Origin of the sequence: Paenibacillus sp. FSL L8-0494 (genome assembly GCF_038003695.1) — a bacterium.
In the GTDB taxonomy this organism is placed as follows: Bacteria; Bacillota; Bacilli; order Paenibacillales; family Paenibacillaceae; genus Paenibacillus_AQ; species Paenibacillus_AQ odorifer.
In genome coordinates this window covers 3,688,150-3,745,820 of sequence record NZ_JBBOPQ010000001.1, presented here as the reverse complement: position 1 = coordinate 3,745,820, position 57,671 = coordinate 3,688,150, and the positions used below count along the sequence as shown (strand labels likewise).

Genomic DNA, 57,671 nt, shown 5'->3' with positions numbered 1-57,671 from the left:
TAGTGAGTGAGCTTCATGAAGCTTTACAAGAATTAAAGATAGATCGTTATATTCTGATGGGACACTCTATAGCAGGAATTTACGGACTGGACTATGTGAACAAATACGAAAACGAAGTTAGTGCATTCGTAGGCATCGACAGCAGCGTACCCACACAAGGGGGTAACGATGAAGAATTTCCATCAGGAACCTATAAGCTGCTTAAAAAATCAGGATTTATGCGATTGCTGGTAAAACTCAACCCGGCCCAAATCGTTACACCAAGTGATGATGAGGAAACTAAAGAACAAAATAGAATGATTTCACTTAAAAACATGATGAATCCTAATATCATCAGCGAAGCAGAGCATTTTAAAAGCAATTTCAAAGCCACGGAAACATTAAATTTCCCTAAAGATCTTCCTGTTATTTTCTTCCTAGTGAAAGACAATACGGATGTTCCAGGCTGGGAATCCCTGCATAAAGAACAGATTAAAGACTCCTTACACGGGAAATTGATGTTGCTTGATGGGGAGCATTATTTGCACCATACCCGATCTAAAGACATTGTCGAGAACTTTAGAAGCTTTCTGGGAGAGATAAAGTAAAAATGAATGAGAAAAGCCTGCTAATACAGGCTTTTCTTTTTTTATATTTTCAAATAAGTGAATCCTTTAGAAAAAAATGATAAATTTATCAAAGCAATTATGGGCACTCTATATCCTAATCTTTATAATAGGAAGGACTGCCAGAGTATGTGCGGAATAGCAGGAATATTAAAATATAATGGACAGCCACCACATGAAGAAACCTTAAAACAAATGACAGGGGTTATGAATCACCGAGGTCCCAATCATGAGGGAGTATGGCTCGATTCTCGCATTGGACTTGGTTTTCGCAGATTGTCTGTAATTGATTTACGTGATGGCAATCAACCGATGACGAATGAAGATCGTACTCTTTGGATTATTTTTAATGGTGAAATCTATAATTATAAAACACTACGAGATCAACTTAAGCTAAAGGGACATCACTTTCAGACGCAATCCGATACAGAGGTCATTGTGCATTTATTTGAGGAATACGGCAAGGATTGTGTCCATCATTTACGTGGAATGTTTAGTTTTGCGATTTGGGATCTTAAGGAACAATCTCTTTTTGCTGCTAGAGATCATTTCGGGATCAAGCCTTTTTATTATTACAAAGACAAAAATAATCTTTTATTTGCTTCGGAAATTAAAAGCATACTTGCAGTGCAAGGGGTACCCAGAAAGCTTCAGTATCAAAGTTTATTCAGCTACTTAACTTTTCAGTATGTCCCGCATCCTGATACGATGTTTGAACACATTCATAAATTAGGACCTGCAGAGCGAGTATTTGTTAACTCGGAAGGTGAAATGAAGATCGAGAAATATTGGGAACCCCATTTTCAACCGGTAGTACGATCTTTAGCAGACTACGCAGAAGAAATTCAGTGGAAATTGAAAGAGTCTGTAAACCTTCATTTACAAAGTGATGTGAATAGAGGATGTTTTTTGTCCAGTGGAATTGACTCTACAGCTATAGCTGCAATGATGAGAACAGAAGAATCCACCAAAACCTTTTCAATTGGATTTGAAGGGTTGAACAATGAAACAATCATTGCAAATCAAACAGCAGCCAAACTGGGGACAGATCATTATTTTCACATCTTATCGCAAAAAGACTTTTTTGAAAGTATCCCGAAAACGGTCTGGCATCTAGATGAACCTGTAGCGGATCCTTCTGCCATTGCACTCTATCATCTAAACCAGCTTGCCAAAGAACATGTTACGGTTGTCTTATCAGGGGAAGGTGCTGACGAATTATTCGGAGGATACAGAATCTATAGAGAGCCAAATGCTTTAAGACCGATAACCTGGATGCCTAACTTTATAAAGGATTCGTTACGAAAATCATTATCCGTATATCCCTATCATTTTTATGGAAAAAATTATTTGCTTCGGGGTCTGACACCTTTAGAAGAACGTTTTTTCGGTAATGCGAACATCTTCAACAAAACCGGTAAGATGAATTTGCTCCACGAATCGGTACACGCTCAGCATAGCTTTTTACATCCCGCGGATATCGTTAAGCCTTTTTATGATAAGACAGCTCACCTAGACCCTACGACAAGAATGCAGTTTATTGATATGAATTTTTGGTTACCTGGAGATATTTTATCAAAAGCAGATAAGCTATCCATGGCACATTCATTAGAATTAAGAGTCCCATTTTTAGATAAAGAGGTTTTCGAAACGGCTAGTAAAATACCTGTATCCAATCGGATTGGGCAAAAAACAACAAAACTTGCTTTGCGTAAAGCTATGGAAGGAATCGTTCCGGAAGCTATTGTGAATCGCCCGAAACTAGGATTTCCCGTACCCATTCGTGATTGGCTCAAAACTCCAATTTCAGATATAATGTTCGAACAAATACGATATAGTGGCATTGAAGAAATATTCAATATGAATATCATCGAAGAGATGTTTACCCAGCATCGGAGTAATAAAGGCGACTATTCGCGTAGAATATGGCTAATTTACATTTTTTCAGTATGGTACACTCTTTTTATAAAAGAAGATCTGAAGCAATTAAATAGTGCCGTATTGTAATGGGGGAGTGATTCGTTGAATATTGAGGAATATGCATGGAATAAACATGAACAGCAATTAAGAGAAACTAACATGTTTACTTATACTAGTCCAAAGATAAAGATTATAGATAACCATGAATTAAGAAATCGGCTTGAAGAAACGCTTGAAGAGCTGCCGCAGAAGTTTCTGGCCAAATGGGCTTTGAAAGTAGCAGCTGAGCACCTGGATCATCTGGACCAGCAGCTTGTAAATGACCCGCGGATTGATTTAGGTATAGAAACGCTAGAAAAGCGTATAACTGGTGAGATTAGAGCCTTTGACTTAAGAAAAGTTGGATTTATAGTCAATGAATTGGCCAAAGAGTCCACAACCGATAAGTATGCTGCCCGTTCTTTTGCACAAGCCATTGCAACTGGACATATGAGAGGACATGCTATGGTTTGCAGTGACTATGCAGTTAAACTAGTGAATTACATATCAGAACATTCTTCAGTTGCAGAGGCAGCTACTAAAGAACGGGAAAGACAATTAAGGATAGCTGAAGAGTTGCTTTGAAATTAAAGCTTTAAAGATGAACATGTATGAGGATGATTCTAAAAAATTAAATACTGGTAATAATTAACTTTTTATAATCGAGAGTTATGTAATCTAATGCAACAATAAAAACATTATCAGCACTTAAAGTTTTATGCGAGACTTGATGAGCTTTAAAGCTTAATACTCGTTTAAGATAAATCGATTACTAAATAAGAATCAATTGCTTATGAAAGGGCAGTTATTTTGAACAGGTTTGAACATTGATTAGATAATCATTAATAGACAGTAAATTGGCAATAATTTGGATCAAATTGGTTGGTTCCTTTAATTTATACACTACTTCCTCACAAAACCCGTATTTTGTACATATGTCACTAAGATGCATTCTACTTAGACTATACATAGATCTATATGGATTGTGTCACAATCTAGGGGTTTATATTATTTGATCTATTTATCACTTCCTCTTTCGAGTTCCGAGCAATAACCACATCATTAATTAGAGCCTTGCGATTTCGACTGGCCATATCAATTGCTCAGAGTTTCATCAACCACTTATAGGACGACTCAAATGCATTCAAAAAAACTGTTGAGCTGATTCAACGGTTTTTTTGAAATTCCTACAAGGCATCACATCCAAGTTAAACATTGAGCGATAATCACCCTTTGTTTATATGCGCTAATAACCGGTAGCGAAGCCATATAATCTTCTTCGCTTATTGCACAGTATGTACTAATTTCTTCTTTTTTGAAAAGATTAGATAATAAAGAACTTTGCTGCGTTCTATAGATATCCCCAAAAGTCCCGACAACAATTGTAAGTCTCTTTTGAAGAGTACTATTATTATTTAACTAATTACCGGAAACCGAATCATAACTGTCGTACCACACCCTACCCCGCTGCTAATGTGGACAGTACCTTGATGTTGATCGACGATCCAACGTGCGATCGATAGCCCTAGACCCGCTCCATGATCCCCTCTACTTCTAGAGGAATCTCCCTTATAAAAGCGATTAAATACGAGTGGTAATTCATGTTCCGAAATACCCACTCCGTTATCCTTGACGGTTACAAGAACTGATTTCCCCTGCCTAAGACACTCAAGATCGATTTGCCCATCCGCCTGCGTAAATTTAATGGCATTGTCCAACAAAATCATGAACAACTGTATGAGACGATTCTCATCTCCATTCATGAGCAATTCCGAGCCTTCGACATGAAGCTGTACCCGCAACTGCTTGTAATCCATTATTGGCTCCATTTTTTTGGCGATCTCTTTAATGATCCCGTCAATACGAACAGGTGTGCATGAGATAACTTCCTCATGTGAATCGCCTCTTGCCAGAAGAAGTAGGCCGTCTACCATGTTGCTCATTCTTTTGGTTTCTTTCAGAATGGCTGAAATTGGAGCACTTTCTTCCTCGATCGTATGATCGGGATGGCGTAACAATATTTGTGTTTGCCCTCGGACGACCGAGAGCGGACTTCTCAACTCGTGAGAGGCATCTGCAACGAATTGCTGCTGCTTATCCCAAGCCTTCTGAATTGGTATGAGCGCCCGTCTAGCCAAAGCGTAACCTGCGATGATAGATAATAACGCGCCGACACCGATTCCAATACTAATACACCATAATAACCGGTTCAAATAATACACCTCGGCGGAAATTTCCGTAAATATCTGAATTGTTTTCAAAGGAATGTTCGACAGTTTCTCGACTATTGGCAATTTACCCTGATAGGGTCTGCTCACGAATCGATAGGTTTTCTTACCCACGAGTATCGACTCGGGCCGCATGTGGTTTTGTTTTTCCCGAAGCATCGAACTCAATTCGATATATGGTACTTTATAATATACGCTTTGAATCAATGCATCGTTGGAATCCCAATAAAATGACATCATAAAACGTTCCGGTTCCTTCGAATCAATGTTAAGTACTTGCTCCCCGTTACTTAGAGAAATTTGTTGCATGTGGTCAATATTAAACACCAGATGACGGTCAATATCGGAATAGATCCGATAATGTGCCAACCCATATAACGCTCCCCCCAGTGTGACGAGCAAGCAAAATACGACCGTGCTGTTCCATATCGTCATTCGTACTAACGTGCGTTTAATCATACCGGGGTTTGCTCTCCTTTTATTTGGCGGATTTGATGTATTGATTCACTTGCTGCTCCAATATTGGAAATGGCATATTCCCGTTTCGAAGAAGAACGGAATGAAATGCCTTGATATCGAAGCGATCCCCGAGTTCGCTTTCCGCCTTCTCCCGAAGGGATTGGAATTGCTCCGATCCGATCGCATAGTTTTCGTTAAGTCCAGGATAGGCAATGACACTGTCGATCAAAGCATCGTTCCCCGTTCCGGTAACACTAACCAGATACTCATTAGCTTGTTCTCTTGTCCACTTCAGCCCATGGATACCCGTATCTATCACGGTACCCATGGAATTGCCCAGCAAACGGTTTAGTACTATATTCCGATCAAGCAACCCCTTCTCCGCGCATAAGCTTTCCATATAGACCGCCCATCCCTCTACGTATCCAGCCGTCATCGTTATTTTGCGGATTAATGGAATGGATGGTTGATCATATTGAATCGAGAATTGAAAGTGATGTCCTGGAATACCCTCATGCAAGGCAAGCAATTTAACTATTTCTTCAGAGGTCGGATTTTCGAGTGGAATGACAAATCTCCCGCTCCTATCACCATCTATAGATAAGGGGATATACATTCCACCTGCCGATGCGAAAAGAGCCGAATACGCCCGCACATCCACGGGATGGTCCGGGATAAGCTCCTCTTCAAACCAATCGGACAAGTAGGGCGTGGCATCCGACAGACTGCTGTTTAACGCTTGCAGCAATTTATCTCCAGTTAGGAATCTGGCTGCAGATGTAGTTTGTGCGTGACCCGAAGCCCCGCTTCTTAGCTCCTTCTTGATCTCTTCTACCTTGCGTTTAGCGATCTCGTGAATTTTCTGAGGACTAAGGTCCGTACCCGTAGTAAGTTTGAGCCTTGCAGAATAATACTCGCTGCCGCCCGGCTGATTCCAGATTCCTTGGTTCACGGATGCTTGCTTCATAAGATCGTTCTTGATCACATCGGCAAGTTTGCCGTAAGAAGCCAGTACATGATCGGTTAGGGTTTGCGCTAACGTTTTTTTCAGCTTTTCCTCTTCGGAGGGATCGAGTTTTAACTCGGTTAATTTCTCTGCATACAAACTGTACAGAATCGTTTCTTCCGGTTTCGTATTCTGCAATTTGCTGTAACTCGTAAGCATTTCCTTAAGAAATTCAGAAGAAGGGACAATACCTTTCTCCCGTCTGTCTTGAATTCTATCAATGACATGTGCGACTTTATCTGAAAACCCGTTCAGCGCAACGATATAATTCTTTGCATCTGCTTGGCTGCGAATCGGATAGTTGTTCGCGAAATACGGCGGAAAATTGGTTAGGGAAAGGTAGTCGTTCGTGTTCAAATCCCAATATTTAAATACCTGCTGCGCCGCGCTTAGGTCCCATTTTAGGATATCGTAGGTGAGTTTGTCTTCCGTGGAAAGCTTAGCAGCATCATAGTTATTCAATTTTTTTAACAAGTCATTTCTCTTATCGTTTAATAGTTCGTAATCGGCATCCGACAGGTCCGTAAGCTTAGTGGGACCCCATCGGATTCCCTCCACATTTTTCACGTCAAAATAAAGCTGTGTCTCAGGGTCATCCTTAAGCGCATCTACCGCTATCTTCTGAATCAATCCGTCGAAACTCTCTGGCTGATGTTGGGTCTGCCCAAACAAACCGCCTGCAATCAGCAATACGAGAAGTAACACAGCTAATAAAATAGTCACTCTGGTGTTCTTAAACATCTGTCTTACAAGGTTCATGCATTATTCTCCCCTTTATAGTGTATAAGAAGAATATATAAGATGAACCTTTGATTTCCCTTTGAAAAACTACTTGTTTATTCTGAGTATGTAGCCCAAACCTCTTACGGTTTGGATATATTGATCGGCATGCCATGAAGACAGCTTCTTCCGAAGATAATGGACATAGAGCTCAACGATGCCAATTCCCGCTTCTGAATCCAGTCCCCAAATTCGGTTATAGATTTGCTCTTTCGTCACGATCTGCTCTTTATTCATGAGCAGGTACTCAAGCAGCTCATATTCCTTTTCTGTTAAAGTCAGCTCTTCTCCTGTGACCGTTATTGTTCGATTTCGAACTTGAATAGCAATCGGGCCGTAGCTAATCTGCTCTTCTTGATTAACCTTGCCATAACGGCGCAACAGCACTTTAGCTCTGACAATCAGCTCTGGAATTTCGAATGGCTTCACCACATAATCGTCCGCTCCGATCGTTAACCCCTTTACCCGGTCGTTCAATCCGTCTTTTGCCGTCAGACAAAGAATGGGGATATCCACTCTTTGCTTCCTCAGCTCTTGGATGAACGTAAATCCATCAACCTTAGGCAGCATAATATCCAAAATTATTAAATCGAACTCGCCGTACAGTGCGTGATGCAAGCCATCTTCTCCGTTTTGACACTCCGTAACCTTATGCCCTTCATCCTGCATAACTCTTGCAATTGTGTGCGATATTCCAATATCGTCCTCTACGATCAACAGCTTCATAAGTCCCTCCATGAATGAACAAATATGGGGTTAGACATCTCAGTTCCTCCTAAATAGTACCATATTGCCTGCCCGTCAGCTTATGAACAATGCCATCTTTTAACTTTCTGCAGTAGATGAAATCATATCGGGAATGTAACAAAGTTCGTGTCAACCGTTAAAAAAGAACCCTTAAAGTACTTTGGGTTCTTTTTATTAAACTATTTATTTGAAGTATTTACTTTCATACTTGTCAAGAAGCACCGACATCTTATCCAATTGCCTAGCACCTTCTTGTTACCCGTTTCGAATTTGGAATAATTAATTTTGGTTGTCTTCAGGCTGTCCCGCATTATAATGAACCCTTCCAGCTGGAGTTTTGCCCCTGCCAGATAGTAGTAAAGACAGGAAATTACTCTTCTACTTTTGTAAGTACACCATTTCTATTTTCGTATATTCTTTTTTCGTTTTTTTCCATTTTACGCATGATCTCTTCTTCCAGGTTAATTCCCAGAAGTTCCGAGAGTCCTATCAAGTAGAGAGCAACATCAGCCAATTCTTCACCCAAATCATTTTTCTTTTTCCGGTAAGCATCGCAGGCTTCTGATAATTCACCATAGATAAAACAAAACTCTTGGAAAACATCCGTTACATTAAATCCTTTCGCAATTTTATTCTGATAAACTCTCTTTTGTAATTGTAATAAATCAATCATTTTATTCTCACCTGTCCTATAAATAATTTTTTTATACATCTCTTCAGTGTATATTTGTAAAGCGTTGTAGTAGGCATAAATTAACTTAAAGTATTTAACCATCAGACTGCAATAGCAATCCTCTGAGGTGCCGGTCAATTTTACTCGATTATAATCCCTTCCTCTCCTCTCGTATATTTCAATCCCAGCTTCAACACAATCGCTTTAACTGGGGCATATACGACTCCGCCTTGAACAAGGACATCCTTACTATCTAAATCGACGGTAGCCTGTTTGTTTTTTAAAGAGACAATCACTTGCCTTCCTTCGATACGTATACCTGCACCTATTGTGATTGCCAGGTCTTTGATAGAGCAATACAACAATTCGTTCATGCCCAAAAAAGCAGGCTGGTAGGTATAAACCACCGGTTTATCTTTATATAATATTTTCGAAGGTCGTGCGTAGGTGAAATAATTCTGAAGCGAATTTGAAACAATGACATAATCTCCTGGTGAATCAAAGGCCTTAATATCCTCTTTAGTGATAATCCCTTTTAAAATATCAATATGTACATCCTTGATATATAAAGGTCTGCTGCTTGTGAAAGGAGTATATTCAAGTATAGTATTTGAATGCCATGTGACATCCGATGGATATTGAGTATAAGGAAGTCGATGTCACGGATTTTTTTCTGTGCAACTGTGTCATATACCGAATATATTGGTTTTTCTTGTGAAGGCCATAATTCACTTACCAAATAGCGGCGATCAGGAGATAAATGTATTGCCCGTACATAGGCATTCTGAGGTGTTATTGCTATTTTTTGTTTCGTTTTTTGATTGGTCATGTATAATCTTTGTTGGCGCTCTAAGATATAATCCCCGAATTGAATTTTCCAACGTTCACCTGAGGTGTTGATTTTTTTAATTTCAGATAAATGCCTTTGCTGATTCATTTCATATATTTTGCCATTCATCCGTATGACCAGATTATCGTTCACTGATACAGTATCATTGCCAAAATACAGGCATAAGATCTGGTACAGGAGGAAAGGTCTCGTGTTCCCAGATAGTCACCGGATTTTACAGTAAGATAGGTTGTATTGTCAGTAAAAGAATAGAATTGCAGCTGTTTAGTAGCGGTATTATCTAAAATGTATGTATTGTTACTAGGATGCACAGAGAGCGTGGTACCCGTAATAGTAGTGTCCCAGGTCTCAGAACAAATCGAATTTCCTTCGCTGTCCCAAGTGGGAATAGGATAAAATCTATTCTTATTGATGTGGGCTGCCGTCCTTAGCAGCTTCAACTCTTTATTGGCATAGTCAAAAAAATATACTCTTTCTGAGATGTGCTCTGAATCAGCGAAAGGGTGTTTGCCACTGTAGATTCGTTTATTGTTTTGATATAAGCCATAGCCATATACCCGGCCATCAATGACAACTTTTCGGTTGTCTATAAACAGATTGTAATCCTCTCCCTCCATTGCTTCCCCAGTATACTCACGTATAACGTTCCAATCTGTAGAGTACCCGTCCGGATAGGGAAATGCCATATTCACGAACTCATATTCTTTAAAGGTTTCATCGCCGTTAGAGTAGTCCATTTCATAAACCTTAACCGTAGGAACCAGTTGTTGCATCTCTTTGTTGTCATTGTAATAGAATTAAAGTCCGATAACCTTCTTCTGCTCAACTGCCGAATATACTTTATCATTTGTCCTTATTCCCAGTGTACTTATAAGTATGATCATCGCCATTATACTTTTTAACACTAATGCAAATTTACTATTCATAACGCTAGTCCCCCTACTATTGGTGAAGTTAAATCTTATATATTTGCAACTTTAACATCAATATTTAAGGGTGTTTGTGCAAAAAGTCGCATAAATAATTGTGGAACCGTTACACTCCTATAGTATTAGAGTAATGATCAAGCGATATAGGGTGTTATAGGTATAAATCAATTAACTTCGGAAGTAATTAACGGAGTGGTTCACATTGTTGCAGCTGAGATCTGCGCCATGCATCTTATAGCGGATGCTACACTGTCACTCAAAGAATAACATTCACAGTTCTAAATAATATTTTCAATGAAAGTACGATCGAAGTAACGGAGCAGTTAAATAAAGAATTAAAAATACCTCATGCTTCCAAATAATAATATTTATGGAACACAAAATATTTTTAGGCAATCAGCTCATTTATATATGGATAAGGTCTGATGGTGTATAATTACTTATTGATTATTATACGTTCATTAAAGAGTGAGTACTGATACTCCGATAAGATCAGTACATGATTATGTATTTTAATGGTTTTCAAATCGGCAATAGTACCATATTCGGCTAAGGGACCAAGTTCTTGTCCAGAGAAAAGGACAAGAACTTGGTTCCTTAAAACAGAAAACCCGCGCTGGGCGCGGGATCTAATGGGACTATGTTCTTGTCCTTCGACAACAAAGTTGCCTACATAAATATAAATGATCATCCGCCCTATAACAAAAAATCAGAAATAATCTCTATGGGTTTCTATATTCGGACTTAAAATGGCTATCTCCATTTGGATGTAATTTGGCATACTGAGTAGCGATTGTTACCCATTTATTAAAATACGTATGTGCTAATTCCCATAATAAGTGATTTAATAAACATGTCATCATCCGATATTCACTGCGATTAAAGACCATCAATATCTCTTTAAAGTCTTCTTCAAAACAATAAAAAGGAAGGATCAAACGATTTTAAATTTTTATGACTAAATATCTTCCCCTCATCTACAAAAGGGTTGAACCGGTACATACTTTCCTTCCAGAATACGTAAGCAACGCATAAGGACAAATTGGTGGGAACCCTTCTTCTCTTCTCTTCTCTTGTACATGCCAACTAATCACTTTATAGAGTGCCGATGTTCTTTTAAGTTAGAACAAAAAATGTGGTTTTTAAATGCCTCTAGTGTTCTAACAAGTGACCAATAGATTTCTTTATAGTTTATTTCCACAGTATCTTTATTGAGTACATCAATATTCAAATCAAAAATTGATGAGTAGTAAACTCCTTTTGTATTTACTTGTACAAGGTTTATCATTTCTTCCATAAGGTTCAAATTCGACTCCAAAAAAGGCCTGAAGATTACTGTTTTTTGAAGACAGTTTTCTTTATGAGAAAACAAAACGGCTTCCCATGATTCTTCCGATTATTATTGAAGTCTAAAATTCACGTTTCCACATATGATATCCTCAAGCTACGCTCAACCTGAGTTCCATTGCAAAACCCCATCAAGCATAAACTTAATGGGGTTTTGTTGTGAGGAGTTATTCCCTTCTGGTTCCAAAAAGCTTAACTTCTTTCGTGGCTTCTTTCAGGACTTCTTTTCCGTAAACCTGTAAGTCCAAGCAAACCTAAAAGACCCAACCAGCTCCAATTAGTTCCCCGATTCTCATTCGCGTCTGCTTGTGCTCTGTAATTTCCATTTTGATTAGCTGTTGAATTCTGATTCACCGTTGTATTATCATTCTTTGCATTCAAGTTGTTCGTTTGATTGACCGAGTACTGTGTTTGTATACCTAGGTTTGCTTCATCTTGGTTCGCAAATGCAGGAATACTTAAAAGTAAACTAAGACATACAACTGATACAAAAGTACCAACCTTCTTCATTTTTTCCCCTCCAAATATTATTGGGCTGGCAGTACCCAAAAATATTTTCCCCTTCTCTAGACTTCCTATCCTAGAATTTTCAGGTCTTGCCTTGCTTCAGAAAAAATTATGTTTTATATTCAGTAATTCTCGACCGAATGTTGTAAAACCTAAGCATTTCAAGTCAATTCCCATGATATTCGCAACTGTCGGGAGTATATCAATCTGATTTCCTGTAAACTCTACTTTTTGTCCGGATCGTTTCCTTGACTGATGAATAAGGAAGGGAACGTTAAATGTGCTAATATGCTTCTGATAACAGATTCCCAATGCTTGACTGAGATTTATCAGGATCAGATTTGTTTTTTATTTAGTCCGAAGTGAGATAAGGTTCACCTTTTACCTTCACCAAAGTATTCCATTTGACTTTTAAAACCAATTATATACTGGAAATAAACACCATCTGCAGCATCACTCTTCGCAAAGATAAAGAATGTACACATCGAATTGTTAATTTCAAAATATACCGCTCCTTGCTCAGACAGTGAACTATCGCACACGCTGGCGCATTGGATTGCCTTTCTTATGCCTCAAGCTGCTTGGCTTCTAATTGTTCTCTTCTCCTGTCTTCCCCTTATTTGGAGTAACAGCGAATAAGGATAACAGTCCGCCGATCGCCCCTAATGCAGCCATAGTGCCGAATAAGACCCAATGACCTCGGTTCATCAGAAGTGATACGACCGGTGGTCCCAGTGCAACCCCAATAAACCTCATACTGCTGTATAAAGAGGTGATCGTGCCGCGGTTTTCTTTTTCAATTCCTTCCGTAATCAGAGCATCCATACAAGGCAATACAACCCCAATTCCAATACCGCTTAAACTTAAAAGCCCTACCATGAAATAAATATTTTGACTAAAGCCTGTGATGAACATTGCTGCCGTGATCAGAGCCATTCCACCGAAGCCGAGCCATTTCATTAATAACTTGTTTTTTGCCGATGTTTTTACCGCTTCCATAAGAGGCCAGACACAGTAGCGCAAGAGGAATTGCCAGTACAAATCCCTTTGAAGCTCCCAGCAGCTTATACTTTGCTTCCAAAGTCTCCGATAAATAGAACAGCACTCCAAAGGTTACGAACATACAGATTCCGCCAATCGCAAATATCGCATACAACCAACGGCTCTTCTCATGCAAGATTTCTTTGATGCCAGTTATAAATTGCCCGATGTTTTTCTTATCGGCCTTTTCCTCTGCTTTTGGTTTCTTAACGAGAAATACAACAAGAATAAAGGAGATCAGACCACAGGACCGGAATTGCAATAAAGGGTGCATACCAAAGTAATGTGCCTAGATAAGCGCCAAGGATCGGACTTAACACTTTACCGAAGGTATTCGAAGTCCTCAATGACTCCCAATCCTTTACTAACCTCTCTTTCATCCTTAAACAGATCAGCTACAAATGGAAGTACGATCGGAAATGCACCTGCTGCTCCAATTCCCTGAAGAAAACGTCCCCTAAGGATTACCCAATAAGCAGTTACTACATTTAAGAACCAGGTAGACACAACACAAACTGTTCCGCCTAAGGCCGCAAGAATCAGACTAGGTAATATGACGATTTTTCGCCCAAAGCGGTCCGAAAAATACCCGGCTATTGGAATCATAATATGGCTATGAGCCCATAAACAGTGATGATCATACTGACTTGAAAAGCATTGATACCCAACTCTTTTGATATCTGTGGCAAAATAGGCAATAGCATAGAATTGCCAAGAGATTAACGGGATGGAAGCTAGTGCTATTAATGCCCCCTTTTTACCTTTCATGGGAGAACCACCTAATTTAATATTCGCATCCTGATTATTGTGGTTATTACAGCTGTAATTATACAACTTGTACTAGAAAAGCAATGCTATGCATTAAGCGTATAAACAAGCATACTGCAGAGGAAACTACATGGGAAAAAACCATACCAGATTTACAAGGAGGATGTTCATTTGTATTTTTATAAAGAAGGTTTGATTAATAACATTGTGATAGATAAACCAGATCCTGCAGCAGCTAAAGTTTTACAGGAAATTTTAGGTGGTCATTATGGAGAAATGCGTACCATGATGCAGTATTTCTTCCAAAGCAGCAATTTTCGTGGAAAAGAAACTCAGTTTCGTGATTTGCTTCGAGGAGTATTCCTAGAGGAAATTGCCCACGTGGATCTGGTACAGCATACAATCAACCAACTGCTAAACGGATCCGGTGAAGAACAAGCCGGAAATGCAGGCAGAGATGGCGCACCACTAGATGAAGCTGTGAAGCATGCCAATCCCCATCATTTCATCATGGGTGCGCAAGCCTCACTGCCTGTTGATGCGATGGGTAATCCGTGGCTCGGAAATTACGTCTATAGTCATGGCAATCTGATCAGTGACCTCTTGGACAATGTTGTACTTGAATCGACAGGTGTGCTCCAGAAAACTCGGATTTACGAAATGAGCTCCAACAAAGCATTCCGTGAAACACTCGCCTTCCTGATTGTACGAGATAACGCACACCAAAATGCTTTTGCCAAGGCTCTTGAGACCCTCGGTGTGAATTGGGGAAATGTATTCCCTATTCCAAATTATGACATTAATAAGTATCCGGAATGTCGTAAATTCGTAGATATGGGCTACCATAATGCACAGTTCAACTTTAGTTTGGATCCAACCAGAATTGCTGAAATATTCCAAGGTGCTTCTCCTAGCCGAAATAAAGGAAATCTAGAAGTAGTCCCTCCTCCAAGCGGTTTCCCTGTACCTGTTATGCCAGAGATGCCGAATGAGCATAGCCCAGGTCTGCGGGATACGCATGTCTGAGACTATGTAACCATAGTTAGAAATCTCCCCTCAAAATCCCTCCAGAGTTTAGGAGGGATTTTAATTTTACGATCAGATCCCCCATAGGATAACGAACCCTTGGCTGGAGTTACACTCCACCATCTCCAGTGATATCCAACCTCATTGAATACAAAGGCAATTACACTTGCAAGCGGTCCGTTAAGAATGATTACTGATAAGTCCTTTCTAAAATAGTAACTGCCAATCGTCCATGAAAGTATCCATCCAATGATCACGTTAAATAGCATTTGATTCCTCCATAACTCGTATTCAATTTAGTCGTTCCTTATTTTACATTTATACTATTATGAGATAATTATTATCTATTTATCGTTAAACTTACATTAATGGCGAAGCCTCCAATTGACTTACCTGTTTTAAGTGAAAAGCTGCAATTTTCTTGTTGTTGTGGGTATGCTAATGTTTGTTCAAATCCAACAATAAAGGAGACTATTTATGACAGGGATTCTAGGCGGTAACCCCAAAGAAGAACCGATGCATTATGGAGAGATTTTTACAGTTTGGCAAGCCTCAATGGTCGCAAAGGGAGCACTCTCTTGTTACAGAGCTTATATGTATCACACTGGCGACAATGACCTAAAAAAAATATTAGGTACTTTAATTGATCAAGCGGAACTTGAAATCAGTGAGTGTGATACACTGCTCTCACAGCAAGGTATTGCATCTGCACCATTAATGCCGAATCGGCCTGATGCCAAACTTGAAGATATTCCTGCAGGGGCACGTTTCACAGATCCTGAAATTGCTGCCAAACTTGCAGCTGATAATGCTACGGGACTTGTGGCATGTAGTCAGGCGATGGGGCAATCGATCAGAGAAGATATAGGGGCTTTGTTTGCTAAATATCACCTTACCAAAGCAGCCATCGGCCTTAAAATTCTACATTTGACTAAGAAAAAGGGCTGGTTGATTCCTCCACCTCTTCTTGTTAAAAGACCTGAATCCGTAAAAGCGTAAATCCTGCTCACTCTTCATCTTATAAAAAAAGAAGGCCCGCGATCATTCGCAGGCCTTCTTTTTGGTTGTCCTACCACTGCCTTTATCAGAATAAGCTATCTATATAAAGGAGGAGGACAACATTAACGTATTTATTGGTTATATGATTCTAGGGTTATCCCTATCGGCACCTATCGGCCCCATTAATGCAGCACAGCTTGACAAGGGACTTCGCGGAGGATTCATGCCTGCCTGGGCTGTTGGTTTAGGGGCGATCAGCGCCGATATCATCTACATGCTGCTTGTCTATTTTGGCCTCATTCATCTGCTGAACGCCCCGTTTGTTAAAGTGTTTTTGTGGTTGTTCGGATTCTTTGTCCTCGTCTATTCAGGTGTAGACAGCATTAAAAATACAGGTGACATTTCAGCTGACGGGCTGAGGGGCAACGATACCTCACTATCCAAATCTTATCTGTCGGGATTTCTCATGTCCTTGTTCAATCCCCTCTCGATCCTTTTTTGGTTGGGTATTTACGGCTCAATATTAGCCAAGGCGGTCAGCGAGTATCCGATGCAGCAGTTATTGATCTATAGCGGAGCAATCGTATTAGGGATTCTTTTCTGGGATGTAACCATGGCTGCCGCCTCCAGCCTCTTTCGTAAATTTCTAACCGTTCGGGTATTGAAGGCGATTTCCGTTCTGTCAGGTCTGTCGCTGATTGGATTTGGTTTTTATTTTGGTGTACAGGCTGCCCGACTTCTCTTTTTTCATTAAACCTTGTTTTTTCGCATCCTGATACCCTTAATCCGAAATTCAGGACCGCCCGGTAAAGAATGATATTCATGGGTCTGTTCGTCCGCCCCATGCCCCATAACATAACTGTCCTTCTTATTACGGATGTGTTGAACGATCCAATCACTCAAGGCAATCAGCGAAACAATTAGCAGGCTGATGTAGAAGCCTGGACGACTGAGCGCATGAAATAGCGTACCTGCTACAGCAGTAGCGATCAGCACTAAGCCTAGCCAGCGTTTCACCCCGTTTAGGAGACTGGGCTTAAGCAGCTTGCGGGAGGAGAGCAATATAAAGGACCAGTTATAGAGGATCATCAGTCCGGCAGCCGTTGTAATGTATTCGTATACTTTTCCTGGCAACCACAATGACATCATAATGGTACCTCCTAAACCTCCAGCTATTAAACAAAGGGCAAAAAACGGATATTTATCCTTCCATTTCTTCGAAAAAACCTTGGGTGCATCCCCTTCCTGGGAAAGAGTGATCATCATCGAGGTAATGGCATAAAGCGAAGCTGTCATCGTGGAGAACCCAGCTATGATCAACACCCCGTTAAACAAATGCGGTATAAAGGTCAGATGGTCGCTGCTGAGCGCGAGCACAAAAGGACTTTCTTTTGGATTAAAAGCACTAAGCGGCACCATGATTACTGCAAGCCCGATTGAGAGAACGTATACTGTAGCCAGTCCCAGCAACATCACCCTTCCTGCTTTTGGAGCTTCCTCAGGTTTCTTTAGCCTGTAGGACATAATTCCCAGCACCTCAATGCCACCATAGGCATAAAAAGCAAAAATAAAGGCAGACCACAACCCGATACCTCCAGATGGAAACAACGCTTTAAACCCAAGTGGAACTTTCGGTGAGAACTTAGAACCGCCGATCCAACCCGTCAGAAGTACGGCAGCAATAACAAGGAACATTAGTATAGCCGCCACTTTAATGATGGCCAGTATATTTTCAACCCTGTCAAAGCCCTTATTACCAAAAAACACAATCAATAGGCTCACGGCCGCAAAGCTGGCAGCAAATACCCACATCGGTACGGCCGGGAACCAAAAACGCGAGAATATGGACAATGCTGTGAGCTGACTTCCCATAATCAACAGTTCCGAGAACCAGTATAACCAGCCGCTCCCGAATCCGGCCCAGCTTCCAAATGCTTTTTTGGCGTACGATCGGAATGATCCCTGCTCCGGATGTTCTGCAGTCATACGTGCCAATGCATCAAATACGACATAAGTACCAACAGCCGCTAATATGTAGGCAAGCAGGACTCCCGGGCCACCCATAGAGATCGCCAGACCTGAACCTAAAAAGTATCCAGTTCCTATAGTCCCTGCTATACCTAATAAGCTCAATTGCCACCATTTCAATTTTTTGTCCTCTTCAGTTTTATTGGAAGTTTGCTTCATGAATTCCGTCCTTATCCTGATTAGAATTTGAGATATTTCTCCTCTCTAGAATTCCCCTCAGGCGATTCCGTTATTTACGGTAACCTTAATAAAGGAAGCCCGTAGACCAGAAAGGATGACAAACTTCTTATTATTCATAATCATTTTCTCAGAAGTGCTGTTTTGTTTACGCCCCCGTAAGTTTAGAACGGGTTGTTGCCCGACTCTTGGAGGAGCTGCTTCCCTTATCCATTTCCTCAAGAGGCTTAAGCTGCTTCAGGCTACCCTACTTTGCCTTCTATTTTATATTAATGGCTCTCCGCAAGTGCATTCATCCCGATATTTCTCGGGTTCAAAATTCCCCTCCTTCATACCTTTCAACTTTCTTCCTTAAAACCGACATTATCACATAATTATCGGGACTTTTCTAGGTGCATTAAATTGCTGTTAATTATCTTCTTAGTACCTTGAATTAAACCATCGTAAAACTATTTGCGACTTTTTTTATCTCCTTACACCGGATACTAACTTTGTTGTAAGGATAAAATTTTGTGTAAAGACACTAACTATAATGTTTAGGCGCCAACTTTAATGTCATACATTTGTTTTAAATTATCTAAAATTTATTATATTTGATCAAACTTTTTTTATAAAACTACACCAAAATTGAGAGGGATTCATTTTGATTCTATTCTCGGTGTCATTAAGATAACCTGGCGTTAGCAATAAAGTGTGACTAAAAATTTACAAAACATAATTGTTTTTCTATTTAAACAACCCTCCGCGACAATGTAGTTAACTTGTGTCAAATAACGATTATGTAGGAACATTTGTGCATTTTTGTATGACACAAATGCTCCTACATAAAAAAAGAAAAGCCTGATTTATCAAGCTTTTCATCCTTATGTTATGTTGGCACTTTTGTGTCAATGGACATCGGAAGAAGAAGACAAGAACATAGTCCCTTATAGAACAATAACTTGGTCCCTTTGCCGATTCCCCCACTTTTTCCGGCATATAAAATCCACCCATATAAATGAGTTGATTAATAATCATGTTTTCTTACAAAATTAACGAGATTGGTCACAGACTTCGGTCGTTCCGCCCACCTATGTGTCCGAAGCAACCAGGTGCGCGGCGCACAGCAGCTGGCCACGCTGCCGGCACCGATTCACGCAGCTCCCGGTAGTTGTTGATTTCTCCGTTAAAAATAAGTGATACTTTGCCCGGCACATTGTGCATCGGCTGCGAACCTTGAATTCATACGGTTTACTTAGGAAGGGTATCACTTCAACTCATCCATGAATAGGCTGTTGTAATAAATTGAATAATGGAGGTATCCCAGATGACCTTTGGGAACGAATATCCAAACAGCCAGGCTAATCCATCTGTATACACTTACTTTACCCGTTACCCCCCTTTCCCTTACTCTCATTACTACCATCTCTTCCGTTCAGAAAGCAGCCTGGCAGATCTACCCTCAGACAGCGGAAACACCAAAAAAGAACTTTTAAATGGTTATATGAACGAAAATGTATGCAACGGGCAGGGGATTAAGCTAAATACGGGAGGAGAAGTAGGCGGTAAACACGGCATTGGTTTAAATGCTGGCGGGAATTTAGCCTTAGGTAGCTTGGGTATGTATGCAGGCGGCCACATGGGTACTCCTTCATATGGAATCCATGCGCAAGGCAATACTCATCTGGACAGCAGCCAGGGTCTAGGGCTCAATGCCGAAGCCCAGGCCTTCGGCAAGTATGGGATTGCGGCTAAGGCGAAAACCCAAATAGGTGGCGGTCAAGAGGCAGGTTTTCATACGGGGGTGCAGGTCGGAGGAGAGTACGGTATGAGTGCTGATGCCGAAGGACACTTGGGGTTCAGTCAAGGCGCGGGACTGCAAACCCATTTGCAGCTTGGTGGCGAAAATGGTCTCGGCGCCCAGGCCAAGGCACAACTCGGCGGCGGTCAAGGAGCAGGCTTAGGAGTTGCAGGACAGGTAGGCAAATATAATGGAAAGTTAGGATTTAATATCGGCGGCAAGGACAAAGAAACCAAGGAGTAAAAGTTGCCCCAACGTTAAGTATTATAACCTTTTATTAGACATCCATTTAATCGTCAATGCGACTATATACGTCCTTGAGGAAATAGTTAATTAATTCCATGTTTATTTGATGAATATCAAATCGGTAATAGAACCATGTACCTGTCCATTAACGGCTAAGAGATCAAGTTCTTGTCTGGAGTAAAAGACAAGAACTTGATCCCTTAAAATACAAAAACCGCGCGAGGCTCGGGTTCTTATAGGACTATGTTCTTGTCCCCTGACATCAAAGGACAAGAACATAGTCCCTTATCTGATTCCCACTATTTTCAGGCACAAAAAAAGCCCTTAATTCGGGCTTAATTTATCAATTTGATTACCAGTCATACTTCTTAATATATGCATCCACATATCCAAATGATGCAACCTACCACTTATTCCATTAATCTTCCTTTACTTCATTATCGTTCGGAATTAATTCATACAAGGCACGAACATCACAACCGATGGAATCGGCGATCGATATGGCAATTTTGAGTGGCATCACTCTTTTGTTTTCAATAAAGTCGTAAACTCGTTCCGGTTTAAAAAACAAGTCTTTTGCCAGCCATTCTGCTGACTTTCCGGATTCCATCAATCGTTCATTCAGTAAGCAACGTCCTAGTTCAAATTTCAAGAAGCGATGACCTCCCGTATAAGATAATACTTAACCTTAAGCGTTGTCCATTGCCAGCATGAATATACTTCATAAAGAGTCCTATAACGATGAAATTCCCCATGCGTCTGCCCAATTGTTGGGCGAGTTCCATCGCGGGCCTTCGTTTCCCGTTAGTTCAACCGTGTTAGACTCCGAAGAACTCTTTTATCTTCAGCCAAGACTCATACCAAAATGTTTTCGATTTATATGGTATGGCGTTCTCTATCTGTTCCTCATTTTTTATTATAAAAACTGCATTATCTGTGGCTTTCAAATTATTTATCTTGGCTGTCTTTTCTATATTGTTCCTCTCTTCTATCTGCACACTCCGCTTATCAACCGAAGTTTCAAACGAATTTTCCTGTTCACGATTGAGATATATGATGCATAATAGCACTGTGTAGAAAATCTGCAAAATCCTCATTGCTATATTGATTAAAGTAGTTATTGAATCGTACATCGAATTTATAAGTATCGGCAATGCAAGCCAGTAGCTCTTTATCACATGGCATGAATTGCATTAGATTTTTTTTCCACTCCTTGATTAATCGCTGAACTTCATCGGAGGAAGGATGCTGATCGACACAAGACGCAATTTGCTTGAATACTTCCTCCATCGATTGAAAACGTTCATCTATTTCATCTTGTGATAGTTTATCCAACGTTTCATTAAACACATTATACGCTTCTGTTTCACCATAGATGAATCTCGCCTCATTTGCATATTGTTCTTTTAATGGCAAAACGGAAGAATTGTTGAAAATTTGCAAATTACTAATATCATTCCCCGAAACGTATTCTTCGAGAGCAACCATGATGGTTTCTAGTCTTTGTTTTCTCGAAAATAAGGTTTGTCTCTGCTTCTTTAATATTTGATTCTGTTCTTGCCTGGTCAGCTTTAAAATGTCCGCAATTTCTTTCAAGGAAAAATCCAATTCCTTTAAGAACAAAATAGTTTGAAGTTTTTCCAAACTGCTTCGATCATATAAGCGATACCCTTTTTCCGTCAGATGTGTCGGTTTAAATAAATCAATCCTATCGTAATAATGCAAGGTCCGGCTTGTAATGCCTGTAATCTGAACAATATCTTTAACAGCTAATAATGGTTTCTTCATCCCAAAATCCTTTTACTTCGTCTAGTATTTGAGCAGCAGGTGTTATTGTGGCCTCAAAGATTGTTCTTCCTGTTTTTCTTAAATAATATTGGATTAAATAATATCCGCAAGCGTAGCCAGCACTATAAGGCATATTGACCGGTTCAAAGTTTTGAAGTTTGGCGATCTCGTCACCGTAAAGATACGGAGCAAATTTATCAAACCCTGTTAATTGCAATTGCTCTCTAAGGACAGGTTTTATGCGCCTGTTAAGTGTGTCTGCGTTTGTTTTCGTTACCCAAGGGCCGAGCAATTCTTCGCCAAACATGAACATAGCATAGTTTTCAGCTAATCCTTCACTTACAATGAGCTCGCCCAAATTAACGGTGTGATCCCACTGAATAAATTGATATCGCACATTATGGTTGCACTCGTGCGCCAGCGCAGCCTTCATTCGAGAAATCGTGTACTCATTTGGCAAGAGTGTACCCCAGATAAACCCGGGAATGCCCCCAAAGCCACTATATCCTTCGTTTATTGTTAAGGCACTGCTTTCAGGATTCCCTAGTTGAATGGTAAACAAATATTCGGATACGGGGAGACTTATTTCATGCTCTATAAATAGACGGAGGCTTTTCCTTACCGCGTGCTCACACTCTAACCAAAAAGAATCTGATGAAATCAACTCTACCTCAGATGAAATCTGCTGGGTAATCTGATCAGGGGATCGATGCATTATACTATTAAACGTAACAACGTCAAAACCATTCCCCTCTTCAGCTCTAAAAGGGATCTGTTGAATTTGCCATTGTTTCATAAAGGGAGCCATCATTTCATTTCTGAATAATTCAAGTTTTTCCTCGGGCGAAGCTTGGGCAACTTTTTGATAAATGTGGTCTGAACGCAATGTTTTTATGTTCATATCTCTCACTCCTAGTCGTCTATAGTGAGAATTATGCACTATGACCTAACGTCATAGTCAAGTAATTTGGATCAAATACTGATAATTAGGTACTTTTATCGCCAGTTATATAAGTTTCTTCCCAGATGATTCTCCTTTGCCCTAATAATTATGATTACACCGTTGAATCAATTGTTAGATACGAATTTGCAAAAGGTTACAAACAATTTCGTTGATATTTCAATATAACAGAAACTGATCGTATGGAATGTCGCTCCGTACATATATAAGCAATAACGCCCTATCTCGTGCTCTATAACATCGTCCACCTTAAGAGTAAGTTAGGTCAGTTTTTATGGAGTATATTGTGTAAACAAGCTTATGCGCGCTTTTTTATTGTTATAGAACATATGGATTTGGTTTGAATGACAGACTCATTCTTTAAAATAGGGCGTAATCCCTCTTGAATATAGGTTCTCCACTAACTTGAAAAATTCTTCAGACGATAAATCCTTTTGACGCTGGAGCCAAAGACGAAACAAAGAAAGAGCAGTTGTCAGGTAAAACTCAATGAAGTATGGCGTTAAGGATTGGTTTTGCGGAACGTTTAATCCTAATTGATCCAAAGTGATTTCTTTCTTTAAGCGTTTTAAAAAACGGGCACTTCCATAATCACCCAAAAGGGCATTAAGAACCAGGAGATGTTCTTTTTTATCCAGACAATTGAGCGTATCTTGAACCGTATCCTTCGATAGCTCTTTATTCGCCAATTCTTTTTTCATGTCATTCAATAAGTCATTTTCAACAGAGTCTAACAATTCGTAAATGTCAGTAAAGTATTGATAAAAGGTGCTGCGGTTATATCCTGACTTATTCGAAATTTCCTGAATCGAAATTTTTTCAATCGGCTTTTGGCTATATAACTCACAAAAAACTTCTACAAACTTTTGTCTTGTTTTCTCCGTTATTTGGGGTTGCTTTTTCATGTTACCCTCCTACTAGTGAATAAGAATATCATCCGACAAATCATAAAAAACTGATGGTTGATCAAGGAATAATGAAGATTTATAATCACATCATACAACATGTTGTCGGATAATTAAAAGAAAATGCTAATAAGTAGGGGTGGTTTAATTGTCAGCAAAACAATTTACTGGACCCAGTCTAAGACTTTTTTTCACAGAACACCATACATATCCACATATCGCACTAAAGAATCCCCAGTAATAATCAAAACTCATAAACGTTCCCCTCCCACTTTTCCTAACTTGCAATCCATTAAGTCCAAAACGCCCCATGATAATCTCTCCCCGAAACGCCCGCCACTCTCATTTCTATGGCTTTCATCTTCACTTCTACGGAGTAGCCCACTTTGGTTACCAACACAAAAACACCTCTCAAATGATCCCCCTATCTTACGACTGGGAAGAACTTTCTTAAAGGTGTTTTGATTTGACTCACGTTATGGCCGAGTGCTCTATTTTGGTTTTTCTATCGCTTTAAAGTCAGGCTGAATGTTTAAATAACTCCCAGATGCCCATTACCTCCGTGATGGCGCGATCAATCGTTGCAAAAGGGACTCCGTCCCTTGCTTGTGTAGATATGCCATGCATGAAGGTATCAAAGACGGTAGTCATCATCGAGACATCTATGGACGAAGGAATTTCACCAACATCTATGGCACGCTGGATGCAATCTTGCAGGTGGCTACGAATCTGCTTTCTTTTTTCAGCAACAATTTCACGAATATGATTGTTTTTGGAGGAGCATGTGCTAGCTGACAGCACAATCAAACAGCCATTCGGATGATCGCTATCCGTTTGCATTTTTGCGGTACGTCTTAAAGTTGTTTCAATTGCTTCCCGAGGAGTAAGCGTGTGATCCGCAAGACTTTCCGTGACTCGTCCAAAAGTCCCCATATATTGTTCAACAGCTTCTTTAAACAGGGCTTCTTTTGACTCAAAGGCCGCATAGAAACTGGCTGCTGAAATATTTCCCATGTCCGCTCGAAGTTGTAGCAACGAGGTTGCTTCGTATCCTTGTTCCCAAAAGAGCATCATCGCCTTTAAAAGCGCTTCATCCCGATCAAAAATGCGTGGACGTCCAGTTCTTGCCATAAGAGATCCCCCCCTTGTTTTTCTTAATTATATACTAATCGATCCAAAAGTTATTGACAAGGTGTGAAAGGTTGAATAACATAAGGAATGATCGATCCACAAGTCGATTAATTTTTCATATCTGCCTAGAAGGAGGCTCATAGATGTCTGATTTATCTTCTAATCGTTTCCCATGGTTGGGGTTGTTAGCCTTAGCTGTGGCTGGTTTTATTGCAATTATGACTGAAACCCTTCCCGCGGGGTTGTTGCCGCAAATCAAAGAAGGGCTACAGGTGTCGGAAGCATTGGCTGGACAACTTGTCACATTGTACGCCATTGGTTCGATGGTTGCCGCCATACCCGTGGCAGTACTGACTGGGGGGTGGCGGCGGCGTCCGCTTTTGCTTCTATCGATTATCGGATTTCTTATCTTCAACACTATTACAGCTCTCTCATTGAACTATGTACTAACACTTGTCGCTCGCTTCTTTGCCGGAGTAGCTGCCGGTGTTTTATGGGGCTTGATTGCCAGTTATGCTCTACGTATGGTGCCTGATCATCTAAAGGGAAGGGGCATGGCTGTAGCCATGATTGGAACACCCATTGCTTTATCCCTTGGAGTTCCTGCCGGTACGCTGATAGGAACCTTAATGGGCTGGCGCTCGGTGTTCTGGTTGATGTCGTTGTTGGCGTTCTTGCTAATTTTCTGGGTGCTCTGGAAAGTTCCCGATTATCCGGGACAGTCGGCTGATAAACGCATTTCAGTATTCAAAGTTTTACTCACACCTGGGGTGATTCCTATCTTGGCTGTGGTTCTTACCTGGATGCTGGCACATAATATTTTGTACACCTATATCTCTCCTTTCCTGGATGATATGGGGCTAGAACCCTATCTCGGACAGATTCTACTTATTTTTGGGATTATGGCACTGGTGGGAATCTGGGTGATTGGGATTTTCATTGATCGTTGGTTGCGTCCGTTGGTTCTCATCAGTCTTACCGGATTTGCTCTGATATCTCTTGTACTAGGACTTTGGAGTGAGCATGGTACTATTATCTTCATTTCTGTTGCGTTGTGGGGGCTGACATTCGGTGGTGCGGCAACATTGTTGCAGACGGCACTTGCCCAGGCTGCCGGGAAGCAAGGTGTGGATATCGTGATGCCTATCAATACAACGGTTTGGAATCTGGCTATCGCCGGCGGTGGGATATTGGGAGGAGTCCTTCTGAATCAATGGGGTACAACCTCCTTTCCTTGGGCACTCCTGCTTCTCTTGCTTCTTGCTCTGTTTGTTGCCTGGCGTGCTAAAAGGTATGGATTTCGTCCATCCCAGATCCGTTAAGTAATCCGATTGCCATCCGTCTGCTATTGACTGTGAATTGTTCTTGCACGATCGTGGCAATCATTCATCTATTTGCGCCACTGAAAATCATAAAATGCACCACCAAAAACCATAAATTATATCAGATCGATATGTGAACCAGGCGGAATCATGAATTTCGTCAGGTTCTTTTTGTAGTCTAGTCTTGTAAATCAAAGCAATCTAAGTAAATATAAAGGTTTTATATTACTTAGTGAAAGTATACTTTACTTTTGTTAAAAATAAGTTTATAATTTGCTTCAAGAGGTGATGGTCATGAAGAAAGATTTTGGTGATTCAATATCCAATAAGGTTTATGAATATCGTGTACTTGCCAGAATGTCTCAGCAAGAATTAGCAGAGAAAGTCGGGGTTTCCAAACAAACCATTTTCGTAATGGAAAAAGGGAATTATGTTCCGACTCTGCTATTGGCTTTTCGGATTGCTGATTTTTTTAATGTTGATGTAAACGATGTTTTTACTTATTTGAAAGGAAATGATCAAAATGAAAATTAAGTCTATTTCTGATATCCATAACGCAATTTTTCACCCTTTAAAGTCCTGGGCTGAGCAATCTACGGGAAATTGGAATATTCTCATTGGAGTCGGTTTTTTACTGCTCATGGGTAGTGCGATTTTTACCTATGTATTTTATAAGAAGATTGGGCAAGACGATGAACGGACAAATAAAATCTTTTTGAAAAGCAGTTACTTTATGCTGTTGACAATTATTCTATGTGACATGATTTTTCCTAAAGAGTATATGTGGAACATCTTTTTCTTGTTCAAATATGCGCTAGCATTTTTAGCTGGTGGAATTTACATGGCCATCCAGTATAAAAAGGATTTGTCGTAAGGAAGGGTCGCAGAGCGAGGGCCAGCTAAGGATGGGGATTAGACAATGTTGATAAATATACTAACTAAGTGATATGGAAGTTCAATAGGTGCAATCGGGTTGTAAAATAAATTTCTAAAATCAAAAATATCCTTTTATGTACCTTCCCCCTCTGCTTCTAGCGGCAATGGTTACATGTTCTTGTCCTTTGATCGCGACAAGAACATGTATTCATAAATCAAAAAAACCTCGCTCTGCCCCGCCTCTTATGAGACTATTATATCGGTGAGTGTATACAAACCATGTAATGCTTGCTGTTAATAATGCTGACGCAATCAAGGCTGTAAGAACACTATATGTTTGCCAAATAAGTATCGTTGACCAATCTAATACACAGCACATTATACACAGGGCAATCGTAGCAATCAGCAAAATAGATGTTACGATTATTCGCTTTTTTGTCATTGGCTGCCGCCCATTCATTTTTCTTCTGCGTAATCCTAAGAGAAAGAACAGAACGGCCAATAGGCAAAAAATAATTGTGGTAGACGATAAAATGATGTCCAAAAGCTGTGTGCCGCTTATTTCATATGACTGCGTTAGATTGCCGTCTAATATATCTTTGATTTTTAGTACCATGCTTCTGTTGATATTGGCGCCGTTGGTCAGCAAGCAGACGGCTGTTCGTTCATTTGGCAGTATGATCACTTCGGTTCCAAAATTGGGATTTCCCCCGGGGTGCTCTATAATCGTTTGGTTGGCGTTTACCGTCCAGCCCGCCGCATAATACATTTCGTTGACATCCGGAACAGACATATCCCCCTGATGTGATTTTTCGATAACCGTATGGAATATTTCGGGTATGTCCTTCACAATACCCATCTGTATGCCCATCCAACGCGCCATATCTTTTGTACAAGAAATGATGTAGCCTGCGGGTTTATTCCCGAATAATCCGGCGCGTTATATGGAGTTGTCATAAAAAAGGAAGAACGGTAGCCCTGTGCCAACTGTCCGGTGGCTTGAGCCTCTTCTTTATAAACATACGTCTGGTGAAGACCTAACGGCTGAAATACCTGTTCCCTCATAAAGTCTTCATAGCTTTGTCCCGACACAATCTCAATAACCAAACCCAATACGTCATAATTAACGGTTCCATAGCTATACTGTTCACCGGGAGGGAACGCCAACTCAGCATCTACCAGCATTTCCACAGTCTTTTGCAACAAATCTGGTGTATTGCCTTGTGGAATATTTTGAGAATGCCTACCATTTGTTAGGCCGCTAGTATGGTGAAGAAAGTTATTGAGTGTAAGGCTTGTCATATCAACAGGTTTCCCTTGATACTTTAACGTAAACCAAGGTAAATATTTTTGGACAGTGTCAGTCATTGACAGCAGCCCTTGCTCCTCCAACAGCAGAATGCCCATGCCGGTAAAAGCTTTACTGACCGAGGCTAACTCATATAGTGTATTTTCACTTGCAGACAATCCACCTTCACGGTCTGCATACCCGGAAGAAAAGTAGAACATTTCATCAGCAGCAAGTATCGAGATTGACATTCCCGGCACACCTGATATACGACGGGCATCATCCAGCAACGCGTGTATTGCCGCAGATTGCGTATCTGACAACGACGCATAACTTTGTGTTGCGAATCCTGAGATTAATATAAGTATCGTTATCACACAAACAATAGTCTTTTTCATAAACTCTCCATATCGAAAAAATTATGCGAGGATAATATAAACAACCCGTAGTACGCCTTATCCACCTAATGTATCGTTCCATTTTACTTAATGCTAGACGTTCAATAATTAGATTACAATTGTAAACTTCACAGACCCATGTATATTATTTCTTGTTTCGCAAAAAAGACCCCTCTGATTGCTTACCGGAAAGGTCTCCTTTCTTTTATAAAAATTCCACCCTATTATGATAAAGCTCAGCGTAGGCAAGTTTCATTAATCTTTCCATGTTACCTGCCATCCATATGACTGAAGTTTAAAGTATTTACTAAACTCCGCGACTACGGACTTCGCATTCTCTTTCGATGTTGCATGAAATATAGTTATATCGACTATATTACAGTCTGAAATTTCCTCCAAACCTTTAAGTCTTGATGCATCTACTCCAATCTGCTTTAGACTCATACAATTTTTGAGTATTGTTAAATCTCCAACCGGATAAGTGAACTGCTTTAATTTCTTCAATTCTCCTATAACCTCTATATGTGATTCATCTATTGCACAGCTATCTGTCTCAAAAACCGTAAGATTCTTTAAAGCTTTTAAGAATGATAAATGTGGTATTGTCACTTGTTTGAGCTCTAGTTTTATTAACTTACTAAGGTTTGAAATATAAAGCAGGTCGCCAACCTCCATTTCTTCTAAACTTAGTTCCTTCAAATTTTTTATAGTTCCTATTAATTCCATTTCAATTGAGTTCATTCTACATAATCTCAAACTCTTTAAATTCTTTATATCTTTCAGTTTATGTATATCTTTTAATGGAAGTCCTATTAATGTTAGCTTCCTTAACCCATCTAAAGAAACCAAGTACTTCAAATCAGACTCTTTAAAAGCTTCTGATCCTATCACAAGTTCTGCTAAAGAAGTCAACCGTTGAAGTACATCAAAATTAGTAATTTCATCCGCATGTATAATAAGTTCTTTAAGATTAACCATATGGGTTAAAATATCCAAAGATATTGCTCCGTATTTTTGAGCTTGATCAGCTCTAATAAATACCATTCTCTTTTTTTTCAATGTTTTTGAAGATACAAAACCACTCTCAACATCGTCTTTAAAATACTCTTCCCAAAATCCGCTTACAGGGATAAGGCTGTTCTCTTCGATATTCCAATTAGTCAAAGCTAAAATATCATCTAACAAACTTCCATTTTCACGAGATAATATGATTATATCATCTTCTTCACGAATACCAATACTATTATTTCTGAGGCTCGAATCAATAAATTCAAAGAAATGCCCCAAACTTTCAGCAATAACATAGGAAAAATTAGAATTATGATCTATCGTAATAATTTGCCCATAAACGCCTTTATTTCCGGGGTCTAAATCTATTGCCAAAAATGAGCCACCACCATCTTCAGCAAAAGGAATCCAGCCTTCTCTGTAGTTCCCATCTTTTATTACATCTGATTTGCTGGATATAATATCGTATGCTGATTCCAAAAGGGACTTCCAGTTGCTTACTATCGATTCAATGTTCATCCAACCAAGACCAGCCATAACACCAAAAATCTGCTCTCCTTCTCCATTAGAATTCATGTATAACTTTCTGAAATCTTCTGGAAATTTGCAGTTCATCATGCTCTCGAAAAGATCTATTTCTGATTCCTCAACTGCTGGATTCAATAATTCCTCTACATTTGGTATATGCGATTTTAATGTCTCAATAATTAAACACTCTTCTTTTTTATTAGCTAATGACATATAGTGGCCCCCATTCTACAGAGTCATAATAGTTTCAGTAAACATCCTTGGTTGATCATCAATCATTTTGTTATGATTCATCTTCAACAGTTCTATCAATAATTAATTCTATCTTACATATGGAGCATCTATTTCCCAATTTAGCAATATCGTATCATGAATTTGTAAATATTGTTGTATTAAGTCATATACAAAAACCTAAGAGTCATCTTAGGGGTTAATTTTATCTCTATATAAACTTCATTCACAACTAATTTTTTACCCTATTTATGGTACGGTTCAGCCCGATTTGTCCTCACCGCGGGATACATCTGTTCCAAGCTTTCAGCCACGTTTAGATTCTATTGTGATTGTGCGCCCTGAGTCTGAACCAGCTGATCTTCTCAACTGCTGTGTTGCGGTCCCCATCTGCAGTTTCCGGGCAATCTGCTTGTTGCGCATTCCTCTGATACCTTCAATAGTCCTCCTTGCTTCATTTAGTGTTATATATACTGGTTTTCTCAAATTAATCACGTAATCTAGTGCTCCGAATAATAAAAAAAGCCCGCAAGCTAGGTACCTGCGGCTTTGAATTTTATTTAGGATATGTTGTAATTTATTATTATCTCTCCCCTCCCCAACAAAGCCATAGCCCCCTTTTATGGAGTTGCTTGTGGAAGCTACAGCAAAGGCTATACGCGTTGAATCGTGGCTATCACGACCCCGGCAAATCCAATGCCTAACTGCACCAGTATTTCCGTGCTCCTAGGAGGACACGCTATGCGATTTTCAAGTGGCAATCGCCTCTTTCTGTTCCTTAGCTTTTGGGAATCCTTGATCTACTCCTTGTTCTCTACGACTATCACGCAAGAGCTCGTACGTCACATACACCGGTCGCCCTGTTCGTGGTTCCAGCATAATCTCGGCATCAATAGCAAACACCTCACGCAGCGTTCGTACCGTCATTACACGCTCTGGCGAACCATGCTCCACCACCTGGCCCTCACGAATCGCCACCATATAGTCGGAGAAGCGTGCTGCCAGATTCAGGTCATGCAGCACCATCACAATCGTCACCTGTTGACTGCGATTCAGTTCATAGAGCAGTTCCAGCACTTCAAGCTGATGCGCCAGGTCCAGATAGGTGGTGGGTTCATCCAGCAGGATCAGATCGGTTTGCTGGGCGAGCGCCATCGCAATCCATACGCGCTGACGCTGACCGCCAGATAGCGTATCGACCTCACGATGCTCAAACGCTGTAAGCTGTGTAACCGATAGGGCCCAGGCTACTACTTGCTTATCCTCTTTGGAGAGCTTGCCGAAGCCCCGTTGATGTGGAAAACGCCCATAGGCGACTAATTGACCGACCGTCAAACCGCTTGGTGCGGTCGGCGTCTGCGGCAGAATCGCCATCTGCTTGGCCACTTCCTTGGTGGACAACGTGCGGATATCTGCACCATTCAGATAAACCGTACCATTATTCGTCTTAAGCAGCCGACCAACTGCCTTTAGTACGGTTGATTTGCCGCATCCATTGGGACCAATAATCGAGGTAATCTGTCCACGCGGAATCTGCAAGTCCAGTTCTTGTACGATAAGCGTGTCATTATAGGCAATATCGATTTGTTGCGCTGTAATACTATCCATGACGTCCTCCTAATTGGCCTTCGATAGTAAATAAAGAAAGTACGGAACACTGATGACCGTAATGACAATTCCCGTCGGCACATCTCCCCCCAGGCTAACCGTGCGCGTAATCGTGTCAGCAAGTACCACGACTAATCCCCCGGTCAGGCTGGCAGCGGGAACGAGCAATTTGTGATCGGGCCCGACCAGTTTTCTTGCCATATGCGGAGCGATCAAGCCAACGAAAAAGAAGCTTCCACCCACGGCCACACTGCCAGAGGATAAAGCAACCGCAGCGATCGACAACCCCAAAAACTGCCGCTTCACGGCAAGACCCAGCCCTACTGCCGTCTGATTGCCCAGATGGAGGGTGTTGAGTATGCGAGACTTGTAGAAAATATAGCCGAGTAAAATCAAGACCCATGGTCCCAGTACGGAGATATAGCGCCAATCAGCGCCCCATAAGCTTCCTGCCAGCCAGTGCAGCATGAAATCCATCTGCGAATCATTCAGCTTGAGTGTCAGGAAGGTGGTCAGCGCTTCATACCCGCTTCCGAGTGCGACCCCGGTTAAGATCAAACCGATTGGTGAGATATCTCGCCCACGGCGATACGATAATAAGAAGATTAATCCCGCCGCCAACAATCCGCCAACAAAGGCCAGTAGTGGCAGAGCAATAAAGGAGCCCTTTCCTGTTGATGCGATGAATACGACAAAGAACAGGACAAACAAACCTGATCCCGAACTAATCCCCAGCGTCCCCGGACTAGCCATGTCATTGCGCAGCAAACTCTGCATCACGACCCCAGACGCTCCCATTCCCAGACCTACCAAGATCGACAGTGTGATTCGTGGCAGGCGAAAATCGAACACGATCAGATTTTGCTTGTCTGTACCATTTCCCAGGAGAACATTCAGCACTTCTAGCGGTGAAAGATTCATTTTGCCAGAATTCATACTAATGACAGCAAACATAAGGATGAGCACCATAAGCACTATATTGACGATTATGCCCCTTTGCACCGTATAACGCTGCTTGATCATTCAGATTCCCTCCTTTGCTTGCGAGCCAGGAAGAGAAAGTACGGCACACCAATGATAGAAAATATAATGCCAATCGGTGTTTCGAACGGCTTATTGATCAAGCGTCCAGCCAGATCGGCCGACACGGTCAGCAACGCACCATATAGCGCAACTGCCGGAATAATGTAACGATAGTCGACACCGACCATGTATCGCACAATATGTGGGGTAATCAGACCAACAAAACCGATGGGGCCAACTAAGACAACAGCCAATCCAGTCAGCACGAGCACGATAATCGTCGATAACCCCTTGACCAGTCCGCTACGAATACCGAGACCACTTGCCACATCATCCCCCAAACTGAGCAGTGTAACAGAAGGAGATAGCGCCAGCGCCAGCAGCACACCACCAACAAATAGCGGTGAGATAATCAGCAATTCCCCCCACTTGACCCCCGCTGTACTGCCTGCCGTCCAAAATGCCAATGCTCGACCCAGGTTATAATTGATCGCTAAATACTGACTGAGTGCGCCAAATAGCATGGAGATGGACAGTCCTGCCAGTACCAGCCGCTGAGGCGTCATCCCGCGCTTGCCCAGTGACGCGATGAAATAAGTGATCCCGGTCGCGAGCGCTGCTCCCAGACAAGCAAACAGCATCATCTGCCCATACGAATAACCCGGCAGAAAGGCCAGGCAAAGAGCAATCGCGAATGCTGCCCCAGAGCTGATCCCCATCAGCCCGGAGTCGGCCAGCGGATTGCGCGTCGTTCCCTGCATAATAGCCCCACATACCGCAAGGCTGCACCCGACGATCAGATCGGCTACGGTACGCGGAAGACGTAGGGTTTGAATAATTTGATGCTCAGTGAGCGTTGGATCAAATCGGAAAATAGCCTCCCATGCAGTCGCTAACCTCATGTCGGCGGCACCGAAGCTAATCGACGCCGCCGACATGAGAACCGTTAATCCAAGCCCTACCACCATGTACATGGTGAAGTTCACCGCCCCACGGCGTTTTTGTTCAGGCTTGTTTTTCATTACGTTTTCCTTTCCTTACCTACTGACAGTCATATTTGTAAATTGGAGTACTTCTTAATACCTTGTCAAAACCCTTATTGAGGCATTGCCAGCAATTGTTTGATAATATGATCAATCAATGCACTGGAAGTCATTATATCCGTGGACCAAGATAGCGATGTACCCACCGTTATGATCCGATTATGTTGCACAGCAGGTAGTGATTTCCAGACCGCATTATTAGTAGGAACTTCCGTATCTCCTATAGCGATTAGATAATCCCCTATGTAAGCAGCCAATACCTCCATAGAGATATCTCCCCAATATTTATCTGCGTCAATAATATCAGTTTGAACTTTTGATGGTGCCTTCATTTTAAGTTCATTATAAACAAGCTCGCCAACCGCATGTTTGGCTCCAGCGATGTAGTTACTTTTATCACTGAATTCCCCCATAGTAATCGTCACGTCTGAAAGACCTGCATTCTGAAGGGCTAACTTCGCTTCTTCGATTTTTCCGGCATAAGCACTCAAAACAGCCTTAGCCTCTTCCTGCTTGTTCAAAACATCGCCAATAAAATGTATACGCTCTTCTGTAGTCATATCACCATAAGGGACATAAATTGTTGGGGCAATTTTGGATAAATCTTCATAATTTTCATCACCCCATGCTAAAATGATCAGATCAGGCTCAAGAGTCATGACATCTTCCGGCTCCATAGCTATTTTAATGGAGTCTGTAATCTGGTTAGCAAAAACAGCCTTTTTCCCGTCCCTTGCTGCTCTCGCCACACCTAGAGGAGTTACACCCAGGGCTACCACATCACCCACTAAGTAATCGACTACAACACGCTGAGGGTTGTTAGGCACCTTAACGTCACCCTTTACTGTGGATATCGTTCTCGTCTGCGAGACTGCTTCTGAAGCAGTCGTCTCTGATACTTCCGGTTGTGTCTGTGCAGGGTTTGGATTTACCATTCCCCCGTTATTCGATGGCGTTCCCGACGCACATGCCGACAATAACAGCATCAAGCTCATCGCCGCCGCCAAGATCATTTCTTTACTTCTTACTTTTCCAAACATGGTTGATTCCCCTTCTCTATAAGACTGGACTAGACCTGCTAGTTCCCTCTCATAGTAAAGAAAATGAGAATCATTATCAATACCATCAACCTGCATGGATAGTGCGTTTATTTTCCGATAATCACTTGGTGTCATCTTGTAATACTTCTTAAACATCCGAAACAGATTTTTCTCATCTGCAAAACCAGATCCTGTTGCGATCTCTTTAATGGTTGCTTCTGTATGCTTCAAGTCATGGCAGGCAGCTTCAATCCTTCTCTGAATGAGGTACTCCTGTAAGCTCATGCCTTCCTTCTTTTTGAACAGCCGCGTCAATTGCCCGCCACTGATCCCAAACATATCGGCAATTTCTTGAAACATAATCGGCTGCATGTAATGTTTATCCAGGTATATCTTGGCAGAACAAGCCGGATCTGGCTGGAGATACCGAATCTCACCACTCTCAAAATCTCTGTAGACCCCATGAATCAATTGATATAGAAAACTTTTGGCCTGCAGCTGATCCATCGCCTTGCCGCGGTTCCAGCCATTCATCATCTGTTGAAACCAATCGAGTAGCAAGATAGGATTACTTGGTGTATAACCAAACTGTTGAACAAATGGGTTCACTTCCTCCAGTAATTGCTGCAGGTGCCTCTTGAAAAAAAGAGGTAATTCTGCTTTATAAAACACCATAAAGGTCTTCACATTCTCCCCTATAGGTGAAATACTGAGCAGGCTCCCCTTCCCTCCGTGAACTAAACCAAAGCGTTCCATTCCAAATGTGGTTTCATTCAGTTGAATTTGTGCTTCTCCTCCACATGCATAGATAAACATGCTACTAGGCATTTTATACTGCTCCAACGGGTATTGGGACGCTACATTCTGAAAACGCACGTCTATTAATGTAATGATCGAACGTGTCCAAATATGGGCCATCGTATCGATCATCTCCGGTGTAAATACCTGGCTTGCTGCTGCTTCGTCTTGCATCTATCTGCGCTCCCTCATCTCACTTTTTCCATTTTATATATCACCTATCAATTGATATTGATTATCAATATCATAATTCATGAGGTAAGTATATCATCATTAAGTGATATTGGGGACAGGGGCCGAATAAATGTATAGAATCCTTATCTAGGATGCTTTCATGAACGGTCATCGTTGCATCAACCCCACCTTTAAACACAGATATCGTAAAAATGAACGTTTCAGCGGGCTTCCGCTTCGAGAAATTTAGAAGAACATCGAATCGGCAATCACAAGTTCTTGCCCTGAACAAAAGACAAGAACTTGTTCCAATAAAAAAACCGCGCCCAGCGCGGATTCCAGTGAGACTATGTTCTTGTCCTCTGATCGGAGAATCGTTTCTCAATCTCAGCAGAAGATATAGTTTACAGCTAAATATCACGAAGCAGTGAAGTATTAAGCTCCGCTCTCCCCAAGTAGCCGCTGCAGATAACGGGGCGGTTAATGATTTCATACATTTTTTTAAGATCGGAAATGTACTCTTGGCTCCAAGTTTCAAACGAATCGAATTCCGCCATTGATATTTGATGGTACTCCGGGGAGTCGGTTACCCCCGTTAGGACCTCATATGCATAAATATTGTCACCAAACTTTCCTACAGATTGGTATCTACCTGTTTTCAGGCGGATATAATCGGTATATCTCACGGTCTTCCCTCATCCTTTCATTGATTTCATCATGTCTATTTTCTTAATCTTGTATAAATCTAACTCCGCAGCAACTCGTCCCGCGCTTCCGTCAGTGCGAACCCCAGCAGATTTCTACCCCGCCATTTCACGGGATTCTCCGCATCTGGATTGGACTGGCCCATGCCGATCCCCCAAATACGGTCCCGCGGGCTAGCCTCCACAAGGATGCGGTTCTTCGTCGAGTTAAGATAATCGTTAAGCTTCGGATTCTGCGAAAATTTGGCCAAGCTGGCTCTTTTGACGATACCGTAACATTCCTTATCCCAAATATCTTTGTCAAAGTTTTGGACCGCACGTCCAAAAGCCTTCATCTCTTTTGGGTGCTTAGCTTTAAGGATGGACTCCAGCATTTCGTCATCGCCGAACAACCTTGCCTTTTCGGCCATCATAAACTGCTCGGCGCAGGAGTACTGCGTTCCCTCTACCGTGAACGGGCACATCCACCATTGGCTGAAGCAGCTTTTATCGACGCTCCCGTCCTTAGGCGGTGTATGTCCCCAAAAAAATACGAATTTGAACTTTTTTCCTTCGTTATATACTTTTCTTAACTCATCGATATTGTAAATCATCGTTAACCCTCCAAATTTCTCCGATATAAGCGGGATGGCCTATGCCCCGCATTTTCGGTATAATGATCGGTCTCCACTACAAGATCTACAACTTTACGCCGGAAGGCCGCCTTCAACAGCTCTTTATCCATAATTACCTCATACACCTGCTGCAGTTCCGTCAAGGTAAAAAGCATCGGCATCAAGTGCAGTGCAATATCGGTATAATTCACTTTTCCCCGCAACCGATCAATCGCGCATGCTATGATCTTCGCATGGTCGAAGGCTAATCCGTCATTCGATACGATCTCATAATCCGTGCCAGTCGATGTAGTCTTCGCTGTCATAGTCCTTGCCACGACCGCCGAAAGTTCTTCTTCTTCACTGCTTAGTTTGAGTTCGTACTCCAGCGTCTTGATGTATCCGTCCTCAATCAGCTCTTTTTGCTCCCGCAGCGGCCGATAGGATACCTTGAACCAGGCGGCGTCTGCTGCATCATCTCCTGCCTTAAGCTCCAACTTGTCGCTGTTGATCAGAGCCATATAGCTGCAGCTTATCACCCAGGTTCGTGGGTCGCGCCCGATATCACTGAACGTATACAGCTGTTCCAGATAAATGTCTTCCACACCGGTTTCCTCGCATAGTTCCCTTACTGCTGCCTGCTCAGTCGTCTCATTCGGCCGGACAAAACCGCCAGGCAGAGCCCATTTGCCCAAGAAGGGGTGAGCCCCCCGGCGAATAAGGAGGACGCGTAGCTCTTTTTCCGGCAGTTTGCGATAACTGTCAGCATCCTCTTCCGTCACAGTGAAAATAACCATATCCGTTGTCACTGAAGGCCGCTCGTAATCCCCTGCTCTGTATTGCTCCAAAAATTCGCGTTCTATAAGTCCATCCTTATCCAACAAATCCAAGTGGGTACGCCTCCTTTATATTTGATTTAACCGTTCAGCTCTCCGAAATAGTTTCCGTAGGGATCGAACTTTGCCAACACTTCATCAACCTTGCGAATACGTTCCTCCAGGCTCCCCCGCAGCGTAATATAGGGGATCCGCCGCTCCTTCAAATCCGCGATAATCTGTTTATGAAACACATGCCGCTTCTGATCCCCACTGCGGTCCCACGTATCGTCGTAAGGAATATCGTCAGCGCATAGGAAGAACAGATCATAACGTTGCGCGTTCTCAAGAGCGATCCGTGTTAACAGCTCAGGGGCCCGGCCGTGGTAATCCAGGGCGAACATATACGTCGTGATCGCATTGGTATCGACGAACAGAACCCGGTTCGCCTCAAGTATTGCCTGTTCTTCGCGCTCGATATGACCCACCGCGATTTCATCGAACGCTTCCAAGCCGATTCGGCGGTCCACCTGATGTTCGGTCCAATAATCGCGTCCGTATTCGCTCGCGAACGTCGTGCAATATCGCCGTGCCAGCGCTTCGGTGATCGTCGACTTCCCCGTCGACATCGCTCCAACGAACACCACTTTCGTGATCAAATCCCGGTACACGATATCACTTACGAACTCCCTGTACTTATATGGATTGGAACGGACCATCGTCGCTGAGATCGGAACCCGCTCTCGGGCTTCATCCACCCGCCGGTCTATTGCACCCAAAGAGAGACTCATATGTTTGCCGTAGAACTCGCTCGAGTAAAAATGCGTTACTTGCTCTCCGTTCAGCAAACCGAGTATATACTGTTCTTCCCGAATCTCATGCTCCCTGTCATCCGAATACCCGTCCGGACCGTCCCAAGCCTCGATTACCCGGACTTCCGGATAGAGCCTGCGAATCCAATTTGCCCGGACATGAAGCGGGATCGGGGTGACCGTCGTTTCGTAAATGACCAAGATCAATTCATCGACTTCTTGTAGTGCCGTCTCGATCATGAACTGATGGCCTTTATGCAGCGGGGCAAACTTCCCCAGTGTTAGTCCAAGCGTTTTCATGCCGCCACCTCCTTAGCCCCTTTATTCCAAATATAGTACCCGTATACTGCGTTGACCAGATACGCGCTCCACATCACGATCATCAGCAGGCCTTCTCCGCTACCCTCCAGCATACGAATCACCCACAATAGCACCGTAAAGAGATTTAGCACGATATAGACCAGCCATTGTTCCTTGAATCTTCTAACCATTAAGAAGGTCGCCCCAACAGACAGCACCGTCGTAGTAGCATCGATGTAAGGCGAGTTCTGTCCCGGAATGAACGAAAGACCAAATCCGAGGAGCAAGCAGCCGATTACACAGACCATCCCAACGAGGAGCAGTCTTCTAAGATCCATCTGCCTCATGGTCAGCCTACCGTCTTCTTGCCGATTACTTTTCCACATGTAGAAGCCAATGACATTCATTGGAACGAAGAATAGCAGATTGAGCATAACCTCTCCAAACAAACCGTTAATATAGGCCAAATAAGCGTAACCGACGGTATTGTACATGCCGAAAACATAGCTCATCAGGTTGCCCTTCGCCGCAAGCACCACGCATAACACCCCAGTAATAAAAACCGTAAATCCGAATAAAGAGTCCTTTGTTATCACCGTAAACCCGACAGCGATTGAGGTAAACAGTACCAACCAAGTAATTTCGAACAGATTCCAGCTACCCGCCACCTTTTTCATCTTGCATCCCTCCGCTTTTTCGACTCATTCATAGAGTGAAAAACATAAGTTTTACTTAGTATCATTTTGTTAATAACATATTGTTACTATCAAAAATAACAGAAAATCCTGCGAAGGGCAAGTAAATTCTTCCTATTTCTACAGACAGGTACTTATTCATTTGTAATGGTTCGTTATAGGATCAAGCATAAGCCCTTTGCTCTAGGGATAATTGAACTCCTCGCCAGTAAGGTATGCGTTTGGAAGTCCAGAAGGCTTCTCGACAGAACTAACTTTAATTGTGTGAAAATAAAAGAAAACCCCTAATAAAAGGGGTTTCCTCCAATCTTGTTCAACTAACGTACCAATAGGTGAACTGTTTTTTTAGGTATGTATTTTATAATTCTCACTCTATAAGGTTTACTATTCCGTCTTTATACTTAAATAAATAATCACCCTCTTTTTCTAAGAGAACATGTAAATATTGAGCTACCATTTCAGCAATTCCTAAATTACTTGGGTTCAATATCCAATCAATTTGTTTCCAATCGAGAATACCTTCTCTCGTTATTTGTATGGGCTGATTTCCTAAATTCTTATCTACTTCGAATAAGTACAGATACAATCCATCTTTTTCCTCGCCATTTTTATCCCAGGTAATGATACCTTTTGAATAGTATTTGCTTACTTTAATACCCGTTTCTTCTAATACTTCACGTTTTGCACCATCATCAGCATTTTCGCCTACTTCATTTTTACCGCCAACACCGTTCCACACGCCCATAATTGGTGGTTTTTCACGATTCAACATTAAGATACGGTCGTCACTCTTTAAAAAACACACATTATATTGAAACACGAAATCATCTCCACAATTAAATTGTGCACTACATCAGATAAACCCGTCTTCGGGTTCACCAACATCAAATCCTAATACTTTTGTCGCTTCCAATTTAAATCTCTCTATCCAAGAATTCCAATCACCATTACTCATCTGTGCATAAAATGATAATCCACTTGGCTCTACTGAGGCCACAATAAAAATATCATCATCTTCCTGCCCGAACCAATAGGGAATTCCATTTTTATATCCTATCCAACCTGGCATACTCTCATATATATTAGTTACTTTATCCCAGACTTCATCTGATAGGTAATACCATATATTTAGATTGCAATTTTGAGAGGTTAGGTTACTCATTTGTGTCCCTCCTTTAGCCAAGATCTATTTCAGATCCTAGCTTCACTTATCTCTATATAGCATCAGCAACTTATAAGAGTCAGCAGCTCTGATAGAATAACTCTAAGCTCATGCTCCGTCTGCTCTGACTTCACGGCTTTTTCCAGCTTTGCTCGACTTCCGAATATCCGGTATAGAACCTGCTCCCGTTCATATATTTCTTTAGGCGACACCTCTTGAAGCAGCACTTCTGCTAGCTCGGCCCGATCGATCACGAAGTTTTTGACAGATCTTGCTTCCTCATTTCCTGCTAGCAGAATGTCTACTAGGACTGGTATAAGCTCAGCCTCTACACCGTGCGCATCAATAAAGGCCTCCGCATAACCATCTTGTATCATTTGGTGCTCCGTATCTACCATCTCCATATAACGAGAGACGAGTGAAAAATATTCCTTGCTATACAATCCTAATCCGAGTACAGCATAGGTACCAGGCATGACCGACTTTTCACCCGGATTTGTGTCCTTGTACCACGCATAGGGCTCCATAGCGATATTCGCATACGTAGCTAGCTTAGGATATAGAGCCGGATATGCGAGTGCACCAGCAAAAAACTGATGAAGACCTGATTTAGCCATTTTTTTTAGAGGAAGATAGTTCTTTTGTTTGCTTTTAAGCTTCAGGTAATATTCCTTCGGAAATCCTTGCTGCAGCAATTCGTTAATGTGATCTAATGCTTCTCCATAAGCTGTTTCCTCCTCGGTCAAAATCCGGATTTCAATGCTCTGGGTTACATCATTATTATCAACTTCAACACGGGTTCCTTTATATACTGGAGTGAATTTCCCGCTTCCCCCCTGAATATACTCCGCTGCGCGTTTTGAACCAAGCTGGACAGCAAGTTTCAAATATTGTTCCCGGATGTCCGGTTTCGTTTTTCCAATTTGCAGAGCGGCATATACAAAAAAGGAAAGTTGATCTGCATTCGGATCCATAAGCGCCATATTCTCTTTAGGTATCCAATCCATTCTAAAGCTGCCTGTACGCACAAAATGGCGAGGAAGAAAAACATTCTGAATCCAATCATCCATAGCCGAAGTATACTGGCCAGTCCATTCGTCTAAGCGTCCCCTATTACTTCTGAGCTTGTCGGACAAACGCTCTATTAATGGGCCAACCGCATTCTCTTCCTGCTTCAAAAGATCAGGATTCATCAAGTGATGAGAAAAGAAAAACTGGTCATCAACACTCGGCAATACCGGAAGATCAGACATGATTTTGGATGTTATAAACTTCTGTAATGATTGGCGGAGTTCGTTCAGCTTCTCTTCGTTTACCAGATGCACGCAAAGCGTTAAGTCTTCGTCCTCCATTTCAAAGGAAAGTACGATCTGGAATCGGTAATCAAAAAAACGAGGACCTAGTTTATCTGATAAAAAAAGCTCCTCCACTCTCTTGCATAATGCCGGGTAAAGTTCAGATCTAATTAATTCATCCGTGAGCTCGGCGATATAAGGACCTGCTTCGATTTCATAAGAGCTGTCCGTCCAATCAAGCGGTTCTTCAACATCAATATGTATTTTTCCTTCACGCCAAGCTACTTGGAGATAATCCTTTATCCCAGCCTGAAGCGGACGATTGCCTATGAATTCATTTATTCTTATAGTCTCTTTGTTATATATGGTCATCATCTCGCTCCACACATCGTTTAAAAACCTCTGTACTGCTGCGTTCATTCCCACTCCTCCTCATAGTTAATGCTAATAGAACTTAGTACTCCTCATGCAGATTGAAGACGGAGCAGCAGTTGATCAACCAGATCTGTCTCTCGCAGCTGGTTGATCCAGCGCTGAGGGATATGCTCATAGCCATATCGGATTCCCGCAAGACCGCCTGTGATACAGGCCGTTGTATCCGTGTCGTTGCCTAAGGCAACTGCTCGTTTGACGGCATTTTCGTAGGAAGTGCAGGTTTGGAGGATCATACATGCACTGAACAAGGAATCCACGACATAACCAGATCCTTCGCCATAGAATACTTTATCAGGCTGAATGTTCTCTTCAAGCTCCCGTTCATGCTCAGGCATCTGCTGGTAGATCTTTCGAAGCTTGCTAAGAGCAGTTCGGTAGCACAGATTGAAGTCTTGCTTTTGTAACAGTTCACGTGCAATTAACACATACAAGGCACAACATACCTGATTACAGATATGTCCATGAGTTACAAGGCATTGAGTATGTGCGTTTTGAACGAGCTGCTCGTCTGTTCCTTTATGCCACAAGGCAAGTGGTAGCACGCGCATCAGCGCTCCATTCCCTTTCCCATCAGGAACCGTATTGCCACTCTCGTAAGGGGACATTCCATGGTAATAAGTAGTCAGCGTACGACTGGTTTGTATCCCAATATCAAAAACTTGTTGGGCTACTGCCCATCTACCTTCGTGATACCAATCGACCAATTTGTCTGCAAAATCAGTTAGCTCCAGTGTACCTTTATCGATCAGACTCTCCAGCAGACATAGTGCCTGCGCACCATCATCCGACCAGGTGCCTGCAGGGACATCTCGGTAGGTGGGCTGAAAGCCCACAGGAGGAGTAAACTCAATATGCTTCAGAGGTGGGAGCTGCTCCGCTGATCTGAATTCATAGGGGACACCAAGAGCATCTCCAATCAATAAGCCGTAAAGCCCACCCTTAATTTTATCCCACATGTTGTATTCTCCTTATCACTAGATATAATTTGGATCAAGTTGCCTACAAATATATAAGCCTACCCTATCAATATTTAAACTGTTTTGCATCATCTAAATAAAAATTGAAAAAATAAGCTTCCAATGAACAATACGATAGTAATCTAAGCCTATTTTGAAATCAATACATAACAAAAGATGAGGCTGTTTTTAAAAATCAACAACCTCATCTTTTTTATTAATCTTTCCCGAATAATTACGTATCTCTACTTAAATAACCAATCAACTTTTTCTGCGTATTCGCTGTTTACTTTAGTCTCAGTAATTAGTTAGGGTGAAGTGCCCGGGCCATCGCATCCATATAGCCCTGAACAGCGCGCTGACTCACTTCTGTTTCTGGAGCGAAAATTTCGAAAAGGTGAAAACAACCGGGATACAGGTGGAATTCGACATCCACACCTGCTTGTGCAAGTCGTGCCACATACTCCATTGTCTCGTCTCGGAATAGATCGAGCTGACCTATACAAGTATAGGCTGGCGGCAAACCTGCCAAGTTCTCCGCTCTCGAGGGTACTGCATAAGTAGATTCTCCTCTGCCAACGCTCTCCTCGCCCAGGTACATGTTCCAAGCTGCTATGTTGTCTGTTCGGTTCCAGATTGCGCCTGCTTCTGTGATCTCATGACTGGACGGTGTGATGTTACGGTTGTCAAGCATCGGATATAATGGCATTTGGAAAATAAGAGAGGGTCCTCCTTTATCACGCGCCATCAGCGCGAGCGCTGCTGTCAGTCCGCCACCACCGCTAGCACCGGCAATTGCAACCCGATTCACATCAATGCCAAGCAAGGCTGCCTCCTCCGTCATCCATACCAATCCAGCATAACAATCTTCGATCGCCGCCGGATAAGGATGCTCGGGAGCAAGCCTATAATCAACCGATACGACAATACATTCAGCTGTCTGAACAAAACGTTCGCATAATTCGTCGTCCATATCCGGATGTCCTAACACGTATCCGCCCCCGTGAATCCATAGCATGGCAGGTAACAAGTCATTCGTTCGCCCGGCAGGTTCATAAATTTTCACCAGCATCTCGCCTCCATCCCTCGGGATTTTGCGACTGGTTGTGTTTACATGCTCTGATCCTTTCACGGATGCAGCTGACACTAAGCTCCTGCTCCACTCTAAATTCTTCTCCAATTCAAACCCAGGAAATTGTGAATAAACCTCTCTTAATTCTGGTAGTATACGTGTTTCATTACTCATGATAATCCCTCCAAATAAAATAATGAATTCGTTCGTTTACGTTTTATTCATAGATAATCCTTATCCCATTTGAGCTTCCCACTTGGCAATTTCCTCTCGTACTCGCGGCGCAACCTCTGTACCGAGCAGTTCTATAGCCCGCATAACCAACTCATGCGGCATCGTACTTAAGGGAACATACATCATGAATCGTGTAATCCCTACATGCTTACGCAGATGGATAATTTTTTGGGCGACTGTTTCCGGATCCCCTACATACAGCGCACCATCAAAGCGTCGGGCAGCATCATAGCTGGAACGATCATAGTACGCCCACCCCCGTTCTTTACCGAGCTTATTCATACCGTACTGGGTAGACGGAAAAAAGAGTTCTGCCGCCTGTTCCGTATCTTCTGCAACAAATCCAATGGAATGTGAACCTACCTGAAGCCGCGAAACATCATGTCCGGCATGAGCTGCCGCCTTTTTATACAGTTGTACAAGCGGCGCAAAATTGGTTGGGTTTCCACCGATAATCGCCAGGACTAATGGCAGACCCAGAAGTCCTGCACGTACGGCAGACTCCTGAGTACCGCCGCTACCAATCCATACGGGTAAAGAGTGCTGAACAGGGCGCGGGTATACACCCAGATTATTTATCGCTGATCGATGTCCTCCACTCCATGTTACTTTCTCAGATTCCCGTATTTTCAGAAGCAGCTCAATGTTTTCATTAAATAAATCCTCATAGTCATGCAGGTCATAACCAAAAAGCGGAAAAGATTCAACAAAGGAACCCCGGCCCGCTATAATCTCGGCACGTCCATTGGATAAGCCGTCCAGCGTGGCAAAATCCTGAAACACACGGACAGGATCAGCTGATGAAAGGACCGTCACAGCACTCGTCAATCGAATCCGCTTTGTTAGGGGGGCCGCAGCAGATAACACCACTGCTGGTGATGAAGCTGCATAATCTTCACGATGATGTTCACCTATGCCAAACACATCTAGTCCTACCTGATCCGCAAGGACGATTTCTTCGACGACTTCACGTAATCGTTGTGCGTGACTCATCACAACTCCGGTCTCAGTATCTGGCTTTGTTTCTATGAACGAAGTAACACCTATTTCCATAGTTAATCTCTCCTTAATATTTTCTCTTGCAATTTGCCCGACATCATCGGTGACAACCCAATTTCTTAAGAAGAATGCTCAAGACAACGGATTAAAGCCGTCCAATCCAACTCACCATAACCATTGGCAATTCCCTCAGACAAGTGATGGTGGATAAGCTGACCTAAAGGTAGAGGAGTTTGAACGGACTTCGCTGCCTCAATAGCCAATGCAACATCTTTTAACCCAAGCTTCATTTTAAAACCGGCCGGTTCAAAGCGCTGTTCGCTCATGATCGCTCCATAGTTCTGATATATTGGAGACTGAAAAAGAGCATTTACAACATTCATAAATTGGGACGAATCAATACCGTGCTTTTCTACCATTAGCTGCACTTCCGACAAAGCTTCCAGCATTGAAGCAATTAGAAAGTTAACGCCAATTTTTACAACGTTCCCTTCTTCGCCGTGATCCCCAATCTCTACTATCTCTTGACTCATTGCTGTTAAAACGGGAAGTACCCGTTGTCTTGCTTGTTCCGGACCAGCTAAAATAATACGCAATTTAGCTTCTTTAGCGGCATCTGGGCGCCCCATCACCGTGGCAGACACAAAGTGTTGCTTTCGCTCCGCATGCGAGACGGATAATTTTCGAGCCAGATCTACGCTGATTGTACTGGCAGAGATGTGAATTCCATTTTCCGATAATCCATTCAGAACACCATTCGGTCCCTCGACGACCTCCTTCAAAGCAGCATCATCAGAAAGCATGGTAATTACAAGATTGCCTTCTTTCACTGCCTCTAGCGGTGTTTTGGCATATCGTGCTCCCTGTTTCATTAAGGGTTCAACTTTTTCAGGGGTCCGATTAAAGATGACTAATTCATAACCCGCTTTCAATAGATTTTGGGCCATTGGGAGCCCCATATTTCCAAGCCCAATAAACGATACTTTCATTAGACACCTCTCCTTATTTTGATGGAATTCTGAATAACGGAATGATTGTTCCGAAATAATCAAAAAAAATATAGTCTAACATATACTTTTCAATTATCACCTTCATAATATGGGGAACACAATAACGGAACGATCGTTCCAAAATAATTAAAAAAAATTAGATTCCTGCAATTACAAAGCTAATCATCTCTTTTGCACGTTCCGGGTGCTGATCTGCTTTGGCCATAATATTTATGCTTTGATGTAAATTCAGCAATAAATAAGATAACACTTTGATATCAGTCGTTTTATCAATTTCTCCCCGTTGCTGGCCCTTTTCTAAAAGGTCACAAAAAGCTTGCTCTAATTCCAAAAAACTAGTCTTTATCAACTCATTAATTTTTTCATCTGGCGACTCCAATGTTGTAGCTACATTCGTAACAAAACATCCGCCCGGCAGGCTGGTATCGTATGCTGAAGCAATGTGATACTCAAAAAATTGAAGAATTCCATCTCTAACGCTTGATGCCTGTTCAAGAATAGCCTGCTTATTGAAATTCCCCTTTTTATAATGCTCAAGGGCATCTGTATACAAGGTTTGCTTGTCGGAAAACGTATCGTAAAGGCTGGATCTGCTAATGCCCATCACTTCTAGTAAATCTGGTATGCTAGCCGCTTCGTATCCTTTTTTCCAAAACAATAGCATGGCTTGATGCAGCGCTTGATCTTTGTTAAATTCTTTTGTCCTAGCGATAAGTAACACCTCCCGTCATTGAAATATAACATATCCGAACTGATCAGTCCAGAAAAAAGTGAGCAGAACTTTCGCTCATGATTCTTTGCGATATTTGTACATTTATTTTCTATTATTAAAATCCTAGACTATGTCATTAATCCAGACTATTCTTTTGATTTATAAAATAAACGGACACTCATATTGGTGTCCGTTCTTAGATGAAATACTTATTCATTGAATTGCTCAAAAACATCTTTTATTCAAACATTAATGTTTGTTGCATATTGATCTAGTTAAATGATCATATCAGCTAGTTCAGAGTTAGGCATCTCGTTTACGGTAAAATACAATGGCTGCTGTAATAAAGATCAGTGTCCATAACATTGAAATACCTGTTCCTTCCATTGGTGTAAGGACATTTATTTCATCGGAGGAAGGCGGCATAAACATATAATAACCTGCTGTATCTGGAAAAAAATATTTAGTATTGTGTAGAAAATCTTTCGACAATGGACTGACAATGAAGTAATAGCCAAGCAGTACCACTAAAGCAGGAGTAGTTCGTCTTAATAAAGCACCTATAGCTGCACTGAGAAGTGTGGTTAAAGTTAGATAGCCTGTTGCACCTGCTAATGATTTTATCATTTCGTCTATTTCAATCACTACTGCTGTGTCTTTCATCATGATAAAGGTATATAGTACACCTGATGCAATAGTAATAGACGCCGCAGGAATGGTTATAATGGCCAAGGCCAAATACTTCGTGGATAATTGAAACCCTCGCCAAGGTATCGTAGTTAAAGTAGTTCGAATCTGTCCCCCTGTATACTCCGAACAAGTAGTTAATATACCAAGAATAATAAACCCTGCTTGAAGATATCCCATAGAAGAAAGTCCTGTATTCAGTATATTTTGCGTTCCTGCTGCCTCTTGTAGATCAACAGAAGTAAAAGCTGCGGCTAAACCTAAATTAAGAAGGAATGTAACCAAAAGAGTGAGCCATATCAATGGTAATGTAACTAATTTATCCAGTTCAGCACCAAGGATTTGTGTTATCTTTCTACTAGATGAGACACTCATGCTGCTACATCCCTCCTATGGAATACAACAGCTGCAACAATGAAAACAACGACTACCCAGGCAAACATGACTAAACCGCCTGTGTAGGGGGTGTGAAACCCGTCGAATAAACTGCCTGTGGACGTGTTGTCCGTAAACATAAACATTTCAGCGCCAGCCCTATCTGGTAAGTAAAACGCCAACTTTGTAACCCTATACAACAGGACACTAAATGATACAACGGATGAATTTATTATGAGCACAGCTAGCGGGATGATGCCATTCTTAGTTAGAAAAGTAATCCCAAGTGCTAGAAGAGCAGTAAATGTCCAGTAACAAACTGCACCGATAAGTCTGGACCATTCAAATGCAGGGGCATATTCACCAAGAATAAGATGCGTTGCTGACACAGTTGTCATAATAGCAGCAATACAAAGCAGTATGCTGATCACAGTCACAGCACCTGCTTTTGCCAGCAAAAAATGAATTCGGGATGAAACAACAGTTAAACTCGTTGTAATCTGTTGTCCTCCACCAGATTCACTGCTCTCTGTCAAATACTCACTGCTAACAGCTAGCACACCAAGAATAATAACACCTTGCACACCAAGAGCTAACCCGATATAGCCAACTTCCGATAGCCGTGTGCTAACTCCAGCTATAATCTCCTCTTTTTGTGCTATGCTGTCCAAAGCAGCAATGGCTGCCGGAGCAAATGCTCCAATAAGTAAGGCTAGCCAAATGCCTGGCAGGGAGATCAATTTAGATAGTTCCGCGTTGAATGCCCTCATACAACATCACCTGCATTTTCAGATGTCAGGGCAAAAAAGGCTTCCTCCAGCGTGGAATAGTTACCTATTACTTCTTCCAAAGTTCCATCTGCAACGATGGTTCCATGCTTAATAATCACCACATCATCAACGGTCTCTGCAAGCTCTCCCATTAGATGACTGGATAATAACACCGTATTTCCAGACTTAGCACGTTCACGTAAAAATGTCCGAATCCAACGAATTCCTTCTGGGTCGAGCCCGTTTACGGGCTCATCTAAAATCAATATTTTTGGATCACCAAGCAGCGCAGCTGCAATTCCAAGTCTTCTCCCCATACCAAGAGAATACTTCCCAACTCTTTTTCCAGCGGCATTAGTAAGACCTACTATTTCCAAAACTTCCTCGACACGTGAGTTAGACAATCCTGCGGCACGAGCAATCCAACGCAAGTGTGCCCGTCCTGTTCGCATACGATGAGCTCCAAATCCATCAAGTGCGGCACCTACTGTTGCTATAGGATTATGTAGTTCTGCGAATGGCTTTCCATTGATTAGCGCACTCCCTGAGGTGGCACGATCTAACCCAAGCAGGATACGAAGCGTAGAGCTTTTACCTGCCCCATTTGGACCTAAAAAACCAGTTACTCTACCAGGTCTAGCTTTAAAACTGATACCTGATAAGATTTCCACAGTTCCGCGATGTTTGACTAAGTTATTAATTGTAAGCAACCATAACACTTCCCTTCTGTTATGGTTCTAATTATAAAGAAGCAAAGTTACATCTCGGTTATCCTGCTATTTACTTCTGGGTTAACTTTAGGTTAAGCTCTCTCTACCAATAGCTACTCTTGTGCCATCTTCATTTGATGTAAAGTCAGCTTTCAGTTTCATTTTTTTTAACATATAATTTGAAGTCGATAAACCAATCCCCGCCCCACGCTCATAGGATGAGTTATCCATACCTGGACCTCTGTCTGCAACAATGATCTGTTCTTTTTCTACATCAACCCCAATGCTTACATATTTCCCCTCTGCTGCATGTCGAAGAATATTCTGAAATAAATTATCAAGAACCCGTGTCATCCATTTAGGATCTGCTTCCCAATAAAAAGTCGCCTCTGTCGGTAAATCAACCTCGATCTGGATTTCTTTTTCTTCAAATACAGGATACCACGCAGCAACAGATGCTCTTACTAAACGTCCAATATCTGTTGAAGTGGGCTCAAAAGGATGTTTTCCTGATGTAAGCAATGTATAGGAAAGTAAATCATCCATTAGTTCTCCGACTCTAGTAATCGTATGGTTCATCTCTGATAATGAGTTTTGTCCTTCTAGACTCATTGATTCTTTATTTAATCGGGTGACATGTCCTCTCAAAATGGTAAGCGGTGTTCGTAAGTCGTGAGATAAATTCGCGATGAGTCGATGTCGTAACAATTCCTCTTCATGTTCTCGCTTGCGACTGTCTTCAAGCTGTTGAATCATCCAATTAAAAGAACTGCCTAACTGGTCTATTTCATCCATACGATCACTTTGAACAACTATTGGTTTAGGAAATGAATTATGATTAGCTGAAAATGACATGACATCCTGTAAGCGGTTAAGACGTTTACGAAGTCTCAAGAAGAAAATCCAAGAGATTACCACAAATGCGACAATAATAAAACCAAACAAAAGAAGTACAACGTAAAAATAATTTAACTTATTCAGCTCTTCTTCATTAAAAGGAGACTCAATGAACGCAGATAAGAAAATAAGTATGATCGGAGGTAAAAAGATAAATAGAAAATGTCCTTTTAGAAAACGACGAAATAATGATTTAGTCTGTTTCATAGTTTCACCCGATAGCCTATTCCCTTCAACGTTTCAATAATCTCTGGGGAGTCTGGATGACGTTCCAGCTTTTGACGCAGTCGATGGATATGTACCATTAATGTTTTATCACCTGTTATATAAGCTTCTTCCCAGATGGCTTCATAGATTTGTTCTTTTGGTAAAACTTGATTAGGATGGCGTAAGAAGTACATTAAAATATGATGTTGTTTCCCTGTCAATATAATTTCTTCTCCTGTGTGTTTGTCAAATACCATTTGAACTTCTGGATCTACTTCAATATATTTCCCTAATGAAATACGTTCGGAATGTGTTCCGCCCTTTCGACGGATTAATACTTCTAATCTAGCAACTAATTCATCCGTATGGAATGGTTTCGTTAAATAGTCATCAGCAAATTGTAACCCTTCTACCTTATCATCTATCGATGTTCGAGCAGTTAACAACAAAATTGGAACAACAGGAGCTGCCTTTTTTAATCGTTTTCCCACAGTAAATCCATCTAAACCGGGTAACATGATATCCAAAATAACGATTTCATGCTGATTCACTTCTTTTTCAGCTCCTTCACCAGAAAGTAGCCATTGTACTGAAAATCCTCGTTGTTCCAATTCTTCCTTTACCCAACTGCCTATCTTCTCATTATCTTCAATATATAACACGTTTCTTTTCAAGTAACTTCCCTCTCTCTAAATCGAGTTCACTATTAGACAGATTAACACAATCTAAAGAATTGTTTCCAGTTAAGACAATTATATAGTTCGTGCGGACTTTCACTGCCAAGTTATCGTCCATGCCTGGCGCACACTAGAAAACCCTCTAACGTACAGTGCATGTTAGAGGGTTTCGTGCGTAGCTGCTAATTTTAGGAATACTACTTCATGATACTAATAGATTTCGAAGTATTATCGAAGAATATATTTGCACCAAAATACTCAGCAATGAAACGTAATGGGAGCATAGTACGACCGTTTACAAGTTCAGCTGCTACATCCATTCCTGGTGCAAGTTCACCGATCTTAATCGACAAAGTCTGACCTTTCAAGGTAATCATTACGGTTTTCGTAACGTTATCCCAGCTTACATTTGCTCCTAAGCTCTCAGCAACGAAGCGCAGTGGCACTAACGTTCTGCCTTTAACTACCATCGAAGCAACATCCATACTCATTTCGATTCCGTTTAATTTATACCCTGTCTTCCCTAAAGTGAATTCCAATTTCACAGGTTCAGGCTTGGTTGTAACGAAGATATAGCCTAGTCCTTTTGCCTTGAAGGTAAATTTACCTGTCTCATGGTCATAGTTGCCGCCTAAACGTTCCATATTACCGTTCAATCGAAGCATGACACCGCATAACATGCTAAGATCGTTTGTCGACAACTTCTCTTTTGACAGATCGAAGATTACGGGTATAAGCCCTGTATAATCCGTTACTTCCCGGCCATCCGCGAAGATCTTCAATTCATATCCCCGCCCTATAGCTCCGTCTCTTTCATCTACAGGTTTAATAACAACCTTCATCCGCTTTCCTGTATTCAATTGCTTCAACAATTCAGCGGACAATTCCACAGATAAGGTGTCATTCGTAACGATTAGCGGTTTGTCAGCTTTAATAATCGCACCGATCGTATCGCTTTGAATCTCAAGCTCATCTTTTCCGGCTGACATCGTCAATGCAATGGAATTGCCCTTCTTCAGCTGCTCTTTGATTGTAGCATCAATACGCTCCGCTACTGATAACTCTGGCGAAGGAGTCGGCGTACTGCTGTGGCCATTTGAATTGCCGCCATTGTTATTGCCATTATTGCCACCACTGTCATTTGTAGTAATTACAATAGTTAACTCTATCGTATCCATAGCTGCATAATTGGAAGCCGTAATATTGAATTTGTAAGTTCCCGCTTCAGTAGGCACGCCTGAAATAACACCCGTAGCTCCTTCTAGATTCAGCCCAGCAGGTAAATAATTATCACTCACTGTCCAGGTAATCGGTTTGTCGCCGTAAACCGCTAATGTTACCGTATACGGTTGTCCAACTTTGCCGTTTGGCAAATTTTTAGTGATAATCTCCGGAGCTGTAACAACTGGCTTATCCTCTTTAATCTCGATGCTCAATACTCGCTCATCTATACCAAAGTCATTCGTTGCTGCAACCGTGAATTCGTAATATCCTGTCTCTTGAGGCGTACCCGAGATAACGCCTGTTGCTTCATCTAGGTTCAAATCTACTGGCAAATCTCCTCCCTGGACCTTCCAAGTAATCGGTTCGCTGCCATATACCGCTAGTGTTACCGTATACGGTTGTCCAACTTTTCCGCTTGGCAAATTCTTAGTAATAATCCCCGGAGCTGTGTCAACTGAGACATCTTCAGTGATCACTATATTGAAAGGTTTTGTGTCACTGCCTGCGTCATTATTTGCTTGAACTTTGAACGTAAATTGACCCCACTGATCCGGTGTACCAGAGATAACACCTGCACCTTCATCCAAGCTCAATCCTGATGGTAATTGTCCCTCTACAACGGCCCATTTGATAGGCTTATCGCCTTCAGTCGTAAGAACTGCCGAATAAGGTTGTCCGACCTTGCCATCCGCAAGCGAATTCGTCGTAATCGTTGGTGCCGTACCTGCGTCTTCAACCCATTTCGCATATAATCCAATATCCCTTGTAACAGGATCAGCAACGAAATTCCAGGCATCGTTTAATCCTGTATCTTGATACCAACCGCCGAAAACAGTTTTTTCTTTTGTTGGCGCTGTTGGCTCGGTAATTGTCCCGCCCATATCAGCGAACTTCATCGCAACTTCGCTGCCACCATTGGAATCAAAAGTTACCGCATAAGGGTTGTGCGCGCCGATGGAAGGCGTTCTTCCGCTAAGTGGATTGCCGAAGAAGTCTGTTCTCTCCGTCATATGAGGCAGAGCGTTCGCCCGATCCACATATGGGCTTACAATCTCGGCACCTGCACCATAGGCCAGGTTATTACCATCAGCAAGACGGAACCCGTTCATCGCACTGTAATCAAGCTTGGCATCCACTGTTCCGCTGTTGGTAATCCAATGTTCCGGCGCAGATTTATAATCATTTAATATAGAATTTAGTTCCTCTTCCGTTACATAGCGGTTGTCTGTTGCTGTTACGCCTGCACCTAGATATCCGCCTCCACCTGCGTTCATACTGTCAAAAAGATTAGCCGGATATACAATGTTGTTTGTAAACCGTCCGGTTGCAAATGGAGCTGATGTTCCCCCGCCTTTCAGACCAACCTGGTTGTTTGCCCCAGTGTAGGCAAATATATTATTTTGGAAATAAATGTGCAAGTTGGAGGCTGTCGGGTCAAATACTAACGAACTGCTATTCTTCAATGGTGTGACGATAACATTGTTATAGTATAAGCCACTTAATTCCTCGCTCGTTGAAGAACCTCCTGCAAGCAATATTAGACTGTTAAAACTCTTGTTAAAATCCGGACTGCGGCCGTCGTTCACGCTAATATTATAGCGAACGATATTGCCCTTGGCAGCGTTCATCTGTAAGTACCAACCACCATAGTTATTTCGGCTGTAATTGTATTCATACACATTGTCCTGACAATAGTTGTCAATGTCCCAAGCCATACCGTCATTACTTGCATGATAAGGGTTATCCACAGCTTCATTATAGCGGAAGATGGTGCCTTTACTTGCCATAATCCACGCTGCTGCATAGTTTTGCGAACCTAGATATGTTGGTGTTGTATTATTTGGACCCCAGTTCGTAACCAGATTGCCGCTCTTATCGCTTAAATAGCTATAACCGTTGTCTGTGACCACATTTCGTTCCACAAGGGAGTTGTTCCCGCCGGACATGACAATGCCATCTCCAACCGAACTAGAAACCCAGTTGTTTCTAAACACAGCGTTGGATGCCCAAGGATAGCTTGAGTTACTCCAAGTAATACCTGTGTTATTAGTCCCTGGATTGCTTGGCCCGTAGGCATTATTGCGAATACCTTCGTTATCACAACGAAGGGTTTTGTTGCCTTCAACCAATATATCTACATAACCATTAATAATGATGCCGCCGGATACCTTACTTGCTCCATTTGCTTGGTGCAGCCCATTAACATCATGAACATAGTTATCTCGAATGACGATTCCTTGCATACGAGCATCAGCATAATCTTGAATATTAAACTGTCCTTGTCCCAGCTTGGAAATCCGTGACATTACAGCGATACCGGAACGGCCGTCACCTGCCGCATTGCCGATGTTCGTTACTTCAATTCCACTGACAATCCAATAGTTAACGTCATATAACTCAATGGTACCGTTTAAGGAAATGCCAGATGGGCTCGACGCTGTTCCTCCACCATTAATTACCGGGCGTTTGTTAGGGTCGGTCGTATTATATTTTGTAAGCGTAATCGGATTTCCTTCCTCACCATTGCCACGCAGTCTGATTTGTTCATTCCATACGCTATTCGCATCCAGATAAATGGTTGAACCTGGCATAAATACATATTCATTAATTTTGGAGATTGATTTCCATGCTGTAGCCGGTGTGCGTCCATCTGCATGATCGTCACCGTTATTGGAGAAATAATAATCACGGACTTCAAGGGGTACAATGTTCAACTCGAATGTGATTTCGGCAGGATACAGATCAAGTCTAACGGTATATTTCCCCGGCACGATATTATTTCTTGCGAATGATTCTTTGTTAATTTTCAATACATTACCGCTAACCGTATAATCCACATCCCGCTGCAGTGTTACAGCGCCGATCTCCACTCCAGCTAGATCTGCTAAATCAGGATTTACGGTGATATTATAGTCGTCCAGACCCATAACATATGTGCTGTCTTCCAAGTGGCTATACTCTTTGGGCAAAAGCTTTAGCGTAATAGAAGATGTTCCGGTTTGGGCTGTTATTCCACTATCGATAACATATACGTCATCGATAAAGTGCCTGTTCTGTATATCCTTAACCGTTCCAGCCTTGTTGCCCCAGTTCGTAGCAAGCTGCAATGCATCGATCTTGGAAATATTGTTCTTAACTAGGGTATCAAAATTTCCGCCATCTGTTGATTGCCTTTGAATGTCTTGTCCGTCAATTTTATAGGTTGTTCCTGTTGATGTAACGAACCATTGAAATTTATGCCAGCCTTCACTTCGCTTGACATCTACAGGATAGAATCTCCCGGATGAACCGGGTCTGACTGCGTAATTGGTCAGATTTGCCGTCCAGTCACCATCTCCATTGCCATAATTTATTGCGATATGTTCATTGGACGATGGGGTTAAGCCAAAGACAGCGTGGTCATTGGAAGCCGCTCTGCCATCATCATAGTACCAAGCAGTAACGATTGTTGTCTTACCGGTTGCAGGGGCGTAATTATAGGTACCTGGAACAGTCGCCACCTGACCGGCGCCGCTTGATGTCGCGGCCTTTCCTCCGGTACGGGACATCACATCGCTGTGAATATATCCGTTCGCACCATTTGAAAATTTCTTCTCCCCTTCAAATCCATCGTAAAATTTAGTGTCAGCCTTATTGAAGTAATCAACGCTCACATGTACAGTAACTTCTTCGTTCCCTGTCGGAATATAACCTTTCTTAACCGTCACGAATCCGGCATCATCAACTTCAATCTTATCCTTGTCTTGATCCGCCGGACTGAAGCTGATGTTATCAGCAACGAACACATCAGCTGTGTCAACCATTAACCGCGTTCTATCTCCTGCCCGTAATGTATCGTTCTGGCGAATTAGCGCAATGTTCGCTGAATATTGTGCACTCTCCCCTGATTCATCAGAGTCCAAGAATCGTGACGTTGCGTTGCCGTTTGCCTTTACTTTAAAGGTATCGTTTAAAGTCGGAGACAAAGCCGTATCATTGCTTGTCGCTGCAATCGGGCTTCCATTAACCACTCCATTACTGAAGAGTTGAACCGAATAGGCAGATGCGTTAGCG

At 41.9% G+C, this 57,671-nt stretch carries 50 protein-coding genes and 2 pseudogenes (2 of these 52 only partly in view); 10 read left to right on the top strand and 42 right to left on the bottom strand.

All coding sequences use genetic code 11. From position 1 onward, the window contains the following. The 3 genes from NYE35_RS17000 to NYE35_RS16990 all read left to right on the top strand — a co-directional run. On the top strand, positions 1-587 hold the 3' portion of the coding sequence (locus tag NYE35_RS17000) for an alpha/beta fold hydrolase (protein ID WP_341121754.1). The gene continues 352 nt to the left of window position 1, outside the view; 587 of the gene's 939 nt are visible here — the last part of the coding sequence; its start codon lies beyond the left edge, outside the window; its stop codon occupies positions 585-587. 147 nt (positions 588-734) lie between these two features. After that, on the top strand, positions 735-2,612 hold the full coding sequence (gene asnB, locus NYE35_RS16995; RefSeq protein WP_341122477.1) for an asparagine synthase (glutamine-hydrolyzing): 1,878 nt from the start codon (positions 735-737) through the stop codon (positions 2,610-2,612). A gap of 15 nt (positions 2,613-2,627) precedes the next feature. After that, positions 2,628-3,149, top strand: a complete 522-nt coding sequence (locus NYE35_RS16990; RefSeq protein ID WP_341121752.1) for a putative immunity protein — start codon at positions 2,628-2,630, stop codon at positions 3,147-3,149. Between the two features lie 830 nt (positions 3,150-3,979). On the opposite strand, the gene NYE35_RS16985 is transcribed toward NYE35_RS16990, so the two are convergent. The 9 genes and pseudogenes from NYE35_RS16985 to NYE35_RS16945 form a co-directional block, all read right to left on the bottom strand. Then, positions 3,980-5,251, bottom strand: coding sequence for a sensor histidine kinase (locus tag NYE35_RS16985; protein WP_341121750.1), 1,272 nt, complete (start codon positions 5,249-5,251; stop codon positions 3,980-3,982). Positions 5,252-5,270: 19 nt separating this feature from the next. Further along, positions 5,271-7,016 carry a DUF885 domain-containing protein gene (locus NYE35_RS16980; protein ID WP_341121747.1) on the bottom strand — a complete coding sequence of 582 codons (1,746 nt, stop codon included), beginning with the start codon at positions 7,014-7,016 and terminating at the stop codon, positions 5,271-5,273. Between the two features lie 69 nt (positions 7,017-7,085). Further along, on the bottom strand, positions 7,086-7,763 hold the full coding sequence (locus NYE35_RS16975) for a response regulator transcription factor (protein WP_341121745.1): 678 nt from the start codon (positions 7,761-7,763) through the stop codon (positions 7,086-7,088). 391 nt (positions 7,764-8,154) lie between these two features. After that, positions 8,155-8,457 carry a MazG-like family protein gene (locus NYE35_RS16970; RefSeq protein WP_341121743.1) on the bottom strand — a complete coding sequence of 101 codons (303 nt, stop codon included), beginning with the start codon at positions 8,455-8,457 and terminating at the stop codon, positions 8,155-8,157. 140 nt (positions 8,458-8,597) lie between these two features. Then, positions 8,598-8,864, bottom strand: a complete 267-nt coding sequence (locus NYE35_RS16965; protein WP_341121741.1) for a hypothetical protein — start codon at positions 8,862-8,864, stop codon at positions 8,598-8,600. Positions 8,865-8,992: 128 nt separating this feature from the next. Then, on the bottom strand, positions 8,993-9,439 hold the full coding sequence (locus NYE35_RS16960) for a hypothetical protein (protein ID WP_341121739.1): 447 nt from the start codon (positions 9,437-9,439) through the stop codon (positions 8,993-8,995). Continuing rightward, the gene (locus tag NYE35_RS16955; protein WP_341121737.1) at positions 9,436-10,080 is read right to left on the bottom strand and encodes a hypothetical protein; all 645 of its coding nucleotides are present in this window, start codon (positions 10,078-10,080) and stop codon (positions 9,436-9,438) included. Before NYE35_RS16955 ends, NYE35_RS16960 begins: the two co-directional genes overlap by 4 nt. Before the next feature lie 1,695 nt (positions 10,081-11,775). Next, the gene (locus NYE35_RS16950; protein WP_341121735.1) at positions 11,776-12,093 is read right to left on the bottom strand and encodes a WGxxGxxG family protein; all 318 of its coding nucleotides are present in this window, start codon (positions 12,091-12,093) and stop codon (positions 11,776-11,778) included. A 585-nt stretch (positions 12,094-12,678) separates the two neighbouring features. After that, a pseudogene (locus NYE35_RS16945) lies at positions 12,679-13,899 on the bottom strand (MFS transporter). Between the two features lie 171 nt (positions 13,900-14,070). On the opposite strand from NYE35_RS16945, the gene NYE35_RS16940 reads away from it, so the two are divergent. Continuing rightward, positions 14,071-14,925, top strand: coding sequence for a manganese catalase family protein (locus NYE35_RS16940; protein WP_341121733.1), 855 nt, complete (start codon positions 14,071-14,073; stop codon positions 14,923-14,925). A 2-nt stretch (positions 14,926-14,927) separates the two neighbouring features. Here NYE35_RS16940 and NYE35_RS16935 read toward each other — a convergent pair whose 3' ends face one another. Further along, on the bottom strand, positions 14,928-15,194 hold the full coding sequence (locus NYE35_RS16935; protein WP_341121730.1) for a hypothetical protein: 267 nt from the start codon (positions 15,192-15,194) through the stop codon (positions 14,928-14,930). Positions 15,195-15,402: 208 nt separating this feature from the next. On the opposite strand from NYE35_RS16935, the gene NYE35_RS16930 reads away from it, so the two are divergent. Beyond that, complete coding sequence (locus NYE35_RS16930; protein ID WP_341121727.1) at positions 15,403-15,924, top strand: DUF3231 family protein; 522 nt, start codon at positions 15,403-15,405, stop codon at positions 15,922-15,924. A 121-nt stretch (positions 15,925-16,045) separates the two neighbouring features. Continuing rightward, positions 16,046-16,678: a LysE family transporter gene (locus NYE35_RS16925; protein ID WP_341122476.1), complete on the top strand. Its 633-nt coding sequence runs from the start codon at positions 16,046-16,048 to the stop codon at positions 16,676-16,678. Here the strand turns inward: NYE35_RS16925 and NYE35_RS16920 are convergent. Then, entirely contained in the window at positions 16,675-18,111 is a 1,437-nt protein-coding gene (locus tag NYE35_RS16920; RefSeq protein ID WP_341121725.1) for an amino acid permease, read from the bottom strand. The genes NYE35_RS16925 and NYE35_RS16920 overlap by 4 nt on opposite strands. A 1,062-nt stretch (positions 18,112-19,173) precedes the next feature. Then, a complete protein-coding gene (locus NYE35_RS16915; RefSeq protein WP_341122475.1) occupies positions 19,174-19,350 on the bottom strand; it encodes a hypothetical protein in 177 nt (58 codons plus the stop codon). Between the two features lie 85 nt (positions 19,351-19,435). On the opposite strand from NYE35_RS16915, the gene NYE35_RS16910 reads away from it, so the two are divergent. Then, complete coding sequence (locus NYE35_RS16910) at positions 19,436-20,152, top strand: hypothetical protein (protein ID WP_341121723.1); 717 nt, start codon at positions 19,436-19,438, stop codon at positions 20,150-20,152. A gap of 421 nt (positions 20,153-20,573) precedes the next feature. On the opposite strand, the gene NYE35_RS16905 is transcribed toward NYE35_RS16910, so the two are convergent. The 5 genes from NYE35_RS16905 to NYE35_RS16885 all read right to left on the bottom strand — a co-directional run bounded on the left by NYE35_RS16905 (position 20,574) and on the right by NYE35_RS16885 (position 24,940). Beyond that, the gene (locus tag NYE35_RS16905) at positions 20,574-20,807 is read right to left on the bottom strand and encodes an XRE family transcriptional regulator (protein WP_341121721.1); all 234 of its coding nucleotides are present in this window, start codon (positions 20,805-20,807) and stop codon (positions 20,574-20,576) included. A gap of 386 nt (positions 20,808-21,193) precedes the next feature. Next, complete coding sequence (locus NYE35_RS16900) at positions 21,194-21,943, bottom strand: MerR family transcriptional regulator (protein WP_036676991.1); 750 nt, start codon at positions 21,941-21,943, stop codon at positions 21,194-21,196. Then, positions 21,918-22,844 (bottom strand): DUF2268 domain-containing protein, encoded by a 927-nt coding sequence (locus NYE35_RS16895; protein WP_036676993.1) that lies wholly within the window; start codon positions 22,842-22,844, stop codon positions 21,918-21,920. The genes NYE35_RS16900 and NYE35_RS16895 overlap by 26 nt, the downstream gene beginning before the upstream one ends. Before the next feature lie 413 nt (positions 22,845-23,257). After that, positions 23,258-23,809 (bottom strand): TetR/AcrR family transcriptional regulator, encoded by a 552-nt coding sequence (locus NYE35_RS16890; protein ID WP_038571364.1) that lies wholly within the window; start codon positions 23,807-23,809, stop codon positions 23,258-23,260. A gap of 519 nt (positions 23,810-24,328) precedes the next feature. After that, the gene (locus tag NYE35_RS16885) at positions 24,329-24,940 is read right to left on the bottom strand and encodes a TetR/AcrR family transcriptional regulator (protein ID WP_038571358.1); all 612 of its coding nucleotides are present in this window, start codon (positions 24,938-24,940) and stop codon (positions 24,329-24,331) included. A gap of 143 nt (positions 24,941-25,083) precedes the next feature. On the opposite strand from NYE35_RS16885, the gene NYE35_RS16880 reads away from it, so the two are divergent. From NYE35_RS16880 to NYE35_RS16870, 3 genes are all read left to right on the top strand, one after another. After that, positions 25,084-26,262, top strand: a complete 1,179-nt coding sequence (locus NYE35_RS16880; RefSeq protein ID WP_076099109.1) for an MFS transporter — start codon at positions 25,084-25,086, stop codon at positions 26,260-26,262. Positions 26,263-26,556: 294 nt separating this feature from the next. Beyond that, positions 26,557-26,796 carry a helix-turn-helix transcriptional regulator gene (locus NYE35_RS16875; RefSeq protein WP_036677000.1) on the top strand — a complete coding sequence of 80 codons (240 nt, stop codon included), beginning with the start codon at positions 26,557-26,559 and terminating at the stop codon, positions 26,794-26,796. Continuing rightward, the gene (locus NYE35_RS16870) at positions 26,786-27,136 is read left to right on the top strand and encodes a hypothetical protein (RefSeq protein ID WP_036677002.1); all 351 of its coding nucleotides are present in this window, start codon (positions 26,786-26,788) and stop codon (positions 27,134-27,136) included. The genes NYE35_RS16875 and NYE35_RS16870 overlap by 11 nt, the downstream gene beginning before the upstream one ends. Before the next feature lie 210 nt (positions 27,137-27,346). On the opposite strand, the pseudogene NYE35_RS16865 reads toward NYE35_RS16870, so the two are convergent. The 25 genes and pseudogenes from NYE35_RS16865 to NYE35_RS16745 all read right to left on the bottom strand — a co-directional run. Next, positions 27,347-28,824 (bottom strand): annotated as a pseudogene (locus tag NYE35_RS16865) (serine hydrolase). A 255-nt stretch (positions 28,825-29,079) separates the two neighbouring features. Continuing rightward, entirely contained in the window at positions 29,080-30,573 is a 1,494-nt protein-coding gene (locus tag NYE35_RS16860) for an SMI1/KNR4 family protein (RefSeq protein WP_341121718.1), read from the bottom strand. A 768-nt stretch (positions 30,574-31,341) separates the two neighbouring features. Next, positions 31,342-32,199: an ABC transporter ATP-binding protein gene (locus NYE35_RS16855; protein WP_341121717.1), complete on the bottom strand. Its 858-nt coding sequence runs from the start codon at positions 32,197-32,199 to the stop codon at positions 31,342-31,344. A 9-nt stretch (positions 32,200-32,208) separates the two neighbouring features. Next, complete coding sequence (locus tag NYE35_RS16850) at positions 32,209-33,222, bottom strand: FecCD family ABC transporter permease (protein WP_076143611.1); 1,014 nt, start codon at positions 33,220-33,222, stop codon at positions 32,209-32,211. Continuing rightward, entirely contained in the window at positions 33,219-34,244 is a 1,026-nt protein-coding gene (locus tag NYE35_RS16845) for a FecCD family ABC transporter permease (protein ID WP_341121715.1), read from the bottom strand. The genes NYE35_RS16850 and NYE35_RS16845 overlap by 4 nt, the downstream gene beginning before the upstream one ends. A gap of 74 nt (positions 34,245-34,318) precedes the next feature. Further along, positions 34,319-36,277 (bottom strand): AraC family transcriptional regulator, encoded by a 1,959-nt coding sequence (locus NYE35_RS16840; RefSeq protein ID WP_341121714.1) that lies wholly within the window; start codon positions 36,275-36,277, stop codon positions 34,319-34,321. Between the two features lie 410 nt (positions 36,278-36,687). Next, complete coding sequence (locus NYE35_RS16835) at positions 36,688-36,963, bottom strand: hypothetical protein (protein ID WP_036677015.1); 276 nt, start codon at positions 36,961-36,963, stop codon at positions 36,688-36,690. A gap of 59 nt (positions 36,964-37,022) precedes the next feature. Then, on the bottom strand, positions 37,023-37,574 hold the full coding sequence (locus tag NYE35_RS16830; RefSeq protein ID WP_036677017.1) for an NADAR family protein: 552 nt from the start codon (positions 37,572-37,574) through the stop codon (positions 37,023-37,025). 2 nt (positions 37,575-37,576) lie between these two features. After that, positions 37,577-38,464, bottom strand: a complete 888-nt coding sequence (locus NYE35_RS16825) for an NUDIX domain-containing protein (RefSeq protein WP_341121712.1) — start codon at positions 38,462-38,464, stop codon at positions 37,577-37,579. A 26-nt stretch (positions 38,465-38,490) separates the two neighbouring features. Continuing rightward, positions 38,491-39,501: an AAA family ATPase gene (locus NYE35_RS16820; protein WP_341121709.1), complete on the bottom strand. Its 1,011-nt coding sequence runs from the start codon at positions 39,499-39,501 to the stop codon at positions 38,491-38,493. Then, positions 39,498-40,178 carry a nicotinamide riboside transporter PnuC gene (gene pnuC / locus NYE35_RS16815; protein WP_076213808.1) on the bottom strand — a complete coding sequence of 227 codons (681 nt, stop codon included), beginning with the start codon at positions 40,176-40,178 and terminating at the stop codon, positions 39,498-39,500. Before pnuC ends, NYE35_RS16820 begins: the two co-directional genes overlap by 4 nt. Before the next feature lie 385 nt (positions 40,179-40,563). After that, on the bottom strand, positions 40,564-41,016 hold the full coding sequence (locus tag NYE35_RS16810) for an NUDIX hydrolase (protein WP_341121707.1): 453 nt from the start codon (positions 41,014-41,016) through the stop codon (positions 40,564-40,566). A 33-nt stretch (positions 41,017-41,049) separates the two neighbouring features. Continuing rightward, positions 41,050-41,358: a hypothetical protein gene (locus NYE35_RS16805; RefSeq protein WP_036677026.1), complete on the bottom strand. Its 309-nt coding sequence runs from the start codon at positions 41,356-41,358 to the stop codon at positions 41,050-41,052. Positions 41,359-41,420: 62 nt separating this feature from the next. After that, entirely contained in the window at positions 41,421-43,073 is a 1,653-nt protein-coding gene (locus NYE35_RS16800; protein ID WP_341121705.1) for a DUF6138 family protein, read from the bottom strand. Positions 43,074-43,117: 44 nt separating this feature from the next. Continuing rightward, complete coding sequence (locus NYE35_RS16795; RefSeq protein ID WP_036677031.1) at positions 43,118-44,044, bottom strand: ADP-ribosylglycohydrolase family protein; 927 nt, start codon at positions 44,042-44,044, stop codon at positions 43,118-43,120. 304 nt (positions 44,045-44,348) lie between these two features. Continuing rightward, complete coding sequence (locus NYE35_RS16790) at positions 44,349-45,290, bottom strand: alpha/beta hydrolase (protein WP_036677034.1); 942 nt, start codon at positions 45,288-45,290, stop codon at positions 44,349-44,351. 60 nt (positions 45,291-45,350) lie between these two features. Next, on the bottom strand, positions 45,351-46,403 hold the full coding sequence (locus NYE35_RS16785; protein ID WP_036677037.1) for an LLM class flavin-dependent oxidoreductase: 1,053 nt from the start codon (positions 46,401-46,403) through the stop codon (positions 45,351-45,353). Positions 46,404-46,468: 65 nt separating this feature from the next. Then, positions 46,469-47,338, bottom strand: coding sequence for an NAD(P)-dependent oxidoreductase (locus NYE35_RS16780; RefSeq protein WP_076106684.1), 870 nt, complete (start codon positions 47,336-47,338; stop codon positions 46,469-46,471). Between the two features lie 157 nt (positions 47,339-47,495). Then, entirely contained in the window at positions 47,496-48,080 is a 585-nt protein-coding gene (locus tag NYE35_RS16775; protein ID WP_232061372.1) for a TetR/AcrR family transcriptional regulator, read from the bottom strand. A gap of 294 nt (positions 48,081-48,374) precedes the next feature. After that, positions 48,375-49,133, bottom strand: a complete 759-nt coding sequence (locus NYE35_RS16770) for an ABC transporter permease (RefSeq protein WP_341121703.1) — start codon at positions 49,131-49,133, stop codon at positions 48,375-48,377. Then, complete coding sequence (locus NYE35_RS16765; protein WP_076296618.1) at positions 49,130-49,903, bottom strand: ABC transporter permease; 774 nt, start codon at positions 49,901-49,903, stop codon at positions 49,130-49,132. The genes NYE35_RS16770 and NYE35_RS16765 overlap by 4 nt, the downstream gene beginning before the upstream one ends. Beyond that, positions 49,900-50,622, bottom strand: coding sequence for an ABC transporter ATP-binding protein (locus NYE35_RS16760; protein WP_440971520.1), 723 nt, complete (start codon positions 50,620-50,622; stop codon positions 49,900-49,902). The genes NYE35_RS16765 and NYE35_RS16760 overlap by 4 nt, the downstream gene beginning before the upstream one ends. A gap of 78 nt (positions 50,623-50,700) precedes the next feature. Next, positions 50,701-51,717 (bottom strand): sensor histidine kinase, encoded by a 1,017-nt coding sequence (locus NYE35_RS16755; protein ID WP_094900717.1) that lies wholly within the window; start codon positions 51,715-51,717, stop codon positions 50,701-50,703. Continuing rightward, positions 51,714-52,391, bottom strand: a complete 678-nt coding sequence (locus NYE35_RS16750) for a response regulator transcription factor (RefSeq protein ID WP_036677049.1) — start codon at positions 52,389-52,391, stop codon at positions 51,714-51,716. The genes NYE35_RS16755 and NYE35_RS16750 overlap by 4 nt, the downstream gene beginning before the upstream one ends. A 200-nt stretch (positions 52,392-52,591) precedes the next feature. Next, positions 52,592-57,671 carry the 3' portion of a putative Ig domain-containing protein gene (locus tag NYE35_RS16745; RefSeq protein ID WP_341121700.1) on the bottom strand. 1,718 nt of this gene lie beyond the right edge of the window, so 5,080 of the gene's 6,798 nt are visible here — the last part of the coding sequence; its start codon lies off the right edge, out of view; it ends in the stop codon at positions 52,592-52,594.

Coding starts and splice junctions, on each gene's coding strand:
- NYE35_RS16780 (WP_076106684.1), bottom strand. CDS start 47,338: ATGAAAGTATCGTTTATTGGGCTTGGAAATATGGGGCTCCCAATGGCC.
- NYE35_RS16850 (WP_076143611.1), bottom strand. CDS start 33,222: ATGATCAAGCAGCGTTATACGGTGCAAAGGGGCATAATCGTCAATATA.
- NYE35_RS16890 (WP_038571364.1), bottom strand. CDS start 23,809: ATGAAAAAGCAACCCCAAATAACGGAGAAAACAAGACAAAAGTTTGTA.
- NYE35_RS16950 (WP_341121735.1), bottom strand. CDS start 12,093: ATGAAGAAGGTTGGTACTTTTGTATCAGTTGTATGTCTTAGTTTACTT.
- NYE35_RS16895 (WP_036676993.1), bottom strand. CDS start 22,844: ATGAACATAAAAACATTGCGTTCAGACCACATTTATCAAAAAGTTGCC.
- NYE35_RS16830 (WP_036677017.1), bottom strand. CDS start 37,574: ATGATTTACAATATCGATGAGTTAAGAAAAGTATATAACGAAGGAAAA.
- NYE35_RS16980 (WP_341121747.1), bottom strand. CDS start 7,016: ATGAACCTTGTAAGACAGATGTTTAAGAACACCAGAGTGACTATTTTA.
- NYE35_RS16795 (WP_036677031.1), bottom strand. CDS start 44,044: ATGTGGGATAAAATTAAGGGTGGGCTTTACGGCTTATTGATTGGAGAT.
- NYE35_RS16845 (WP_341121715.1), bottom strand. CDS start 34,244: ATGAAAAACAAGCCTGAACAAAAACGCCGTGGGGCGGTGAACTTCACC.
- NYE35_RS16755 (WP_094900717.1), bottom strand. CDS start 51,717: ATGAAACAGACTAAATCATTATTTCGTCGTTTTCTAAAAGGACATTTT.
- asnB (WP_341122477.1), top strand. CDS start 735: ATGTGCGGAATAGCAGGAATATTAAAATATAATGGACAGCCACCACAT.
- NYE35_RS16910 (WP_341121723.1), top strand. CDS start 19,436: ATGACCTTTGGGAACGAATATCCAAACAGCCAGGCTAATCCATCTGTA.
- pnuC (WP_076213808.1), bottom strand. CDS start 40,178: ATGAAAAAGGTGGCGGGTAGCTGGAATCTGTTCGAAATTACTTGGTTG.
- NYE35_RS16875 (WP_036677000.1), top strand. CDS start 26,557: ATGAAGAAAGATTTTGGTGATTCAATATCCAATAAGGTTTATGAATAT.
- NYE35_RS16955 (WP_341121737.1), bottom strand. CDS start 10,080: ATGCAACAACTGGTTCCTACGGTTAAGGTTTATGAAATGGACTACTCT.
- NYE35_RS16870 (WP_036677002.1), top strand. CDS start 26,786: ATGAAAATTAAGTCTATTTCTGATATCCATAACGCAATTTTTCACCCT.
- NYE35_RS16805 (WP_036677026.1), bottom strand. CDS start 41,358: ATGAGTAACCTAACCTCTCAAAATTGCAATCTAAATATATGGTATTAC.
- NYE35_RS16785 (WP_036677037.1), bottom strand. CDS start 46,403: ATGGAAATAGGTGTTACTTCGTTCATAGAAACAAAGCCAGATACTGAG.
- NYE35_RS16820 (WP_341121709.1), bottom strand. CDS start 39,501: ATGAAAACGCTTGGACTAACACTGGGGAAGTTTGCCCCGCTGCATAAA.
- NYE35_RS16935 (WP_341121730.1), bottom strand. CDS start 15,194: ATGCTATTTAACGTGATCATTGGATGGATACTTTCATGGACGATTGGC.
- NYE35_RS16770 (WP_341121703.1), bottom strand. CDS start 49,133: ATGAGTGTCTCATCTAGTAGAAAGATAACACAAATCCTTGGTGCTGAA.
- NYE35_RS16970 (WP_341121743.1), bottom strand. CDS start 8,457: ATGATTGATTTATTACAATTACAAAAGAGAGTTTATCAGAATAAAATT.
- NYE35_RS16880 (WP_076099109.1), top strand. CDS start 25,084: ATGTCTGATTTATCTTCTAATCGTTTCCCATGGTTGGGGTTGTTAGCC.
- NYE35_RS16885 (WP_038571358.1), bottom strand. CDS start 24,940: ATGGCAAGAACTGGACGTCCACGCATTTTTGATCGGGATGAAGCGCTT.
- NYE35_RS16920 (WP_341121725.1), bottom strand. CDS start 18,111: ATGAAGCAAACTTCCAATAAAACTGAAGAGGACAAAAAATTGAAATGG.
- NYE35_RS16900 (WP_036676991.1), bottom strand. CDS start 21,943: ATGAAGAAACCATTATTAGCTGTTAAAGATATTGTTCAGATTACAGGC.
- NYE35_RS16975 (WP_341121745.1), bottom strand. CDS start 7,763: ATGAAGCTGTTGATCGTAGAGGACGATATTGGAATATCGCACACAATT.
- NYE35_RS16985 (WP_341121750.1), bottom strand. CDS start 5,251: ATGATTAAACGCACGTTAGTACGAATGACGATATGGAACAGCACGGTC.
- NYE35_RS16860 (WP_341121718.1), bottom strand. CDS start 30,573: ATGTCATTAGCTAATAAAAAAGAAGAGTGTTTAATTATTGAGACATTA.
- NYE35_RS16800 (WP_341121705.1), bottom strand. CDS start 43,073: ATGAACGCAGCAGTACAGAGGTTTTTAAACGATGTGTGGAGCGAGATG.
- NYE35_RS16840 (WP_341121714.1), bottom strand. CDS start 36,277: ATGCAAGACGAAGCAGCAGCAAGCCAGGTATTTACACCGGAGATGATC.
- NYE35_RS16855 (WP_341121717.1), bottom strand. CDS start 32,199: ATGGATAGTATTACAGCGCAACAAATCGATATTGCCTATAATGACACG.
- NYE35_RS16790 (WP_036677034.1), bottom strand. CDS start 45,290: ATGAGTAATGAAACACGTATACTACCAGAATTAAGAGAGGTTTATTCA.
- NYE35_RS16930 (WP_341121727.1), top strand. CDS start 15,403: ATGACAGGGATTCTAGGCGGTAACCCCAAAGAAGAACCGATGCATTAT.
- NYE35_RS16765 (WP_076296618.1), bottom strand. CDS start 49,903: ATGAGGGCATTCAACGCGGAACTATCTAAATTGATCTCCCTGCCAGGC.